The organism is Rossellomorea vietnamensis NBRC 101237 (genome assembly GCF_001591825.1).
GTDB classification, from domain to species: domain Bacteria; phylum Bacillota; class Bacilli; order Bacillales; family Bacillaceae_B; genus Rossellomorea; species Rossellomorea vietnamensis.
This window is the reverse complement of the sequence record NZ_BCVQ01000036.1, coordinates 1-41,466: the sequence shown is the minus strand read 5'-3', so window position 1 is coordinate 41,466 and position 41,466 is coordinate 1. Positions and strand designations below refer to the sequence as shown.

At 45.2% G+C, this 41,466-nt stretch carries 41 protein-coding genes and 2 other annotated features; of the genes, 4 read left to right on the top strand and 37 right to left on the bottom strand.

Annotation, left to right across the window (positions count from 1 at the left end; genetic code table 11):
- Positions 1 to 62: 62 nt before the first annotated feature.
- The 20 genes from uvrC to zapA all read right to left on the bottom strand — a co-directional run bounded on the left by uvrC (position 63) and on the right by zapA (position 22,388).
- Entirely contained in the window at positions 63 to 1,832 is a 1,770-nt protein-coding gene (uvrC, locus tag BVI01S_RS16250; protein WP_034757094.1) for an excinuclease ABC subunit UvrC, read from the bottom strand.
- Complete coding sequence (locus BVI01S_RS16245) at positions 1,829 to 3,307, bottom strand: hypothetical protein (protein WP_061810927.1); 1,479 nt, start codon at positions 3,305 to 3,307, stop codon at positions 1,829 to 1,831. Before BVI01S_RS16245 ends, uvrC begins: the two co-directional genes overlap by 4 nt.
- A gap of 133 nt (positions 3,308 to 3,440) precedes the next feature.
- Positions 3,441 to 4,361 (bottom strand): FTR1 family iron permease, encoded by a 921-nt coding sequence (locus tag BVI01S_RS16240; protein WP_061810926.1) that lies wholly within the window; start codon positions 4,359 to 4,361, stop codon positions 3,441 to 3,443.
- 44 nt (positions 4,362 to 4,405) lie between these two features.
- Positions 4,406 to 5,155 carry a hypothetical protein gene (locus tag BVI01S_RS16235; RefSeq protein WP_061810925.1) on the bottom strand — a complete coding sequence of 250 codons (750 nt, stop codon included), beginning with the start codon at positions 5,153 to 5,155 and terminating at the stop codon, positions 4,406 to 4,408.
- A gap of 119 nt (positions 5,156 to 5,274) precedes the next feature.
- Positions 5,275 to 6,042, bottom strand: a complete 768-nt coding sequence (locus tag BVI01S_RS16230; protein WP_061810924.1) for a glycosyltransferase family 2 protein — start codon at positions 6,040 to 6,042, stop codon at positions 5,275 to 5,277.
- On the bottom strand, positions 6,035 to 7,495 hold the full coding sequence (locus BVI01S_RS16225) for an alkaline phosphatase family protein (RefSeq protein WP_061810929.1): 1,461 nt from the start codon (positions 7,493 to 7,495) through the stop codon (positions 6,035 to 6,037). Before BVI01S_RS16225 ends, BVI01S_RS16230 begins: the two co-directional genes overlap by 8 nt.
- A 6-nt stretch (positions 7,496 to 7,501) precedes the next feature.
- On the bottom strand, positions 7,502 to 8,434 hold the full coding sequence (locus BVI01S_RS16220; protein ID WP_061810923.1) for a lysylphosphatidylglycerol synthase transmembrane domain-containing protein: 933 nt from the start codon (positions 8,432 to 8,434) through the stop codon (positions 7,502 to 7,504).
- On the bottom strand, positions 8,415 to 9,368 hold the full coding sequence (locus BVI01S_RS16215; protein ID WP_061810922.1) for an NAD-dependent epimerase/dehydratase family protein: 954 nt from the start codon (positions 9,366 to 9,368) through the stop codon (positions 8,415 to 8,417). Before BVI01S_RS16215 ends, BVI01S_RS16220 begins: the two co-directional genes overlap by 20 nt.
- A 160-nt stretch (positions 9,369 to 9,528) precedes the next feature.
- Positions 9,529 to 10,716 (bottom strand): hypothetical protein, encoded by a 1,188-nt coding sequence (locus BVI01S_RS16210; protein ID WP_061810921.1) that lies wholly within the window; start codon positions 10,714 to 10,716, stop codon positions 9,529 to 9,531.
- Between the two features lie 167 nt (positions 10,717 to 10,883).
- Complete coding sequence (gene trxA, locus BVI01S_RS16205) at positions 10,884 to 11,198, bottom strand: thioredoxin (RefSeq protein WP_034757073.1); 315 nt, start codon at positions 11,196 to 11,198, stop codon at positions 10,884 to 10,886.
- Positions 11,199 to 11,411: 213 nt separating this feature from the next.
- Positions 11,412 to 12,392: an electron transfer flavoprotein subunit alpha/FixB family protein gene (locus BVI01S_RS16200; protein ID WP_061810920.1), complete on the bottom strand. Its 981-nt coding sequence runs from the start codon at positions 12,390 to 12,392 to the stop codon at positions 11,412 to 11,414.
- 43 nt (positions 12,393 to 12,435) lie between these two features.
- Positions 12,436 to 13,209: an electron transfer flavoprotein subunit beta/FixA family protein gene (locus tag BVI01S_RS16195; RefSeq protein WP_034757067.1), complete on the bottom strand. Its 774-nt coding sequence runs from the start codon at positions 13,207 to 13,209 to the stop codon at positions 12,436 to 12,438.
- Between the two features lie 133 nt (positions 13,210 to 13,342).
- Positions 13,343 to 14,113 carry an enoyl-CoA hydratase gene (locus BVI01S_RS16190; RefSeq protein ID WP_034757064.1) on the bottom strand — a complete coding sequence of 257 codons (771 nt, stop codon included), beginning with the start codon at positions 14,111 to 14,113 and terminating at the stop codon, positions 13,343 to 13,345.
- Between the two features lie 21 nt (positions 14,114 to 14,134).
- Entirely contained in the window at positions 14,135 to 14,722 is a 588-nt protein-coding gene (gene fadR, locus BVI01S_RS16185; RefSeq protein WP_034757061.1) for a fatty acid metabolism transcriptional regulator FadR, read from the bottom strand.
- Positions 14,723 to 14,858: 136 nt separating this feature from the next.
- A complete protein-coding gene (locus BVI01S_RS16180; protein WP_061810919.1) occupies positions 14,859 to 16,556 on the bottom strand; it encodes an AMP-binding protein in 1,698 nt (565 codons plus the stop codon).
- A gap of 330 nt (positions 16,557 to 16,886) precedes the next feature.
- Positions 16,887 to 17,294, bottom strand: a complete 408-nt coding sequence (locus BVI01S_RS16175; protein WP_061810918.1) for a DUF350 domain-containing protein — start codon at positions 17,292 to 17,294, stop codon at positions 16,887 to 16,889.
- Between the two features lie 21 nt (positions 17,295 to 17,315).
- A complete protein-coding gene (locus BVI01S_RS16170) occupies positions 17,316 to 19,670 on the bottom strand; it encodes an endonuclease MutS2 (RefSeq protein WP_061810917.1) in 2,355 nt (784 codons plus the stop codon).
- Positions 19,671 to 19,690: 20 nt separating this feature from the next.
- The gene (gene polX / locus BVI01S_RS16165) at positions 19,691 to 21,400 is read right to left on the bottom strand and encodes a DNA polymerase/3'-5' exonuclease PolX (RefSeq protein ID WP_061810916.1); all 1,710 of its coding nucleotides are present in this window, start codon (positions 21,398 to 21,400) and stop codon (positions 19,691 to 19,693) included.
- A gap of 181 nt (positions 21,401 to 21,581) precedes the next feature.
- Positions 21,582 to 22,121, bottom strand: coding sequence for a CvpA family protein (locus BVI01S_RS16160; protein WP_034757049.1), 540 nt, complete (start codon positions 22,119 to 22,121; stop codon positions 21,582 to 21,584).
- Between the two features lie 6 nt (positions 22,122 to 22,127).
- Entirely contained in the window at positions 22,128 to 22,388 is a 261-nt protein-coding gene (gene zapA, locus BVI01S_RS16155; RefSeq protein ID WP_034757046.1) for a cell division protein ZapA, read from the bottom strand.
- 132 nt (positions 22,389 to 22,520) lie between these two features.
- Between zapA and rnhC the strand changes: the two genes are divergently transcribed.
- Positions 22,521 to 23,444, top strand: coding sequence for a ribonuclease HIII (gene rnhC, locus BVI01S_RS16150; RefSeq protein ID WP_061810915.1), 924 nt, complete (start codon positions 22,521 to 22,523; stop codon positions 23,442 to 23,444).
- 106 nt (positions 23,445 to 23,550) lie between these two features.
- On the opposite strand, the gene pheT is transcribed toward rnhC, so the two are convergent.
- The 3 genes from pheT to BVI01S_RS16135 form a co-directional block, all read right to left on the bottom strand.
- Positions 23,551 to 25,965 carry a phenylalanine--tRNA ligase subunit beta gene (gene pheT / locus BVI01S_RS16145; RefSeq protein ID WP_061810914.1) on the bottom strand — a complete coding sequence of 805 codons (2,415 nt, stop codon included), beginning with the start codon at positions 25,963 to 25,965 and terminating at the stop codon, positions 23,551 to 23,553.
- Between the two features lie 26 nt (positions 25,966 to 25,991).
- Positions 25,992 to 27,029, bottom strand: a complete 1,038-nt coding sequence (gene pheS, locus BVI01S_RS16140; protein WP_034757039.1) for a phenylalanine--tRNA ligase subunit alpha — start codon at positions 27,027 to 27,029, stop codon at positions 25,992 to 25,994.
- Between the two features lie 78 nt (positions 27,030 to 27,107).
- Positions 27,108 to 27,346, bottom strand: a binding site (T-box leader).
- Positions 27,347 to 27,405: 59 nt separating this feature from the next.
- On the bottom strand, positions 27,406 to 28,167 hold the full coding sequence (locus BVI01S_RS16135; RefSeq protein ID WP_061810913.1) for a TrmH family RNA methyltransferase: 762 nt from the start codon (positions 28,165 to 28,167) through the stop codon (positions 27,406 to 27,408).
- 124 nt (positions 28,168 to 28,291) lie between these two features.
- On the opposite strand from BVI01S_RS16135, the gene sspI reads away from it, so the two are divergent.
- Both sspI and BVI01S_RS16125 read left to right on the top strand, forming a co-directional pair.
- Entirely contained in the window at positions 28,292 to 28,513 is a 222-nt protein-coding gene (gene sspI, locus BVI01S_RS16130; protein WP_034757033.1) for a small acid-soluble spore protein SspI, read from the top strand.
- A 115-nt stretch (positions 28,514 to 28,628) separates the two neighbouring features.
- Positions 28,629 to 29,174 (top strand): cysteine hydrolase family protein, encoded by a 546-nt coding sequence (locus BVI01S_RS16125; protein ID WP_061810912.1) that lies wholly within the window; start codon positions 28,629 to 28,631, stop codon positions 29,172 to 29,174.
- A 47-nt stretch (positions 29,175 to 29,221) separates the two neighbouring features.
- On the opposite strand, the gene BVI01S_RS16120 is transcribed toward BVI01S_RS16125, so the two are convergent.
- The gene (locus BVI01S_RS16120) at positions 29,222 to 30,307 is read right to left on the bottom strand and encodes a M42 family metallopeptidase (protein ID WP_061810911.1); all 1,086 of its coding nucleotides are present in this window, start codon (positions 30,305 to 30,307) and stop codon (positions 29,222 to 29,224) included.
- A 93-nt stretch (positions 30,308 to 30,400) separates the two neighbouring features.
- Positions 30,401 to 30,889, bottom strand: coding sequence for a dUTP diphosphatase (locus BVI01S_RS16115; RefSeq protein ID WP_061810910.1), 489 nt, complete (start codon positions 30,887 to 30,889; stop codon positions 30,401 to 30,403).
- A 145-nt stretch (positions 30,890 to 31,034) separates the two neighbouring features.
- On the opposite strand from BVI01S_RS16115, the gene BVI01S_RS16110 reads away from it, so the two are divergent.
- Positions 31,035 to 31,433, top strand: coding sequence for a hypothetical protein (locus tag BVI01S_RS16110; RefSeq protein ID WP_061810909.1), 399 nt, complete (start codon positions 31,035 to 31,037; stop codon positions 31,431 to 31,433).
- Positions 31,434 to 31,455: 22 nt separating this feature from the next.
- On the opposite strand, the gene BVI01S_RS16105 is transcribed toward BVI01S_RS16110, so the two are convergent.
- The 12 genes from BVI01S_RS16105 to speD all read right to left on the bottom strand — a co-directional run bounded on the left by BVI01S_RS16105 (position 31,456) and on the right by speD (position 41,172).
- Positions 31,456 to 32,025, bottom strand: a complete 570-nt coding sequence (locus tag BVI01S_RS16105) for a TVP38/TMEM64 family protein (protein ID WP_034757020.1) — start codon at positions 32,023 to 32,025, stop codon at positions 31,456 to 31,458.
- A gap of 97 nt (positions 32,026 to 32,122) precedes the next feature.
- The gene (locus BVI01S_RS16100) at positions 32,123 to 32,401 is read right to left on the bottom strand and encodes a DUF1294 domain-containing protein (RefSeq protein ID WP_061810908.1); all 279 of its coding nucleotides are present in this window, start codon (positions 32,399 to 32,401) and stop codon (positions 32,123 to 32,125) included.
- An 89-nt stretch (positions 32,402 to 32,490) separates the two neighbouring features.
- On the bottom strand, positions 32,491 to 32,850 hold the full coding sequence (gene rplT, locus BVI01S_RS16095) for a 50S ribosomal protein L20 (protein ID WP_034757014.1): 360 nt from the start codon (positions 32,848 to 32,850) through the stop codon (positions 32,491 to 32,493).
- A 28-nt stretch (positions 32,851 to 32,878) separates the two neighbouring features.
- Positions 32,879 to 33,079 carry a 50S ribosomal protein L35 gene (gene rpmI, locus BVI01S_RS16090; protein ID WP_032087387.1) on the bottom strand — a complete coding sequence of 67 codons (201 nt, stop codon included), beginning with the start codon at positions 33,077 to 33,079 and terminating at the stop codon, positions 32,879 to 32,881.
- Between the two features lie 23 nt (positions 33,080 to 33,102).
- On the bottom strand, positions 33,103 to 33,606 hold the full coding sequence (infC, locus tag BVI01S_RS16085) for a translation initiation factor IF-3 (RefSeq protein ID WP_034757009.1): 504 nt from the start codon (positions 33,604 to 33,606) through the stop codon (positions 33,103 to 33,105).
- Positions 33,607 to 33,695: 89 nt separating this feature from the next.
- Positions 33,696 to 33,835, bottom strand: a sequence feature (ribosomal protein L20 leader region).
- Positions 33,836 to 34,040: 205 nt separating this feature from the next.
- A complete protein-coding gene (thrS, locus tag BVI01S_RS16080) occupies positions 34,041 to 35,972 on the bottom strand; it encodes a threonine--tRNA ligase (protein ID WP_061810907.1) in 1,932 nt (643 codons plus the stop codon).
- A gap of 364 nt (positions 35,973 to 36,336) precedes the next feature.
- On the bottom strand, positions 36,337 to 37,203 hold the full coding sequence (locus BVI01S_RS16075; RefSeq protein WP_061810906.1) for a putative sporulation protein YtxC: 867 nt from the start codon (positions 37,201 to 37,203) through the stop codon (positions 36,337 to 36,339).
- Between the two features lie 136 nt (positions 37,204 to 37,339).
- A complete protein-coding gene (gene dnaI / locus BVI01S_RS16070; protein ID WP_034757004.1) occupies positions 37,340 to 38,272 on the bottom strand; it encodes a primosomal protein DnaI in 933 nt (310 codons plus the stop codon).
- Between the two features lie 12 nt (positions 38,273 to 38,284).
- Positions 38,285 to 39,673, bottom strand: coding sequence for a replication initiation and membrane attachment family protein (locus tag BVI01S_RS16065; protein ID WP_369690893.1), 1,389 nt, complete (start codon positions 39,671 to 39,673; stop codon positions 38,285 to 38,287).
- Between the two features lie 67 nt (positions 39,674 to 39,740).
- Entirely contained in the window at positions 39,741 to 40,196 is a 456-nt protein-coding gene (nrdR, locus tag BVI01S_RS16060) for a transcriptional regulator NrdR (protein WP_034757001.1), read from the bottom strand.
- An 82-nt stretch (positions 40,197 to 40,278) separates the two neighbouring features.
- Entirely contained in the window at positions 40,279 to 40,659 is a 381-nt protein-coding gene (locus tag BVI01S_RS16055; RefSeq protein WP_061810905.1) for a hypothetical protein, read from the bottom strand.
- Positions 40,660 to 40,791: 132 nt separating this feature from the next.
- Entirely contained in the window at positions 40,792 to 41,172 is a 381-nt protein-coding gene (speD, locus tag BVI01S_RS16050; RefSeq protein WP_034756998.1) for an adenosylmethionine decarboxylase, read from the bottom strand.
- Positions 41,173 to 41,466: the final 294 nt, after the last annotated feature.

The window sequence follows — 41,466 nt, the reverse complement described above, 5'->3', positions numbered from 1 at the left end:
TCTGCTTATTCACTAGTTACTTCTAAAATAACTGATAAACCTAACACTCTATCTATTATTATCTACTTCAATTTCTCCACCAATACTTTCGCAACGGCTTCAGGTATTCCTATCTCTATAAATTCCTCGACTGTCGCTTCTTTCATCTTTTTCATGGAGCCAAAGTGTTTAAGAAGTTGTTTCTTCCGTTTTGGACCGATGCCGTCGATGTCGTCGAGGGTGGATTGGAAGGCGCTTTTGCCTCTCAGCTGACGGTGGAAGGTGATGGCGAACCGGTGGACTTCATCCTGGATGCGCTGGAGGAGATAGAATTCCTGGCTGCGCTTTTCAAGGGGGACGATTTGCAGCGGGTTTCCGTACAGCAGTTCCGATGTCTGATGCTTATCGTCTTTTGCAAGACCCCCGATCGGGATGTCGAGACCCAATTCATTCTCGATCACGTCCCTTGCCGCTTCGATCTGACCTTTTCCTCCGTCGATGATGATAAGGTCCGGTAAAGGAAGTCCATCTTTCAGCACTCTCGTATACCTTCTCCGGACCACCTCCCTCATGGAATCATAATCATCGGGGCCCTTGACGGTTTTGATCTTATATTTACGGTATTCTTTCTTTGCCGGTTTCCCGTCTAAAAAGACGATCATGGCCGATACGGGATCACTACCTTGAATATTGGAGTTATCAAAGGCTTCAATCCGGAAAGGCGTATAAATCCCCATATGATCCCCGAGCCTTTCAATGGCTTTGATCGTCCGCTCTTCATCTCTTTCAATCAGGGCGAACTTCTCCCCAAGTGCCTGTTGGGCATTTTTTTCGGCAAGCTTTACAAGCTCTTTCTTTTTCCCCCGTTTTGGCTGGGTCATTTTCACCTCAAGAAGTTTCTCCGCCAGCTCGATATCGATCTCTTCAGGCAAAAAAATCTCCTTCGGCTTAAAGTGGTTGGATTTGGAGTAGAACTGACCCAGGAACGTCAGGAACTCATCCTCTGGTTCATTATAGAGAGGGAATAAAGACACATCGCGCTCAATGAGCTTCCCTTGCCGGACGAAGAATACCTGCACACACATCCAGCCTTTATCAACGGAATATCCGAATACATCACGGTCGGTGAAATCGGTCATCGTCATCTTCTGTTTTTCCATGGTCGCTTCGATATGGAGAATCTGATCCCGGAATTCCTTCGCTCTTTCAAACTCCAGATTTTCCGAGGCTTCATTCATTTTCAAAGTCAGCTGTTTCTTGATTTCCTTGTATCCCCCATTGAGGAATCTGGCTATTTCATCTGTCATGTCACGGTACGTGTCTTTGCTCACTTCTTTAATGCAGGGAGCGAGACATTGCCCCATATGATAGTAAAGGCAGGCTCGGTCAGGAAGCGTCGAGCACTTCCTTAGGGGATACAAGCGGTCGAGAAGTTTTTTCGTTTCATTTGCCGCTCCGACATTCGGATAAGGACCGAAATACTTTCCTTTTCCCCGCTGGACCTTTCGTGTGGTAATGAGTCTCGGGTGCCGCTCATTCGTTAACTTGATGAACGGATAGCTTTTATCATCCTTAAGCATGACATTGTATTTAGGGTCGTACTTCTTGATCAAATTCATTTCGAGGACAAGGGCTTCCAGGTCAGATGAGGTCATGATGTATTCGAAGTCCTCGATCTCCCCTACCAGCCGCTGGGTTTTTGCATCATGAGAGCCTGTGAAATAGGAACGCACCCGGTTCTTCAATACTTTGGCCTTTCCCACATAGATGATCGTACCCTGCCTGTCCTTCATTAAATAACAGCCCGGTTGGTCGGGAAGCAGCGCTAATTTATTCGTGATATTCTGATTCATCCTTTTTCCTCCCCCCTCTGTTTCTTCCATTTATATAATGTCAGGTCATGATAGATCGGGTCGATGAGCTCACTGGAATGGAAATGCTTCTCGACTTTAATGAACTCATCCATCTGAATCCCCTGCTTCTTAAAGCCTTCGACCACTTTATCCGTCAGAAAAATATCCCGTTCAGGGTAATATCGTGCGTCAGTGGTAAACACTTCATACGTTTGTACTTTCTTATGAATAAAAGGGACGTTTAGATACTCGAGTACCCTGGACTCTTCCCAGGTATATACGACGAGAGGCTGTCCTTCCTCTTCGCTCTCTAGATAATCGGCCATTTGATAAACGGCCGGAATGTCCGATGCATGTTTATATAATAACGCACTTGTATGGTAAACCTGAAGCAGAAGGAACGAAAGGACAAGAATGGAACCTGTCCGTGACAGTCGTTGTGAAAGCAGTCTTCCCGCTCCAAGGAACAAGGCGATGCCGATCAAAGGCAAAGCGTGACGGGGCTTCATTACATTCTGGGCAAAAAGGGCCCAAAGGAAATAACTGCCCAATAGCACCAGCATCAAGCTTGTCATGGAACGATTCCCGTGTGAATCCTTCCTTGCTGCAGCCAAACCGACAACCAATAGAATGAGGAGGGGGAGGAACTCAGCGACACCCCCCACCCATATCGCGTTCACAAAAATCAGCTTCACGACTCTGTCCCAGAGACTGAGATCTGAGGCACCGATCGTTCCCCCCCATTCTTGAAAATGTCCGTTCGTGAAGGAAAGGGCCAGTCGGAGAAAGCTTTCAAATCCCCCTTCCGACATGCTGATCCCCGATACCCAGAGGAGCTGGAACAGGAGAGCAATGAGCAGGTAAACGAACGTATCCAGAAGCGTTACCACGCCACTCTTCCATTTTCTGTACAGTAGCATCAGGATCCCAATCCCAAGGACCAGATAAGATAACCTGATTCCAAGAAGCAGACTGAATAGGAGCAGTGGGAGAATGAGGAATCCTTTATGATGTCTCTCATTGGCCAAAACCAAGCTCCATATATACCACCACATCATCCCGACTGCTGCTCCCTCGGACATCGGCTGATTCACCATCAGGATCGTAAAGCTGCTCGTATACACGATGGCTGTTGCTATCCCTGCATATGTCGGACGCACGATTCGGTTCATTAACAGAAAAAGAGGGATGATGGCACTTCCATACAGAAGTATATTAAAAAGAGTCAGGGCTTGGACGGGGTCCCCCACCATCAGATGAAGGACTTTCCCTCCCAGGATGAAATAAGGATAACCGGGAAAGTGGGGCTGCATCTGATACATATCAAAATGCAGGACACCCAGTGCAAAATCAACCATATCCCAAGTAGCCGCATAGCTAGGGATCCAGATCAGCTGAAGAACCAAAACAGCCGCCACAGCAAATGCACCCGCCACGTTCAGCCGACTCATATACTTCCCACTCTTCATTCTCAACGACGTCACCCTCATACTTTGTTAGACTCTCAATCATTAAAAAAGTACCAAACATACATTCCTTTAAAGAGTGTACACCTTTCGAAAAGGGTGTTCAATCTTTAAGGGCAATGAGGTTTGGTACTGATACAATTTATTTAGCTTGTGGGCTCAAATCCTTCACTCCGCCTTTGACCTCTTCCTTTGCTTTCACCGACTCCCGCTTCGGTGCAGTCAGGAAGTAAATCGCTACGAAATAACCGATATACGAAATCACTTCTTCGATGGACGGCATGGAGGAATAACCGAACAACGCTTTAAGGAAGATGCCTACATCACCGGATAACAACGGGGCAGTTCCCGTATCACGGAGGAAATGGGCGTAATCGATCGGATGCTCAGGCAGTAGCCAGGTCAGGTCGTAAAGGTGTGGAATCACACTGCCGATCAATCCTATATCCTGCATCATGGAAATTGCCTGTACAAGAAGTCCTGCAGAGATGAGGATAATGAATGCGCCGGTCACTTTAAAGAAGCTTTTCAATGAAATTCTCATTGTGCCTTTAAAGAAGAAGTAAGCTACGACACAACCGATGACGACTCCCGTAATCGCTCCCCAGCCCTGCATGGCCGCTCCGATATCCCCGCCCGTAATGGCGGCGAAGAAAAATACGGTCTCCACACCTTCGCGAAGAACAACGAGGAACGAGTGGATCACCATTCCGACAATATTACCTGTGGAAATAAAATGCTTCATTTTCCCTTCCATGTTTCCTTTAAGGTCACGGCTGTGTTTCGCCATCCAGAAGACCATCTGGGTAAGAAGGACGGAGGAGACCAGCATGATGCCGATCTTCAGATACATCTCGCTTCCCATGGCGGCAAATCCTGTAAAGACGACCTGAAAGAGCATCGCTACGCCGACACTGGCGATTACCGCTAATCCGGCACCCAGCCAGACAAACTTTGTAAACTTGCCGTGATTCGTTTTCTTCAGATAGGTAGTGATGATCCCGATGATCAGTAACGCTTCCAGGACTTCACGAAAGGTGATCAGTAAAGCTTGTAATTCCACAATAGTTCCCCCTTACTTGCTTAAAGACTATTTCTATGGTGACCTTATTTACGTTTTCTGACGGCATAGACAATCGCTGCAGCCAGAACCCCTACGATAATGATGATGGGTATCCAGTTCTTCAGGTTGGAAACATCCGTCCACTCCTGTTTCCCGCTTGATTCCTCAGTGGCACTTTCAGAAAAGTGTCCGACTTCAAGGCTCTTAATGTCGAATTCTTTTTGCAGCGAATCCACTATGAACGTTTTACTTTCTTTAAACGTGTCCTGATCGGATTCCTTTGTTCCGACTCCGAACAGTCCCGGGTTCCCGAGGGATTCCAGCGCTTGATCGAATTCAGTCCTGATCTCTTGATCCAATTCAGGGTTTTCCCCTTCTACTTTCGGGGATAACGTTTTATATGTAGCAAATCCTTTTGCGAGTAATCGCTTACTCGTATCATATTCCGAGAAGTTTTTATCAATGCTTTCAAGTCTTCTGGCAATATTGAGGACAAGAAGTTCATCCAGATTTTGAATTGCCTCTTGCTTTTCTTTTTTATCAAGGTTCTGAAGGATGATCTTGGAAGGTTCTTCACCCATATGCTGATCGACTTCTTCTTGAACCGTTTCATAAATCTTTTTGGACTCTGAATAATTCGGAGGGTCTTGATCAAGCTTGATCATGATTTCTTTATACGCTTCTGCTATTTTCTCCTCACTCGGATCGCCGTATGAATAGGCGGATGCCTGTGAAGACAGCAGGATATTACCTAATAAAAACAATAGTACAGTGGTTATGAACGATTTTTTCATGTATGATTCCCTCCTGTTTTCAATGATAATGATTATCATTCGTATTGTCAATATAAAATAAGTACTCAAGCATAGAAGCCGGAGTACTTATTTTTTGTTAAAGATATGGTTTTATGTTGTCATTTTGCAAAATGATTCGTTCCTTCATCTGAAGGGATGTAATGGGCCTGCTCTTCCACATATACTTTCTCCACCGGTTTTTTCATCTCCTGGATAATGGCGGGAAGAACAGATGACATATAGGACTTGAACTTGATGAAGGACCGGCCCGTCGTCCTCACATAATACAAAATCGGGATTTCCTTCACACGAAATCCTTTACGGACAAGGTTCAAGGTCAGCACTTGAGCGTAGTTGTAGTCATGGATGATTTCGGCATGTTCCATTGCCTGCCTCGAGAACGCCCTCATACCGGACTGTCCGTCGTAGATCCACTTTCTTAGGAGGACGCATTGAAGAAGGGTGAAACAATAGTTCCCCAATCGGCGGTGAAGCTTCATGCCATTGATGGTTCCCAAGAATCTCGACCCCATGGTATAATCCGCTTCCCCTTTGAAAATCGGCTCCAATAGCTCCGGTATTTGTTCTGGCGGGTACTCTCCATCCGCATCAATCATGACCCCGATATGAGCATGGAGGTCAAAGGATGCCCGCAGTCCTTCTCGTACCGCAGCACCCAGTCCACGATTTTTCTCAAATGTAATGATATGATCGGCACCTGCCCTTTCAGCCACTTCAACCGTTCGATCTGTTGAACCATCATTGGTGACCAATACTTCCACATCCACGAAAGGGTGGAAGGAGCGGGGCACCCGCTTAATGACATCCCCGATCGACTCTTCTTCATTATGGGCCGGCATAAATACGATGACTTTCTGCTTATTCATGTTGCTTCCAACGCTCCTTTAACGCCTCGTTGAGGACAGGTCCCCTGCTGTGACTTGGAAATGGCGCCCCTAATAAATGGGCGATGGTCGGGGCCATGGAAACGAGACTGTGTTTCTCCTGGACTTTCTCTCCCTGTTTGACCCCAGGGCCCACCATAAAGAATGGAACGTATCTTTCCCCTTCATCGAGATGACCATGACCGCCGATTCCATCTGCCTGTCCATGATCCGCACATATCATAAGGGTCGTGTTCTCCATCTTTCCTTCCGTTTCCAGCCACTCGACGTATTCTTGTATCAGATGATCTGCCTCTTCAATCTTTTCAATGTATTCATCATATAAGACTCCCCTGCTGTGCCCGATTTGATCAGTACCGATCAATTGGACAATGAATAAATCAGGGTCCTGTTCTTCCATGATGACTTTCGCTTTATTAATAATATTTCGATCTGCTTTGTCTTTATGCATCACGGCCGTCACGGTTTCGACATCTTTACCGAAGGAATCCACCAGGTGGGCAATCCCCAGCATCTTCCCTTTTTTCCCTACTTTCCGCAGGGAATCAAAGATGCTTTCCACCTTGATCCCGAGCTTCCAGACCATATTGGATTTCATGCCGTGTTCCTTCGGATACGTGCCTGTGAACATGGACGAAAAGCAGACAACCGTTCTTGCAGGATAGACGGTTTCCATATTCAAATACTCGGTCCCCTGTTCCATCAATCTATCAAGATACGGCGTATTCGCTTCATAGAAACGTTCTTTTCTCATCCCGTCGATCACGATGACCACCACTTTATCATTCGTCATCTCCTCATCCATCGCTTCACCCGTTGTAAAGGAGTCATACTGCTTCGGCTTCCAGTCAAAAAGGAAATGGTGCAGAATGAACGCTAAAGCAAATACAGCACCGCAAAATACGAAATAATGAGTGGCTGGAAGCAGCTCTCCGGTGGCAAGATTCGTCATCATTCCATCCCATACCGCTAACAGCAGCAGGAATTTCGGCAGCTGCTCCTGGGCATTACCGCTCGTTGAGTCACTGTTCTTCAACACCAGTTTCCAAAACCGGGTGAAATTCAGCCAATCCGTCCCGATTCGGAGATGGTAATAAAATGTTCCCCAGAAAAAGACGGTGAAAAAGAAATAAAGACCAATCCCGAAGCCCCAGAGAGCTAAATTGGGTGATTCAAAGAATAACAGATAACCGATGACCGGGATCCACAAATAGTTTCTCAGGAACAACGGAAAATTATAATAGAAATACAAAATAAATAAGGGTAGGGTAAACAGCAAGCTTATGAGGAACGGAAACCATTCCCCTTGTATCAACCCCTGTAAATGAAAGAGTGTCATGGTCCCTATGACGAAAATAGGGGTGAATGGTTTCCCTTCATTCAGCAGGTTCCAGCATCTGGCCGCCGTTTTTTCAAATTTTGATGCGCTCTTCAATTTCATTCATCCTTTCATCCTGCTCCACCGTTTCACATTTTTAATGGAAACGGGGCACACAGCGATTACGATTCCTCCTGCTATAAAGGAGAATATAAACTTCAACCCATGACTCACGATCGCCATGGAAAGACCAATGCCAAGTGGGATACCGGCAAAAAACAATGTATAGCTCATGACCGATTCATACGTACCAATTCCTCCAGGGGCAAATTGAAATAACTGGCCGATGATCGTCACACTGTTGACCCAAACCGCTTCCCCCATGGATAGGGGCTCGAGCATGATCATCGAAACACCGTAAAGAATGGCCCCTTCCAATATCCAGCTTAAGAATACGAGGGCGATGACGATGAGCCCCCTGCCGCCTGATAAGGCAGTTCTCAGCAGTCTGAGCTGCCCTGAGAGAAAGTCGTAAGCGACGTACCTGAGTAGGAGTAACCCTATCAATACGGCACATCCGACCAATCCAATCGAGTATAAACCCGGCAGCTTTAGTGGCAGCGGAATAAATAGCAGGCCGATTCCTGTCAGGATCATGAGAAATAAAATGTCCATCACTCTTAAGACGAATACAGAATGAAACGAGCGTGCAACACTTATTTGCTTTTCACACTGATTCATCACCATGACCCGCAGCCCGTCTCCTGCCTTCAATGGAAACAGATGATTAAACAACAAACTGTAAAACAAACCGATTAAACAGCTTGATAATCTCACATGTTCATTCAGATAGATTTTCCACGCCATCCCTTTTAGTAAAAAGGATAAAAAATAGATTCCTAACACACTGAATAAGATAAAAGGATGCTTTAGCATCTGCCCGATGGCTTCCTTCATAATCTCTTTGTCAAAATAGAAGCTCACCAAGATGAAGAACAGACCTAATAATCCGAATCTAACAGCATTCTTTGCGAACTTATAGACCGTTTTGTTCATGTTTCTTCATCCATTGAACCGTTCTTTTTATTCCTTCTTCAAAGGAGACGGAAGGAGAATAGCCGAAAGTCTCTTTTGCCTTCCTACTATCTGCATAGGTTGATGTCACATCCCCTGCTCTTCTATCCGTGACGTGGAGCTTGAGGGAAGGGAAATGTGTTCTCAGTTCACTTATCAGTCCCACCATTGAAATCGGCGAACCATTCCCGAGATTAAACGTTCCCGACTCTTCACTTCTGATCGCCTTATATGTACCATCCACGATATCATCTATGTACGTATAATCCCTCTTATTCTCAAGTCCATAAATCGGGATTTCCCCACCATTCATAAGCTTTTTGATGAATGAATAGATCGCCATGTCGGGTCTGCCCCATGGCCCATAGACTGTAAAGAAACGAAGGATCGTCAAGTCCATTCCATAAATGGACGCATAGGCTTTACAAAACGATTCGGCACTGTACTTGGCAGCGGCATATGGAGACACTACCTCACCCGTCGCGTCATCTTCTTTCGATGGCTTGTGATCGGTATTTCCATAAACGGATGACGAAGAAGCAAAGACAAATTTCTTTATTCCGCTTTCCCCCGCCATCCGGAGCGTGTTGATCGTCGCTTTGATGTCATAATCAACATATTCATTCGGCACACGCAAGGAATGGGAAACGCCTGGAATCGCCGCCAAGTGGACGACGCAATCGGCTTTAAAATCATGGAATACTTCTTGTAATTCCTGTTCATCCAGTAGTAAATCCTTTTGGACGAAGCGGAATGAACCCATTTCTCTTACAAAGGACAACTGCCTCTTTTTTCTTTCAGGTGAATAATAGGGGTGAAAGCTGTCAACGATCAACAGCTCGTGTTTCTCTTCAATGAGCTTCCTGGATAGATGGGATCCAATGAACCCGGCCCCTCCTGTAACAATAATCTTCAATTCCTTACACCTCGTACATTACGATTTAATCATTTCTATATTGTACCTCACCTGAGTGAGAAAGTGAAAAAGGGTTGACCCCCATGTGCTTAAAAGCACCATCCCCCAAGCAGCACTTGAAGGATGGACTTTACGCACTATTCAGGGTCAACCCAATAAACTATTTATTCGCTTTCGCCACCACATCATTCAATACGTTCTGAATATTCGTTCTGAGCGTTTCTGCTTTCTCTTTATCCTGTGACTTAACAGCTTCTAAGTAGCTTTGAGCATCGCTTGATAGAGATTGATATTCTTCTTCACCCATAAGACTCTTTAGATCTGATGAGATAAGATCAATGAACAGTGCACCTTCCAAGGCTGTGATTGCCGCCTTATCTTCGCCCCAGTTCTCTCCACTTTCCTCATATTCGTGTATGGCGATTTTAGAGAAACCGCGGACAAATGCATGATTCACTGCTTCAGGGTCAATGGATGTCACATCCGTTTGCAGATCGAATTGTTTGTTGATCATCTCTGCTTCTTCCGGGGCGTTCCCTGATAGATAACTATCAAGAGATTGATAGAATGCCCAACCTTCTGCCTGCTCGGCTTTTGCAGCTTCGGCATTTTCCTTTGCTTCTTCAGACGCCTTCATGGCATACCCGTTCGGAAGGGCACCTGCAGCAAGATAAAATGTCTTCATGAGCGTCTTATCCACGACTTGTTTCCCTAATTGGAAGCCGAGCTCATTATCCTCTTCAACCGCCTTCTCCATTTCACTGAATCCACCATTTATCGCATCAACCATTTTCGTGTCATAAGCCTGGTCACGCTTTTGAACAGTCGGCTCTAGGATGGCATAGAACTCTTTCGCTTCTTCTATTTCTTCATTGACTTCTTCTGTATTACCCCAGTTTTCCGCTATTTCCGTAAATTCATGCTTCATCGATGTATAGAATACTTTTTGCATTAATTTATCAAAAATCTGTGCTACCACCACTTGATCGAGGGAACCATCCTTACCTGCTTCAAGGGCTGTGGAAATATGTTCATCCACTTTACCTTCTGTTTCCTGGTCACGTTTTTGCACAAGCTCCTGTAAGTCATCCTTATAAATGGACGTCACTTTATCATAATCGACTTCTTTGTCTTCTTTCGCTTTTGAAAGTTCAGCCTTTGCTTCTTCGAATGAGGCAGAGAAATCAATGTCCGCTTGTTCAGCTTCATCTTCTTTTTCAACCTGTTTTGAATCATTTGAAGCAGACGTTTTGTCTTCACTGCTCTTCTCATCTGTTCCACAACCCGCCAAAACAGAACCTGTTAATAAGAATGCTGCAAAAATCTTCGTTAAATCTCTCTTTCTCATATGTATAGACCTCCGACTGTTTAAATGATAATGATTTTCAATTCCATTTAAATTATATCGAGAACGATTCTCATAGTCAACGAGTTTTTTAAAATTTGTGGCGGAGAACTCTGGACACAACAAAAAACCGGAGCTGAAGTTCAGCCCCGGTTTCCCATCAATATTTCTTATACGTGTTTGTTTAATAATTCAGCAAGTGCTTCCTTAGGTTGGAAACCGATTACTTTGTCTACTACTTCTCCGTCTTTAAGGACAACCAAAGTAGGGATACTCATTACTCCGTATTTACCTGCTGTTTCCTGGTTTTCATCAACGTCGACTTTGACGATTTTCACTTTGTCGCCCATTTCGCTATCAAGCTCTTCCAGTACAGGAGCGATCATTTTACAAGGTCCACACCAAGGAGCCCAGAAATCCGCAAGTACCAGTCCAGAGTTTGTATCAGTTGTGAATGATTGATCAGTAGCATGTGTAATAGCCATATATATGCGCCTCCTAAAATCTTTTAATGTAACGTAAGTATATCACCGTTTTTTTTTGGATGCTATCTTTCTGCTCGTAGGTAATATTCCCGTTTGAATATGGAATATACCCCGGTAGAAAAAATAAGGCGCAGCCCGTGATTCAGCTACGTCCTTATTTGTATTCATATTATTCTCATACCCCTTATTCGTTCCTGTAAACGTATGAACGGATTAAGAAGAAGATACTTTTAATTTCTTGAATTCTTCCGTTAACATCGGTACCACTTCGAACAGGTCTCCAACAATTCCGTAATCCGCTACGTTAAAGATATTCGCTTCAGGATCTTTATTGATCGCAACGATGACCTTGGAGTTGGACATACCTGCTAAATGCTGGATAGCTCCTGAAATACCACATGCAATATACAGATCAGGCGTTACGACTTTACCTGTTTGACCAATTTGAAGTGAGTAATCGCAGTAGTCAGCGTCACACGCTCCACGGGAAGCTCCCACAGCTCCACCAAGCACGTCGGCAAGTTCCTTAAGAGGATTGAATCCATCTTCACTCTTCACTCCGCGTCCGCCGGCGATGATGACTTTCGCTTCAGAAAGATCCACCCCTTCGCTCGCTTTGCGAACGACTTCTTTAATGATGGTACGCAGGTCTTTAATATCGACAGAAAGGGATGTAACCTCTCCACTACGTGACTCATCCTTCGTCAACGGCTCGATGTTGTTTGGACGGATCGTCGCAAAGATCACACCGTCAGTCACGATTTTCTTTTCAAATGCTTTCCCTGAATAGATCGGTCTTGTGAAGACAAGGTTACCGCCTGCTTCCTCAAGATCTGTTGCATCGGAAATCAATCCTGTGCTGAGCTTGCTTGCCACTTTAGGGGACAGGTCTTTCCCAAGTGCCGTATGACCGAAAATGATGCCTTCAGGCTTTTCTTCCTCAATGACTGAAAGGATGGCTTGTGAATACCCGTCTGACGTATACTGTTCCAGTTTATCGTTTTCAACGACTACCACTTTGTCCGCACCATATTGAATCATTTCTTCTCCTAAAGCGCTTACACTCTTGCCAATAAGAACTCCGACGACTTCTCCGCCTTCAGATACTGTTTTCCCTGCCGCAATCGCTTCAAAGGAAACATTACGTAATGATCCGTCCCGAACTTCTCCAAGTACTAATACTTTTCTCGCCATGTTAAAATACCCCCTGAATGTTAGTTATTCCTGTGCCTCTCGCTTATATAACTTTCGCTTCATTGCGAAGAAGGGAAACAAGCTCTGATACTTGAGCGTCTAATTCGCCTTCTAATACTTTACCGGCTTCCTTCTTCGGTGGAAGGTAGATTTCAATTGTCTTGGTTTTCGCTTCTACATCATCTTCGTCTAAATCGATATCGTCCAATTCCACTTCATCCAAAGGCTTCTTCTTTGCCTTCATGATTCCTGGAAGGGATGGATAACGAGGTTCGTTCAATCCTTGTTGAGCAGTCACTAATAATGGAAGAGACGTTTCGATGACTTCTGAATCCCCTTCTACGTCACGCGTGACCGTTACGGTTTCACCATCGATTTCCAGTTTCGTGATCGTCGTTACGTAAGGAATATCCAGCTGTTCTGCCACACGCGGACCGACTTGTCCAGATCCACCGTCAATGGCTACGTTACCTGCAAGGATCAAATCTACTTCCTGCTCTTTTAAATAGTGAGCAAGGATCTTGGCTGTTGTGAATTGATCTCCATGATCAAGATCATCCTCTGTATTGATCAGGACTGCTTTATCAGCACCCATTGCCAGAGCCGTTCTCAATTGCTTTTCACTTTCTTCCCCGCCGACCGTTACGACTGTCACTTCGCCGCCATGTGCATCACGGACTTGAATGGCTTCTTCGACTGCATATTCATCGTAAGGATTTATGATAAATTCAGCTCCGTCTTCGGCAATTTGACCGTTTTGGATCGAAATTTTCTCCTCAGTATCAAACGTTCTTTTCAAAAGTACATAGATGTTCATTCGTAAGTCCCTCCTAATAATGTAAACATTCTTTCCCTTAAAAAGATTTCGACAATTTAACCCCTTTGAATGGGCAGCATTGACATGCAACACTGCCCCTCAATAAGAGTTTACTATATTACTAGAATGTATTCTAGCCTTTAAAGTGTGGTTCTCTCTTTTCAACGAATGCCGAAATACCCTCTTTGGCATCCGCGGACACAAATACTTCACCAAACAGATCCGATTCTCTCATCACACCTTCATAGAACCGGTCATCTTTCGTATAACTAAGTAGTTCGATGGCAGCCTTCATGGCTCCCGGGCTCTTCTTCGCAATCTTATCGGCCATTTCCTTCGCCTTATCGAAAAGCTCGTCCTCCGGATATGCCTTATTGGCAAGCCCCCACTGAACCGCTTCTGTTCCACTGATCGGGTCACTCGTCAACAGCATTTCTGCCGCTTTCGCCCTTCCAACCAGTTTTGGAAGGCGCTGGGATCCTGCAAATCCTGGAACCAGCCCGAGTTGAAGCTCCGGTAAGCCGAGTTTGGCATTTTCACTCACCAATCGGATATGACAGCCCATGGCGAGTTCCAGTCCGCCACCTAAAGCGGCACCATGAATGGCTGCAATGATCGGTTTCGGGAAGTTCTCCATCCGTTCAAAGACGTCCTGCCCTTTTTTCGCGAGCTTGGAGAATTCTTCACCACTTTCGATCGTCGTGAATTCCTTGATATCGGCACCAGCCGAGAAGAAGCGTCCCTCACCTTTCAGTAAGATCACCCGGACATCCGAATTGGTTTCAAGTTCATCAAGAACCGCGTCGATTTCCTTGATGAGTCCACTTGCGAGTGCATTTGCGGGAGGTCTTTGAATCAGGACGGTTGCGACCTGTCCCTCTAAGACCCATGATAAACTTTCCATCTCTAATCCCCCTAAACTAGTTTAGTTCCTGCCTCTGCATCCATGAAGCAATAGCTTATGAATAGCAGGGACTTGTTCGACTAAGTCGTATTTCTGATCGTTCATCACCCATGTTGTCGCCATTTCATCCAGAGTGCCAAAGATCATTTGGCGGGCGAGACGAACATTCAGATCACTTGAGAACTCGCCGGATTCGATCCCGCTGATCAGGATCTTATCGACTAATTCCAGATAGCCCTTTAACACATCATTGATTTTCAATCGGATATCTTTATTCGATTGTCTGAGCTCCAATTGTGTGACGATGGCGAGATGATGATCATCCGACAGTATCCTACAATGATTTTCAATCATCACTAATAATTTCTCTGAAACTGTCTGTTTTCCTGCAATAACTTCTTCAATTTTTTCGACAAAGAGAACCATTTTTTCTTTAAACAACGAAATCAGGATATCTTCTTTGTTTTTAAAATAAAGATAGATGGTTCCATCAGCCACCCCTGCCTGCTTTGCAATCTTTGACACCTGTGCCTGATGGTACCCATTTTCTGCTATTACAATAACAGCAGCATCGATAATTTGCATGTATTTTGGTTTATTTCGTTTCATAAGTTTTGACCTGCCTTAACAAAATATGAATGACCATTCATTCATATTTCAATAATAAAAGGTTTCTCATTGATTGTCAAGAAGGGATCCTTGTCCTACTTCCAATCAAAAAGAAAAAGCTCAAGTGGGTGACAGCCTAACTTGTTTTCTGCTCATCCTCTATCTTTTGTCGTTCCTCGTCCACCAGGGCCCTCCTCAGGATTTTCCCGACAGCTGTTTTAGGCAGTTCCTTCCTGAATTCATAAATCCTCGGCACTTTATAGGCAGCCAGGTATTTACGGGAATATTCATTCAATTCCTCCTCGGTCAGGGACTCTCCTTCCTTCAGGACAACGTATGCCTTGACGGTTTCCCCTCTATACGGATCGGGAACACCTGCTGCGACAACTTCCTGAATCGCTGGATGTTCGTAGAGGACTTCTTCGATTTCCCGGGGATAGATATTAAAGCCGCCGGCAATGATCATATCCTTCTTACGATCCACTACGTAAAAATAGCCCTTTTCATCCATATAGCCTATATCTCCCGTCAACAGCCATCCGTCCTTTAACGTTTGTTCCGTTTCCTCAGGCCGGTTCCAGTATCCTTTCATCACCTGCGGACCCTTGACGACGATTTCACCCATCTCATTCGGCGGCAGGGGTTCTCCCGTTTCCATTGAGAACACGGCACTGTCCGTACCCGGCCATGGGACACCGATGCTTCCCTTTATCCTCGCTTTATCCCAAAGGAAATTGGAATGGGTGACTGGGGATGATTCGGTCAATCCGTATCCTTCGACGAGCTTCCCACCCGTGACTTCCTCGAATTGCTGCTGTACCTCAACCGGTAATGGCGCACTTCCACTGAGACATGAATCGATGGATGATAAGTCATATTTCTTTAAATCCGGGTGATTCAAGAGTCCGATGTAGATTGTCGGAGCTCCTGGAAACAGGGTAGGCTTCAGTTTCTGAATCGTCTTCAATGTTGTTTCTGCATCAAACTTAGGAAGCAGGATCATCTTATATCCCTGCATGACGGAAAGAATTAGCACGGCAGTCATGCCATACACATGAAAGAATGGAAGGATCCCAAGCATCTTTTCTTCCCCTTTTCTACACTTATACAGCCAGGCATCGCACATGGAGGCATTGGCCACCAGATTCTTGTGGGTCAGCATGACACCTTTAGGGAAACCTGTCGTACCGCCTGTGTATTGAAGCAGGGCAAGATCATTTTCAAAATCGAATTCTTCCTGGGATATCGCTTCAGCCACCGCCGTTTTCATGATTTCCGTGAATAAATGATTCTGACCTCTATGGTCCACCTTCACGACGATACCATATTGTTTCTTCTGGATGAATGGGTAAATGAGATTCTTAGGGAAAGGAAGATAGTCTTTGATAGCGGTTACAATGATGTGCTCAAGGTCGGTGTTATTCATCACTTTCGATACTCTTGGATACAGAATGTCCAATGTCAGGATCACCTTGGCTCCGGAGTCTTTCATTTGATATTCGATTTCCCTTTCCATATATAATGGATTGGTTTGTACCACCACTCCGCCTGCATAAAGGATGCCGTAATAGGCGATGACGGATTGGGGAGTATTGGGAAGCATGATCGCTACCCGATCGCCTTTGTTGATCCCCAGTGTTTTAAGGTAGCCGGCGAATTTGAGAGCAGATTCGTACAGTTCCTTGTATCCTATCTCTTTGCCCATGAAATGAATCGCTGCTTTATCTCCGTACAGAGAAGCGGCTTCGGTCAAATAGGACTGCAAAGGTTTTTCAACTAGGTTGAGCTCCTTTGGTATTTCCGCCGGGTATTCAGCAAGCCATGGTTGGTTCATTGTAATCCCTCCTTCTGAATAGTTAGAAAATTTATTCTATTCATTATTATAATATAAGGGGACTTCAGTTACAATTTGAAAAAATTGCTGACCATACTTTCTTCCTATCCATGAAGCTTGACCTTTCTTACAGAACTTTTTTCAAAAGAAAACAGACTGCCTATTCCACCATATGACAGTCTGTTTGTACAATATTATTATTTTGGGATTGTGTTTTCCCCCTGAGTGCCCTGAGTCAAGTAAAGAACAGCATATAGATGATGCCGACGACTATAAAGCCGCCGCACAGGGTGAGCAGAACTTTCGCCAATGTTTCCATATTCCCTCTCCTTACGATATACCGGCTCCTATGACATAGGATAATCCGACTGAAATGACCAGTGAAATGAAGCCTACCGCCCGGTTATCATTTTCAATTTCCTCATCGATCCTGAATTTCGGTGTCAGGAATTCATAAATGAAATACCCGATCAACAGCAGGAAAAAGCCAAACACACCCCACCCGATCGTGGTGAGGACGGTATCGTTATGACTGATGGAATGCCGGAAAATATTCGCTATCCCGAATATTTTCCCTCCCGTAGCCATGGCCACGGCCATATTCCCTTTTTTGATTTCTTCCCAGTTCCGATATTTCGTCACCAGTTCAAAGACCGCTAAGAACAACACGAGACAAAGGATGACCACACTGTAATTCCCCGCCGTCTGAACAAATTCGTTTTCCCAAAAGTTCTCCATCGTAAAGCTCCCTTTACCTTGTTATTTAAATTGAACGACCGTTACACCCGTTCCACCTTCACCTGCATCCCCGAAACGGATACTCTTGACCGACCGGTGATTCTTCAAGTACTCCTGCACTCCCTGTCTTAAAGCCCCCGTCCCTTTACCGTGGATGATGGAAACGCGTGGGTAGCCTGCAAGCAGAGCGTCATCAATGTACTTCTCCACCCTCGATAAGGCATTTTCAAAACGTTCTCCCCGCAAGTCAAGTTCGAGGCTGACATGAAAATCTTTCCCTTTCACCGTAGCAAGGGGTTTCGTTTCGACCTTTTGCTGGGATTGAATGAATTCAAGATCCGATTCCTTCACTTTCATCTTCATGATCCCCATCTGGACCTGCCATTCCTTCGCCGATACCCGCTCGACCAAATGACCCTTTTGATCGAAGCTCAGTACTTTGACTTCGTCTCCGGCCTTCAATTCATGCTGGGATCCAGTCGCTTTCTTCTTTTGACCCGTTTTCAGCTTAGGAGTCGCATCTTCAAGCTGCTTTTTCGCCTGGATCAATTCATGTTCTTTGATCTGTGCTGATTTCTCCTGCTGCATTTTCCGAAGATCCTTGATGACCTGCTCGGCTTCCGCCTTCGCTTTTTCAACGACCTCACTGGCTTTTTGCTGTGCTTTTTCGTAAAGGGTATCCTTCTTCTCGTAATACTCCATCATTTGCTTCTGCATGTCTTTATGCATCTTCTCAGCCTGTCTCAACAGCTCATGGGCTTCCTCTAGCTCCCGTTCACCCTGGCGCCTGCTGTCTTCAAGTGAAGCGATCATATTCTCGACTTCTTTGCTATCGGTACCGATATGGGACTTCGCCCGTTGAATGACACCATCTGACAATCCAAGACGTTTGGAAATGTCAAAGGCATTACTTCTTCCCGGGACCCCAAGCAATAGCTTATACGTGGGGCTTAATGTCTCTACATTAAATTCCACACTGGCATTCACGACTCCATCACGATTATACCCATACGCCTTCAACTCTGGATAGTGAGTGGTCGCCACAACCCTTGCCCCTGTTCCATGAACTTCATCAAGGATGGAAATCGCTAATGCCGCCCCTTCCTGAGGATCGGTACCGGCACCAAGCTCATCGAACAGCACCAGACTCTCATGATCGACCTTTTTCAGAATGTCGACGATGTTCACCATATGGGAGGAGAAGGTACTCAAACTTTGTTCAATCGATTGCTCATCCCCTATGTCAGCGTAAATCGTGCGGAATACACCGACCTCGGAACCATCAAGTGCCGGGATTGGAAGACCGGCCTGTGCCATCAAGCTTGTTAAGCCCAGGGTTTTCAACGTGACGGTTTTACCCCCGGTATTCGGTCCGGTGATGACGATGGAAGAAAATTCATTTCCGAGTTCAATATCATTCGCCACTGCCTCATCGATGGGCAAGAGTGGATGACGAGCTTTATTCAGCTTCACACGGCGTTCATTATTGATCGTCGGCTTTGACCCTTTGATCGAACGTCCGAACTTCGCCTTGGTAAACATGAAATCCACGTCTGACAGGACGTTGACGATCAGAAGCAGTTCTTCTCCCGATTCTTGTACACTTTCAGACAGTTCTTGCAGAATCTTCTCGATTTCCGTCTGCTCTTTCAAACGAAGCTCACGGAGCTGGTTATTCAGCTGAACAATCGCTTCAGGCTCGATGAATAACGTCTGCCCGGAAGAAGATTGATCATGGATGATCCCGCCATATTGCCCCCTGTACTCCTGTTTGACCGGGATGACGTACCTGTCATTTCGGATGGTGATGATCGCATCGGATAGCATCTTCTGTGCGTTGGATGAACGGATCATCCGCTCCAGCTTCTCCCGTATCCGCCCTTCGTTGGCACGCAGCTGGGTCCGGATCGTGCGGAGGGTTTCACTCGCTGTATCCAATATTTCTCCGTTGTCATCCACCACTTTACGTATATCCTGCTCTAAATGAGGAAGCGGGATGACCGTCCCCATCTTGCCTTGTAAGAGGGGAATATCCACCTCTTCCTCCAGTAGCTCTTCTACAAAAAGGGTCAGCTTCCGGCTTGCCCGGATCGTACTTGCCACCTGGACGAATTCAGACGGCGAAAGCATACCGCCGATTTGGGCACGCTTCACATGAGGGCGTATATCAAAAATCCCGCCAAGCGGGGCATGACCTTTCAATCTGAGAATCGTCATGGCTTCATCCGTCTCTTCATGAAGAGCGGTGATCTCTTCATAATCGACCGACGGCATGAGGGAAGAAACCCTTGCATGACCAAGGGCAGATGCTGCAAATTGCTTTAATAATTCTTTGATTTTATCAAACTCTAACGTTTTCAATACTTTAGAATTCACGGAATGTATTCCACCTTTTATCAGTTTCGCTTAATGTATTGTATGAACTCATTTTTATCCCATGTATTGATGACCGTGTCTTTCTTGATCCATCCTTTACGTGCCGTACCGACACCCACTTCCATAAATTCCAGATGATCGATACTGTGGGCGTCCGTGTTGATGACAAGCTTCACACCCTGCTCCTGTGCTTTCCGGATGTTTTCAGCAGACAGATCCAGACGATGCGGATTGGCATTCAGTTCAAGAGCCGTACCGGTTTCTTTCGCCAATTGGATAAGAAGATCCATATCGACGTCATATCCTTCCCGCCTGCCGATGATCCTGCCAGTAGGATGGGCGATGATATCCACATGGGCACTTTCCAATGCGGTCTTCAATCTCTCCATGATTTTTTCACGGGGCTGCGAAAAGCTTGAATGAATGGAAGCAATGACGAGATCCACTCTCTTCAAAAGGTCATCATCATAGTCAAGGGTACCGTCAGGAAGGATATCCATCTCGATCCCTGAAAGGATTTCTATATCATCATACTTTTTATTCAGTTCCTTTATTTCATCGATCTGCTTCACCAACCGCTCGGGAGTGAGGCCGTTAGCCACCCGTAAATACTGGGAATGGTCTGTGATCGCCATATAGTGATACCCCTTGGCACGGCATGCCTCCACCATCTCTTCAATGGAATAGGCACCGTCGGACCATGTGGAGTGCATGTGAAGATCGCCCTTTATATCATTCAGGGTAAGGAGCGGGTAATCTCCCTTGAACGCCTCCACTTCTTTTCCATCTTCCCGGAGTTCAGGCGGGATCCAGGGAAGGTCGAAGTGATGATAAAATGCTTCTTCGGAATCGAATGTTTTCACTTCACCTGTTTCACTATCCTCAACGCCATATTCACTGATCTTCTCTCCGCGTTCTTTGGCAAGCTGGCGCATACGGACGTTATGATCCTTCGATCCCGTGAAATGATGCAGGGTCGTGGCAAATTCTTCAGGCTTCACGATACGGAAATCGATGCTCACATCCCAATGGTACTGGAGGGTCAATGACACCTTCGTGTCCCCGGCTGCAATCGTCTCAACGATATTCGGCAACTTCAGAAGCCCTTCCTTCACTTTTTCCGGGTGCTCGGTCGAGATGATGAAATCAAGGTCTTTAATGGTTTCTCTCATCCTTCTTAAGCTGCCGGCTCTCGAATACGTTCCGATGCTGTCAATTTCAGAAAGATAGCCTTCTATTTCTTCCGCGATACCCATCATAAAGCCGATTGGAAGTCGGTCCGGTCTTTTCCCAACCTGTTCAATGGAAGCAAGGATTTTTTCTTCGGTCTTTTTTCCGAATCCTGCAAGTGCCTGTACTCTGTTCTCTTTACACGCTTCTTCCAGGTCCTCTATGCTTTCGACCCCCAGTTCACTGTATAGCTTCGCGATTTTCTTCCCTCCAAGACCCGGCAATTGTAAAAGAGGGATCAACCCCTTCGGCACTTCTTCCTTCAGCCCTTCAAGAACAGAAGAGGTTCCTTCGTTTATGTACTCTTCAATAACGGAGGCCGTGCCTTTGCCGATCCCTGAGAGCTTCGTGAAGTCGCTGATCTCCTGAAGGCTCCGGTCATCATTTTCAAGGGCCGCTGCCGCTTTTCGGTAGGCGGATGTTTTAAACGAGTTCTCGCCTTTCAATTCCATATATATCGCAATGTTTTCTAATAATTTTATAATATCTTTTTTATTCAAGGGATTCACCTACAATCATAGAATTAACGATCAGGAACCACGTTCATTTGGAAATTCGAACGTCTCCAATTATATAGTAGCAAAACTGGTAGAAAAAGAAAAAAGACTGACTTATAAGATGAACAAATCGTTAATGGCTTTCCTAACGAATGTAAGTTGCATACTTATAGTCAGCCCTTTTTCAGGCTACATATTCAATCCACCAGGATTTCACCATATCGGAGAAAACAGGAGTATGTTTCACCATCGCTTGTGCAATGAATGAGTTATTGATGAATGTTTGAACCGACTCGATCGGCAATAATACCGCAATATACAAGAGTATGAATATCATTAAATAGGATTCAACAAAACCGAGTATCCCACCGCCAAGAACATTCAGCTGCTTCAATAGTGGAAGATGGGCGACAAAGTCAAGCATCGATCCGATGATTTGAAGAATGATGCGCACTGCGAAGAAAATCATCGCAAACGCGATTACACGGTAATATGCCTGATCCAGATGGGTCGATTCAAAGATCATATTTAACGTGGATTGCTCGTCCAATACAGGATAAGGAATCCATAAAGTCAGCTTCGGTGCAAGCTGATCATAGTATATGTATGCTACAATGAAAGAAACGATAAATCCGAAAATGTGGATGACCTGCAGGATGAATCCACGTTTTAAACCTATTAAAAACCCTATCACCAGGATGACCAACAAAGCTAAGTCCAACATCTTTATTCAATCCTTTAATCGTTTAATTTCCCGTTCAAGCTCTTCAAACTTTTCCTGAAGTTTGAGATAATCATTTACAGCATTGACAGCCGTCAAGACCGCAAGCCTGCTTGTGTCGAGAGATGGATTCATGGAGTTGATTTCTCTCATTTTGTCATCCACTTTAGAACAAACGTATCGGATTTGACTTGTTGATTCAGTCCCAACAATCGTATACTGTTGACCATATATGTCCACCGTGGTGCGATTTTTTTGTTCTTCAGACAACCTGAAAGCCCCCCATTCATAAGAATCCTACACATAATCATACCATGAAATCTTTTGATTATGGAAGGAATTTGTCATATACACTCACATTTTTTATTAAATTCAAGATATTTGTCATAAGGAGAGAGAAACTTGGCCAATACCGTCATACAAACAACGAAAGATACAATCGAGAAAATGAAAAGTCATTACAAACATGCATTAATCGAAAAACTGCCGCCGGGGGCAGTCTTTGTCGCAAAGCCATCAGGCTGTACGATCACCGCCTATAAATCGGGTAAAGTAATGTTTCAAGGGGCAAACGGAGAAGGAGAGGCAAGCCGGTGGGGAAGCAGCGCACCAACAAAGGTGAAATCCCCTTCCAAAGGGACTGCCAGCCTCCCCGAAAATTTCGCAAATTGGTCCGTCATCGGTTCTGATGAAGTGGGGACAGGAGACTTCTTCGGCCCGATCACCGTGGTGAGCGCTTACGTAAAGAAAGAGCAGATCCCACTCATGAAAGAGCTCGGGGTCAAGGATTCCAAAAACTTATCCGACCCTCAGATCATCAGTATTGCAAGGGATCTGATTTCCACCATTCCCTATTCACTGCTCATTCTTCACAACCCGAAATACAATGAGATGCAGGCAAAAGGAATGACCCAGGGGAAGATGAAGGCCTTCCTTCATAACAAAGCCATACTGAACCTGCTGGAAAAGATGGCACCGGAACAACCCGAAGGCATCTTGATCGATCAGTTCGTCGAAAAGAATACATATTTCAAACACATCGCTGCCCAAACGAAAATCCAGCGGGAACGCGTATACTTCAGCACAAAAGGCGAAAGCATCCACCTGGCCGTCGCAGCCGCATCGATCATCGCCCGCTACGCTTTCTTAAAAGAAATGGACAAGCTGAGTGCCAAAGCAGGTGTGGAAATACCGAAAGGCGCCGGTAAACACGTCGATGTGGCGGCGGCGAAAATCATCAAACGGAAAGGCATTGAGGACTTGAAATCGATGACGAAATGGCATTTTGCGAATAGTGAAAAGGCGATGAGGTTGGCGAGGAAATGAGGAGGATGGCCCCACTGGTTTTGCTGGTGGGGTTTTTTTGTTTACGAGCCACCACACAAAAAAAAGATGCCAGACCAATGTCTGACACCTCTCTCCAAAAGTCGAATTATCCTCTCAATTCAGCTCCTGCTTTTTCTTTTACGGCTGCAAGTACTCCATCATGCACCTTCACCACTTCTTCATCGGTCAATGTTTTTGCCGGATCGAAGTATTTCAAGGAGAATGCAAGTGATTTCTTGCCTGCTTCCATATGCTCGCCTTCATACAGATCGAAGACGGACACTTCTTTCAGAAGTTTTCCTCCTGCTTCTTTGATGATGGATGCCAGGTCCCCGGCTTTCACATCCGTGTTCACTACAAGGGCGATATCCCTTGTAATCGATGGATGGCGTGGGATCGGCGTGTAGCTCAGGCCTGGCTTTTCATAATGGAAGACAGGTGATGCCTTCAGTTCGAACACATACGTTTCGTTTAGATCCAGTTCTTTTTCCGCTTCCGGATGGATCGCTCCGACGAAACCGATCACTTCGTTGTCAAGTAAGATCTCGGCCGTACGTCCAGGGTGCATGCCGTCTACGGTTGCCTGACGGAATGAGATGGCTTCTGATACACCGATTTCTTCGAACATGCCCTCCAGGATCCCTTTGGCCACATAGAAGTCGACTGGCTTTTTCTCGCCTTGCCAAAGGTGCTGGTGCCACAGGCCGGTCAGCGCTCCTGCTATATGCTCTTCTTCCCGTGGAAGCTCTTCGCCTGTTTCCGTTAAGAATACGGATCCTACTTCATAAAAGGCTAGAGAATCATTTTGACGGGCTTTGTTATATGAAACCACTTCAAGAAGCTGCGGAACGATGCTTAAACGAAGGTTGCTTCGTTCTTCACTCATCGGCATCAATAAGCGGACAGGCTCCCTTACGTCCAACGCATATTGGCTTGCTTTCTTGTCGTTTGTCAATGAATACGTGATCGCTTGCAGGAGTCCCGCTCCTTCCAGGTATCGGCGGACCGTACGGCGCTTCAGCTGGTGATTCGAAAGGCCACCAGGTGTTGCCTCTCCTTCTGGAAGTGTCATCGGAAGATTGTCATAGCCGTAAAGGCGGGCCACTTCTTCCAGTAAATCTTCAGGGATGGTGATATCCCCTCTTCTTGTAGGAGCCGTTACGACGAATATTTCGCCGTTTACTTCTGCATCAAATTGAAGTCGGCGGAAAATATCTTCCACTGTATCAACGGAAATGGCTGTTCCAAGTGAAGAATTGATTTTCTCCAGGGAGATTTCAACCTTGACCGGTTCAACATCCAATTCGTTAAATAAAACAGTTCCTTCCAGAACTTCCCCTCCGGCATATTCAGCCATCAGTTCAGCCGCTCTTTCCCCGGCTTTCAGGACACGATTCGGATCCACACCCTTTTCATAACGGGTGCTGGCTTCGCTTCTGAGTCCGTGGTCTTTCGATGCACCTCTGACAATGGCACCGGTGAAGTAAGCTGCTTCAAGAAGGACCGTCGTCGTATCGTTCTGGACTTCTGAATTGGCTCCACCCATCACTCCGGCAAGGGCAACGGGTTCAGTCCCGTTCGTAATCACAAGCTGGCTGCTTGATAGCGTTCTTTCCGCATCATCCAGGGTCACGAATGTTTCGCCGTCGTTTGCACGGCGAACAAGGATTTCCTTCGAACCGAGACGGTCATAGTCAAAAGCGTGAAGGGGCTGACCATATTCCAATAACACGTAGTTCGTAATGTCGACTACGTTATTATGTGGACGGATCCCTGCAGAAATCAGTGCATTTTGCATCCAAAGTGGAGATGGACCGATTTTGACATTTTTGATGATTTTAGCCCCGTAAAGAGGATTATCTTCTTTTGCTTCTACTTTTACCGATACATAATCCGAAGCTTTTTCGTTGCCTTCTGATACCTCGGCTGTCGGAAGCTTTACGTCACGGTCCAGGATGGCTGCGACTTCATACGCCACTCCAAGCATGCTTAAGCAATCAGAACGATTGGGTGTCAATCCTAATTCGAGGATTGCATCATCCAGGTTCAATAATTCAACGGCATTGCGACCGACTTCGGCCTCATCACTGAATACGTAGATCCCTTCTGCATGCTCTTTCGGGACGAGCTTTCCTTCGACTCCAAGCTCTTGCAGGGAGCAGATCATCCCGTGGGATGCTTCGCCGCGAAGTTTGGCTTTTTTGATTTTGAAGTTACCAGGAAGGACCGCCCCTACTTTCGCGACAGCCACTTTTTGACCCTTTGCCACGTTCGGTGCCCCGCAAATGATTTGGACAGGCTCTTCTTCCCCTACGTCCACAAGGCATTTATTTAACTTATCCGCATCGGGGTGCGGCTCACATTGCAGGACATGCCCGACGACCACATTTTTGATCTCTTCGCCGATCCGTTCGACACCTTCGACTTCAATCCCGCTTCTTGTAATCTTCTCTGCCAACTCTTCAGGTGTTGTGCCTGATAAGTCTACATAATTTTCTAACCATTTATATGAAACAAACATGTGTTAGTACCTCCCTATCGTTTTCTTTACTCTTGTGTTCCGAACTGTGTCACAAAGCGAGTATCGTTTGTGTAGAAATGACGGATGTCATCGATGCCGTATTTCAGCATGGCAATACGCTCCGGTCCCATACCGAAGGCGAAACCTGTATATTTCTTCGAATCGAATCCAGCCATTTCAAGGACATTCGGATGAACCATCCCTGCTCCAAGGATTTCAATCCAGCCCGTTCCTTTACATACGCGGCAGCCTTTTCCTCCACAGATCTTACATGAAATATCCATCTCGACGGATGGCTCTGTGAATGGGAAGAAGCTCGGGCGCAAGCGGATTTCACGGTCTTCACCGAACATTTTCTTAGCAAATACATTCAGCGTTCCTTTCAGGTCACTCATGCGGATGTTTTCGTCGATGACAAGGCCCTCGATCTGGGTAAACTGATGGGAATGTGTCGCGTCATCTGTATCACGTCGGTACACTTTCCCGGGACAGATGATCTTGATGGGTCCCTTTCCTTTGGCCAGTTCCATCGTCCTTGCCTGAACCGGTGACGTGTGGGTACGCAGAAGGGTTTCTTCCGTAATATAGAAAGAATCCTGCATATCACGTGCCGGATGTCCTTTAGGGAGGTTCAGGGCTTCGAAGTTATAATAGTCCTTCTCGACTTCCGGTCCTTCAGCAACCGTATAGCCCATGCCGATGAAGAGGTCTTCGATTTCTTCCACGATCATCGTCAGGGGATGGTGATTCCCTTTTTTCACAGGGCGACCGGGTAACGTGACATCGATCGTTTCAGATTGAAGCTTCTTTTCGACCGCTTCTTTTTCAAGAACAGCCTGCTTTGCTTCGATGGTTTCGGTGATCGCTCCACGGACTTCATTGGCAAGTGCCCCCATTTTAGGACGCTCTTCTGCTGAGAGTTTCCCCATTCCTTTTAAGGCTTCGGTGACAGGTCCTTTTTTGCCTAAATAAGCAACACGGATGTTGTTCAGTTCTTTCAGGTCTTGTGCTTCGTTCACTTTTTCGATGGCTTCTTGTTGAAGGGATCGTAATTTGTCCTCCATTGTTCTTCCTCCTTTAATGTATATCGTCCGAATGTTTCGTTGGATTGGTTTTTAAACAAATAAAAAAACCCCATCCCAAAAAGGGACGAGGTTTATATCGCGGTACCACCCTTATAAGCATATCCACAGGGGGATCTACTCACTTCATTCGGATAACGGCTTATGCCGGAGCATCTTTACATTCACATTGGAATGGTCCCGATGCCAACTCGAGAGGTGAAATGTTCACATCATGTTTTCTTAAGAATGCTTACAGTCCAGGGCATTCTCTCCCTTGAAGAAGGTCATGTGTTACTTTCCTCTTTCAACGTTTTTTAAGTTATATGTGCATTATTATAGTGAATTTCACGGCATAATTCAAACCTTTTCACGAAATTCACTGCCCATTTTTAAAATGATACAATAAAATGCCTGCCGCAATGGCCACATTCAAGGATTCACTCTTACCGTAAATAGGGATGTAGAGGTTCCGGTCCGTTTCCTTTAACAGGTCCTTCGACATGCCGTTCCCCTCATTCCCTACAATGAGGGCATAGGAAGATTGCGGGCTGATCGACGTGTACTCCTCTCCGTTTTCAAGAGCCGTCCCGTACACGGGGATGCTGCGCTCTTTCAGGGCTGAAATGGTTTCAGACAGTTCTTTTCTGACGATGGGAATATGAAAATGACTTCCTTGTGCCGAACGCAACACTTTGGGATTATAAGGGTCCACCGTCCCTTTTCCCAACACAACCATATCGATTCCCGCCGCATCGGCTGTACGGATGATGGTGCCAATATTGCCAGGGTCCTGAAGACCGTCGAGAATCATGAATGTGGCTGCCTGATCAGGGTCATGCTCATCTTCTCTTTGCCTGCAAATCGCAAAGATCCCCTGAGAGGTCTCGGTATCTGCGAGGATTTTCCCGACTTCATCCGATACCATGGTGACAGAAACCGAGTCCACCGTCCATTTTGGGGGGAGATCGATTCCTTCCACAAGGATCAGCTCAAGGACCGTATCCTCCTGCTTTAATGCTTCTTCCACAAGGTGAAATCCTTCAATGATATATGTGCGGGTGAGATCCCGTTCTTTTTTCGTCAATAATTTCTTCCACTGCTTCACAACAGGATTTTTCGAGGATTGAATATACTTCAATCGTATCCGCTCCTTTTGATTACTATTCAAGGTCTCATTATACCTTAACTTCCATACATAATAAATTCAATTTGAGACAAGATAACAATGAATTCCTCATCCTAGCAAAAAGGAGAAATGCGTGATGAATCTTAACTTACGAAAAGCGATCATACACAATGTATCTGGAAACAACCAGGACGAATTGAGAGACACCATCGTGGATGCCATCCAGGGGGGAGAAGAAAAAACCCTTCCAGGTCTCGGTGTACTCCTTGAAGTCTTCTGGCAAAACGCCGATCCAGAGGAACAGAAAATGGTCCTTGAAACATTAGAGGAATCATTGCAGCAGCAGCAAATGCAATAAAAGCATGGGCAATCCTGAATCGGGGTTGCCCATGTTTTTTCCTTTGAATGGTTTTAGCCTCACTCCTTCAGTGGTAATACAACATACATAAGAAAACGAAGGGGGAGAAAAAGGGATGAGTCAGGAGAAAAGCGCCTTATTGATCATCGACATGATTAATACGTTTGATTTCCAAGGTGGAGAAAAATTACATGAAAACACAATGAACATCGTCGGAAACATCCGCGATTTGAAGAAAAAAGCGAAGGAAGCCGGGTTGCCCGTCATATATGTGAATGACAATTACGGCCTTTGGCAGGACAATATGAATGATATCATTGAAGAATGCAAAAAAGGGAAAGGCAAAGACGTGATCGAAAAACTCCATCCCGATACAGACGATTATTTTATCATCAAACCGAAACATTCCTGTTTTTTCGGAACACAGCTTGATATCCTGCTTCATCAGCTGGATGTGAAGCGTCTGATTCTAACGGGGATCGCAGGTGACATCTGTGTGCTGTATACCGCCAATGACGCCTATATGAGGGAATATGACATGTCGATACCAAAGGACTGCATGGCATCCGAAACCGAGGAGGACAATGAAAGCGCGATCCGCATCATCAAGAAGACGATTGACGCCGATATGACCTCTTCGAAAGAAATGACGTTTAACTAAAGACAAAATAAAGAGACCCTGATTCAGCAGGGTCTCTTTCATTGCAATCAATCAAACGTAATCTTCGCCACGGTGTCGCTGTCTAGCTTCTTGATCACTTCTGTAATCAATTTAACGGCGTTCTCGTAATCATCACGATGCAACATCGCTGCATGTGAGTGGATATAACGTGTCGCAATGGTGATCGATAAGGCAGGAACTCCATTGGCAGTCAAATGGATCGCACCTGAATCCGTTCCACCTCCTGCGATGGCATCGAATTGATACGGAATGTTATGCTCATCCGCAGTATCCGTCACGAAGTCGCGAAGTCCCTTGTGGGAAACCATGGACGCATCATATAAAATGATCTGTGGACCTTCACCCATCTTACTTGACGCTTCTTTATCAGAAACCCCAGGTGTGTCCCCGGTGATTCCAACATCCACACCGAAGCCGATATCAGGCTGAATCTTGGCAGCAGCCGTTCTCGCGCCACGCAGGCCGACCTCTTCCTGTACGGTACCGACTCCATATACGACGTTCGGGTGACTCGCATCCTTCAGGTTTCTTAGTACATCGATGGCAATCGCACAACCAATGCGGTTATCCCATGCTTTCGCCAGTAGCATCTTCTCGTTGTTCATCACCGTGAATTCGAAATGTGGGACCACCATATCTCCCGGTTTCACTCCCCATTCCAGAACTTCTTCACGGCTTGAGGCACCGATATCAATGAACATATCTTTGATGTCCACCGGTTTTTTGCGTGCTTCCGGAGGCAGGATATGCGGCGGCTTGGAACCGATCACACCCGTCACTTCCCCTTGGCTCGTCACGATCGTCACACGCTGGGCAAGCATGACCTGTGACCACCAGCCTCCTACGGTTTGAAAGCGCAGGAACCCTTTGCTGTCGATCTGGGTGATCATGAATCCGACTTCATCAAGATGTCCCGCCACCATGATCTTAGGACCGTTTTCATCGCCCACTTTTTTCGCGATCAGGCTCCCGAGGTTATCTGTCGTCACTTCATCTGCAAATGGCTCTATGTATTTTTTCATGACTTCCCGTACTTCTCTCTCATTACCCGGTACACCCTTGGCATCGGTTAAATCTTTGAGCATTGTCAATGTTTCATCTAATTTTGCCATTGTTTCGACCCCCTAAATATTGTTTTACCTTTTCATTATACTAAAACCTGTGTGATTCATCAAAATTTCCTGAATCTTCTTTACGATTATGGATTAATATCCTTCTTTTTGACGATTATAATTCACTTCATTTTTCTTCACATACGCATCGAACACTTCTTCATGGGTGAATCCAAGCAGTTCGCCAAGGTACACGTAGTGCCTGAATAACTCCTGGAAATGTTCAACGGAACGCTCTTCAGCAAAGTGGTTGGCATATTTGAATACCTCCATGAATTGCTTTGTCACATCTTCATTCACATAATTCGTCTCCACTATATCGAATTGTTGAATGCCAATTTCGATTCCCAGTGACAGGATGAAATGGACCCCGTCCACAAATTCTTCAAGGATCACATCCTTTGCTGACGAAGGTTTCGTACTCCAGAACTTGAAGCTTCTCGTTTCATTGGCCAGTTCCCCTACCTCAACCAGGAGGGCCAGGATTTTTTTGTCGATCAGGTCTTCTTGTTCCAGGCCGTGTTCCTCTTCGATATGCTGATCAAGTTTCTTCTGCATGTCCAACAATGTTTCAATATTCATTGTGATATCTCCCCTTCGATGCCTTTATTTCTTACACACCCTCTTAGTATGACAAATTTTTAAACAAATTTATAATAATATGAAACCTTTTTCTGATTTAACCGTAAATAGTAGTGGAAGAAATATGCCTATGGAGGTAATGGTTATGCTTTGGCTTATTCGGTTAGTGCTTTTAATCCTTATTCTTTATCTTCTATACAGCAGCGTGAAATACATTATCAACCCAAAGCGAAAACTGGAGCTTGCCCAGGAGCAGAAACGTTTCTATTTTCTCGATGATCAGGAAAATGTCCGGAAGAATTTTCACATAACGTACAAGGGTGTACGATTTGAAGGGGAAAAATATCTTGGTGCAACCGAGAAGGCATTCGATGTGGTTTCCATATTCGTATGGACCAAAAATGTTTCCTCATTAAAGGGGCTTACCCGGGAGGATTTCGAATACCTCCAGAACGAAATCAAAGAAAGATACCCGAATGCCAAACTCGACTGGAAAAGTCCGATCCACGAATTCCTTCAAAAATCACAACAAAAAAACGACTAGCAGAGCTGGTCGTTTTTCATTTTTATTTACCCGGGAAAAACTCTCTCCATTGAATGACTCTGACTTTTTCTCTCAGGAGGTAAAATAGGACGATGAGTGCGATGAAGATCATGACGAGAATGGGTGGGGAAAATTGTTTGATGTATTGGCCGAACACCGTATAGAAAAACGCCAGGGGAATATTGGAAAGGACGGAGGCGCGTACGAAGGGCTTGAGCTCCTTCTTACGCTCGAGCAGGCAAAGATTCAAGAGCTGGTAATGGACAAAGGGAATCAACCTGAGAACCGCAATCTGACCCGTGGTGAGGGTGGCATTCCGGCCAAACCACTTTTCTTTCAGCCTCAGGAGTTTTTCATAAAACGATTTGAAACTTTTAATGACAAAATAAAAAGTGACAGATAAGAGCGTTAATCCGATCAACGAGTACAGTGTGCCGAAGAGACTCCCGAACAGAACCCCTCCCGCCATACAGACAAGGGCGACGGGGATGAACAGAAACTGCCTCAGGATATGAAATAAGATAAACAGAACAGGAGCCATATACCCGCTTGCCTCCATCAGGGCGAATGCAGCAACCAACCGTTCGTCCATGGCTTATGCGACCTCCTTCTGCTATTCTAAGCTGTTTCTACAAACCCTCTTTATATCGTATGTATGAGAGACGGGTTAAAGAATGAAAACTTTGACGTCACAGATTCGCGTTCAGCCAGATGAACAGCACACAGTGGGCGATAACAAGCAATGGGAAGCCGACGGCGAACGCTTTGTGCTTCGTTTTATGCCTGAACACCTTCATCCCCATATACGCTCCAACACTGCCTCCCACAATGGCGACCTGCCACAACACCCGCTCGCTGATGCGGTATTCATGCCGCTCTGCTTTCCGTTTATCTCTCCCCATGACCGTAAAGCCGATGATGTTGATGATGACGGCATATAGATATAGAATCCCTGTTAATGCATCCATGATTTCTACCTGCTTTCTATAGTGATTGATATAAGAAAGGACCGGCCAGGGGCCAGTCCTTTTTGTCTGCTGATTTCGTCAGCAGTTACTTATTTGTTTAGTTGAGCTTTAGCAGCGTCAGCTAATTGGTTGAATGCTTTTTCGTCAGAAATCGCAAGCTCAGCAAGCATTTTGCGGTTTACTTCGATACCAGCAAGCTTTAATCCGTGCATTAAACGGCTGTAAGAAAGACCGTTCATACGTGCAGCCGCATTGATACGTGTGATCCATAGTTTACGGAAGTCACGTTTCTTTTGGCGACGGTCACGATAAGCATACATGTATGATTTCATGACTTGTTGATTTGCTACTTTATATAAAGTATGTTTTGAACCGAAATAACCTTTGGCTAATTTAAGAACTTTTTTACGACGTCTGCGTGTTACTGTTCCGCCTTTTACGCGTGGCATAATAATTCCCTCCTGTTTCTAATACTTCTTATTTTAGGTTGTCAAGCATATGACGAATGCGTTTGAAATCTCCTTTAGAGACAACAGCCGCTTTACGTAGCTTACGCTTTGCTTTAGTAGATTTGTTTGCGAATAAGTGGCTTGTGTAAGCGTGTGAACGTTTAAGTTTACCAGAACCTGTTTTCTTGAAACGCTTAGCTGAGCCGCGGTGAGTTTTCATTTTTGGCATGATGCTTTTCCTCCTCGGGTCCTTTATTTTTCGTTGACTGGTGCAAGCACCAAGAACATACTGCGACCATCCATTTTCGGTTTTGATTCAACGGTTGCTACATCTTTACACTCATCACTGAAGCGATCCAGAACACGTTGACCAATTTCTTTGTGCGTAATCGCACGACCTTTAAATCGGATTGACGCTTTAACTTTGTCTCCTTTTTCAAGGAACTTACGAGCGTTACGAAGCTTGGTGTTGAAATCATGCTCATCAATCGTCGGGCTTAGACGCACCTCTTTAAGATTGATGATCTTCTGATTCTTACGTGCTTCTTTTTCTTTCTTCTGTTGTTCAAATTTAAACTTACCGTAGTCCATGATACGAGCAACGGGTGGTTTTGCATTTGGAGCAACAAGAACAAGATCAAGGTTTACACGTTCAGCAATTTCAAGAGCTTCATTCTTGGATTTGATTCCAAGTTGCTCACCGTTTTGATCGATAAGACGTACTTCACGGGCACGAATCGTTTCGTTTAAGATCATGTCTTTGCTAATAATTAGCCACCTCCAAGGTTTATTAAAAGAATACACGGCTTTGGCCGACGCACCCGCTTCCTTTTTCCATGTCCAGGACACAAAAAAAGATGCGAGTGTCGAAACACCCGCACCTGATTATTAAGCATATATAAATGGCTTTAATAGTCAATCACATACCTGGTAACAGCTTTAACGCGTTATTCAGGTGAGAAGCGGGTAGCTCCTACTTGTACCAAACTGTATTCAATTCACCTTAGATACTATATCACATGACAATACCGCTGTCAAATAATCATTTAATATCACAACGTATTTCATAATATCAGACATCTAAGGAGAGTGCAACAGTTTTTTGAAATTAATTGGGGAGGGACGGACCTCCAACAGAAACATTATGGTAAACCACAATGACCATTTGGAGGTCCGTCCCTCTTCCAATTTTAGCGATTCGCTTCTTTTGTGATGTGAGCGATGAATTCGTCAAGGGAAATCGTTTCGGATTTCTGCTCTCCGTATTTACGGACGTTGACGGACGTTTCCTTGATTTCATTGTCTCCCACGACGAGCATGTATGGTACTTTGCTCATCTGTGATTCACGGATCTTGTAGCCGATTTTTTCATTACGGTCATCGATCTCTACACGAAGTCCTTCAGCCTGAAGCTTTTCTTTCACTTCTTTCGCATAGTCGAAGTGGACATCCGGAGAAACCGGGATCACCTGAACCTGTGTTGGAGCTAGCCATGTCGGGAATGCTCCTTTGTATTCCTCGATCAGGAAGGCAACAAAGCGTTCCATAGTGGATACGACTCCACGGTGGATAACGACAGGACGATGCTGCTTCCCGTCTTCCCCTACGTATGTTAAGTCAAAGCGCTCAGGCAATAAGAAGTCCAGTTGAACAGTGGATAACGTTTCTTCTTTACCCAGTGCCGTCTTCACCTGTACATCCAGTTTAGGGCCGTAGAATGCCGCTTCCCCTTCTGCTTCGAAGTACTCGACATCCAGTTCATCCATCGCTTCCTTGATCATCCCTTGTGCGCGGTTCCACATTTCATCGTCATCGAAATACTTTTCTGTATCTTCAGGATCACGATATGAAAGACGGAACGAATAATCATTCAGATCAAAGTCTTTGTATACTTCCTGAACAAGGCGTACGACGCGCTTGAATTCCTCTTTGATTTGATCCGGACGTACGAAGATATGGGCATCATTCAGAGTCATCCCCCGTACACGCTGAAGTCCTGACAGGGCACCGGATAATTCGTAACGGTGCATCGTACCAAGCTCGGCGATACGGATTGGAAGCTCACGGTAGCTGTGGATGCCGTTTTTATAAATCATCATATGATGCGGACAGTTCATCGGGCGAAGGACAAGATCTTCATTGTCCATTTCCATGACCGGGAACATGTTTTCCTGATAGTGATCCCAGTGACCGCTTGTTTTGTACAATTCTACGCTTCCCATGATAGGAGTGTAAACGTGGTCGTAACCCAGACGCTCTTCTTTATCGACGATATAACGCTCGATGATTCGGCGGATCGTCGCACCTTTAGGCAGCCACATTGGCAAGCCCTGTCCCACTTTTTGTGAGTTCATGAACAAGTTCAATTCTTTTCCGATTTTACGGTGATCACGCTCTTTCGCTTCTTCTAAAAGACGAAGATGCTCATCTAAGTCTTCCTTCTTGAAGAAAGCCGTACCGTAAATCCGTTGAAGCATTTGATTATCACTGTTTCCACGCCAGTAGGCACCGGCAATGCTTAACAGCTTGAATTCTTTGATTTTATTTGTTGATGGGACGTGGACCCCACGGCAAAGGTCGAAGAATTCACCTTGCTCGTAAATGGAAACCTGCTCCCCTTCAGGAATGGCTTCGAGCAGTTCAAGCTTGTACTCGTCTCCGATTTCCTCATACATTTTCTGCGCTTCGTCGCGGCTGACTTCTTTACGGATCACTTCCAGGTTTTCGCCTGTGATCTTCTTCATTTCCTTCTCGATCACCGGAAGATCTTCCGGCGTGAACGTATGCTCTGAATCGATATCGTAATAAAATCCGCCTTCAATGACCGGACCGATCCCCAGCTTCGTTTCAGGATATAAACGTTTGATGGCCTGTGCCATTAAATGGGCCGTACTGTGACGGAGGACTTCGAGGGCATCCGCTGAAGGAGCCGTCACGATTTCAATCGCTCCATCTGCCTGAATTCCTGTACGCAGGTCGATCATTTCACCATTTATTTTTCCAGCGAGCGCCTTCTTCTTCAGTCCCGGACTGATGGACGCAGCAATCTCTTCTGTTGTCGTACCCTTGGGAAACTCCTTAACATTTCCATCAGGGAACTGCATTTTCACTACTTCTGACATGTGATTTCACTCCTTGAAATATCTTTATAAAACATAAAAAACCCCGCCCCTTCACATTTGAAGGGACGAGGTTAATAAATAAACTCGTGGTTCCACCCAACTTCTCACTGTCCTGGTTTAAAGACAATGACTTCATTGAAAAACGAATAACGACATTTAGCCGTCAATCATTACTGTGAACCGGATAAGGTTCCGTTCATGATCGAAGTTCCGAGGTGGTAAATATCACTACCGAATTAGGAAGCTTGCAGCCTTGTGACTTCCCTCTCTGTGAATGAATAGGAATATTGTTGTCCTCATCATAACCTTTATTTATTGACTTATTATGTAGGTATTATAATCGGTTATGTTTTGAAAAGCAAGCCTATTCATTCGCAATATCCCACGAAGGATAAAGAAGTGTATCGGGAAAATAACTCAACGGCAGAAGATCGATTCGTTCTTCAAAAATATTCTGCAGCGTCCTGATCAATTGATGATCCCCATTTCCATAGACGTGTATCTTCTCAGGGGCAAGGGACAATAAAGGGGCAATGGTGAATGAATCTACATATAAGGGATGATTGGTAAGCAGCCGTTTATCGATCGCCTTCGTCAGCTCCTGCCGTGTCATTTCTTTCATGTCCTCATCAAAGAAACGAAATCCATACCCCGTTGAGTAAAGATGGACCGTGCGCATTTTCTGATCCCTTGACGAGAGATACTCCCGCAGCATATGAACGAACATCTGATATTCCTGCTCCATCTTATATTCGTCTATGGCGAGATCCAGCATCAGCAGGAGCCTCTCCTGAAGCTTTTTCAACCTGAACTTGCTGAACGAGTCGAATGAGATGGGTGCCTTCCCTTCCACCAGAAGCTCCAGGCTCTCATGGACGTATTCAGCCTCGTCCCATTCGCCGATCAGCTCCATCAATTCCGGACGTTCCCCCATCCTCATCTCTGACACGATTTCTAATATTTGATTGATTTCATCACTATCTTCATACAAATAATTTTCTCTCAAGGCTGATTCGGACCAGTCCATGCATTTATCATTCATGACGAATTTGGAAACCCCGTTGAAAAGCTTTTCCCGCTCCTTGAAGAAGGGCGAAACCTCTATCGTCAGATTATAGTGAGTTGTATGTTGAAAGAGCGTTTCATGAAACCATGATTGGATGAACTCTTTATTGAGGTATTCTTGAAGCTTTACCGCATCACTTTTTTGCTTGAAAATAAATTCAATCAAACTTTCTCGCCTCCTTAAACCCAATTCCCTGATTTATATATATGGGAGGCTTGTATAAATTAGAAGTTGATGAGGGAAATTCTTTTGGGTGAACAAAAAAGGAAAGGGAACCGCATGCGATTCCCTCTCCTTCAAACTATTCTCTTCGATTCCGCCCGTCGATCAACACAGGCTTAGATAAATATTTGATCCGCTCCATGATCCGCGCAGCCTTCAATTTCTCTTCTTCCCCGCGCTGACTGTACGTCAAATGGTGGGTCAGCTCGTTGAAGTTGAAGTTGGAGGTGAAGAATGTCGGCAGATTCTCAAGCATTCTGTACTGGAGAATCGTACCGAGGATTTCATCCCTTCCCCAGCTGGACATGGTTTCCGCTCCGATGTCGTCAAGCATGAGGATCGGTGCCGATTTTACCATCTCAAGCTTTTCATTCACCGTATTATCACCGAGTGATTGTTTGATTTCCCTGAAGAACTCGGGAACGTATACGATAAGGGATCCGATTTTTTTCTCTGCGAGTTCATTGGCCATGGCGCCTAACAGATAGGATTTACCCACACCGAACTTCCCGTAAAAATAGAGACCCTTCATTTTCGTCCCTTCTGTATACGTCTCTACGAAATTCTTCGCAAGGCGCACCGCTTCGAGACGGCTTTTCGAATCAAGATCGAGGGTCTGGAAGGATGCCTGCAAGATATCCTTAGGTACGTAAAGACTTTTAATCAGACGCTGGGCACTCGTCCTTTCATCATGGATGACTTTCCGCGGGCAGCGATGATAATCGATGTCGATGGTGTTCCCCCTGATCACCAGGTGAGGGTCATACCCTTCCATCATATTCTTGCATTCCTGCAAAGAAGGACAGTACCGGCATTCCTTGCTTTGAGAGATGTATTCATATAGTTTCATCAGGCTTTCATTGACCATTTCAGCCGTTACCCGGCCTTCATTCCTGCGGATAAAATCTTTTACATCATTATTTTCTAAAATCTCTTTTTTCATTTGTTCATATCGCTGTTGAAATGACCCGGAAGTCGCCAGCCTTTTTAAGGTGTTATTGATTTTCTCCATCGTTTTGTTCACCTACTTCCGAAAATTTTTAAGCTCTTCTTCGAGTTTTTTCTTTTCTGCTTCGAAGTCGTATCCTTCTGCAGTGGACTCGGATTCATCCGCCGTTTCATCTTCCTTGAACCATTCCGGAAGCTTCTCGGTGCGGATCGGCTTTCTCCGCCTGCTCGACTTCGTTTCCTTTTTACCTTCTGCCCATTCGAGATACTGCTTATGTTCACTTTTCGCAAGTATCATCGCTTCACTTGCCGACGTCACCTTTTTCCTGGACCAATGGGAAGCGATCTTCTCCATATATCCTTTCGTCAGCTTCATGTCTGTTTTTAACAGCACATATTGAATCAGTACATTCATCACGCCAATCGGCAGCTTCTGGGACATGAGCACTTCCTCAACGGCTTGAAGATCAGCCTTGGAAGGAGACCCGCCGTTCGAGATGTCCGATAATACGTCCTTCGGGGAGGTGGTTTCCAGGTAGTCGATGAGCTCTTCCTCCTGGGAAAGGGGTTGATCCCGCTCTACAGCTTTCTTCGTTTCCACTCTCGTCGTCAAATCAGGCAGTTGATCACCCGTCTGCATACCATACCAGTCCCGGGCCGTTTTACGCAGCGATTCGATATCAATCGTATCATCCGCATCCAGGGAGCTTAGGACGATATTCTTCATCTGAAGAGGATCGATCCCGTACAGATAGCTCAGCTTCAATACCGTTTCCTTTACTTTCGGTGTAAAGGCTTTACGAGGGACCATGGATTCCGATAATCCGGCCAGCAGCAGCTGAAAATCAAAATCGATTTCATCCAGGGCAAGTCCATCATTCTTGCCGTATTTCATATATTGTTCACCTGACCTGGTTTCGGAATCCACATTCGCATCATGGTGAAGGAAATTAATCGGTTCAGACGTGAAGACATCCTGAAATGAACGGGTGATTTCGGTGTACTGATTTTTATCAGCAGACGCATCCGTGAAAAATTTCTTCAGACGCAAATAGTGGGTCCGGCCGATCTTACGGTACAAATACACATTCAGCATGCCATCATGAAAGAATTCCTGAGGAGAGAGGGGCGGCTGCAGTTCATATAGAAAACGGCGATCTTCATCATCCCTTTTTTCATACACTTTCAGCAATCCGATTCCCTCTAGTTTCATCCTTGCTTCGTAGACGTCCTGAAGATTGACGGACAGGACGTTCATCAAGTGATAATGGGTGGAATCCGTCGACCAGAGCCGATTCTCTTCCACTTCCCCCCACAGGCTCATGTAGAGGCTGTAGCAAACGGTACCGATTAAAGGCTGGTACAGAAACGTAATGATTTTCCGGTCATATTCCTGAAGCATCCCATGTGTCCCTACGGTGTAGTGATCGATTGGCTGTATTTCATTCCAATGCTTCTTCATCATAGTTGGATTCTACCTTTCAATAAATAAAGAGAAAAGAGCCAAAGAATCCCATCTTCAGCTCATTCTTCTACTCTTTTTTTATTAATTCTTTTAACTCGTCTATAAATACATTAATATCCTTAAATTGTCGATATACGGATGCAAAACGGACATATGCCACTTCATCAACTTTCGCAAGGTGATCCATGACCATCTCACCGATCTTCACAGATTCTACTTCGGAAGCACCTTGATTCCGAAGGTCCTTCTCGATATCTGTTGAGATCTTCTCTAATCTTTCAAGAGGTACCGGGCGCTTCTCACAGGCCTTGATCAGTCCCCTCAAAATCTTTTCTCGACTAAACTCTTCTCTTACCCCTTCTTTTTTCACCACAATTAAAGGAAGCTCTTCAACCTTCTCAAAGGTCGTGAAGCGAAATGTACATTCTTCACATTCTCTTCTTCTCCTGATGGAGCGTCCTTCATCAGCAGGTCGTGAGTCCACCACTCGGGTACCATTATGCTGGCAAGACGGGCATTTCATAATATCAGCTCCGTTATTACATACTATTACCTTCATCATATAAAAAAGCTGCAACTTACACAAGCTTCTATAGGATTTACCGTTATTTCACTTTTTTCAATTCGCCATCAAGCTGGTGATAATAATGACTTATTTGCGCTTTTAAAACGGTATATGTACCAAAGATCTTCCCTTTATCCGCACTGACCTTAAAATCGACTGCCGTTTCAAGCGGCCGCACGGTAATGACCGTGGCAACGATAAACAATTGAGGCGTTCCGTTTTTCCGGACGGTGATTTCCCCTCTGTCCTTGGACTGGGAGATCACCTCGTATTCTGACGATGAGAATAATCCCAGCACGGCATTAAATGCACCTTGATGCATGGATTTATAATAGCGTGATTGCAGTTCCTTATCTTCATGCTGATCGGACGTTTCACACTCCGATTGAAATCGCTTTAACAGGGTACGTATTCCACTCATATCAAGTTCCTCCCTTTAGTTACCCTTATTTTACACGAAAAGGCAGGATTGAAAAACCCATAAGTGCACGTACGAACGGGCGCATAAAAAAAGAGATGCATGAATCACGCATCTCTTCTGAGTTATTATCGATTAAAGGGCTTGAGCCTGGGACTTCTTCACTTGCACAGGACCCATTCCACGCGGCAATTCAATCGTTTCGCGTGTGTCAGCACCAAGAGCATCTGCAATATATTCAGCTGCGATATTAGGATCTAAATCGCCGCACGTATATACATCAATACTGGCATAACCATGTTCAGGAAAACTGTGGATAGTTAAGTGTGATTCAGAAATGATCACGACTCCACTCACACCTTGAGGAGCAAATTTATGAAAAGCCACCTCACGCACTTCTGCACCTGACTTAAGCGCAGCATCTACGAATGTTTTCTCAATTCCTACTACATCGTTTAATTTTTCAAAATCGCAACCCCATAATTCAGAGATTACATGACGTCCCATTGTTTCCATTTTGTATTTCCCCCTTTGACATGATTTTTTTCGTCAAAATGAACGAATCCTTTGGCAAAATCTTAACTACCACGGGGGAAAGTTAGTCCGAAGAGGTCCTAACCCTTTAAGTAGTTAAATCAGTATTCATTTGCTAATAAGAAGTTCACGAAAAATAGTATACTTTGTTTAAAACTCTTTTGCAATAAATTTTTATAAAGTTTTTTAGATGGGTAGGTTATCTGATTTGGCTATGGTGTAAAAACAATGACCGTTCCTTTTCGCTGCAGGCACTTGCTTTCCGGCGGGGCGTGA

What these genes read in the sequence shown, in the direction of transcription:
- BVI01S_RS16105 (WP_034757020.1), bottom strand. Translation starts at nt 32,025, where the DNA reads ATGGACGAACGGTTGGTTGCTGCATTCGCCCTGATGGAGGCAAGCGGG.
- BVI01S_RS16190 (WP_034757064.1), bottom strand. Translation starts at nt 14,113, where the DNA reads ATGGAAAGTTTATCATGGGTCTTAGAGGGACAGGTCGCAACCGTCCTG.
- BVI01S_RS16100 (WP_061810908.1), bottom strand. Translation starts at nt 32,401, where the DNA reads ATGGATGCATTAACAGGGATTCTATATCTATATGCCGTCATCATCAAC.
- BVI01S_RS16125 (WP_061810912.1), top strand. Translation starts at nt 28,629, where the DNA reads ATGAGTCAGGAGAAAAGCGCCTTATTGATCATCGACATGATTAATACG.
- thrS (WP_061810907.1), bottom strand. Translation starts at nt 35,972, where the DNA reads ATGTCAGAAGTAGTGAAAATGCAGTTCCCTGATGGAAATGTTAAGGAG.
- BVI01S_RS16160 (WP_034757049.1), bottom strand. Translation starts at nt 22,121, where the DNA reads ATGTTGGACTTAGCTTTGTTGGTCATCCTGGTGATAGGGTTTTTAATA.
- BVI01S_RS16200 (WP_061810920.1), bottom strand. Translation starts at nt 12,392, where the DNA reads ATGGCGAGAAAAGTATTAGTACTTGGAGAAGTTCGGGACGGATCATTA.
- pheT (WP_061810914.1), bottom strand. Translation starts at nt 25,965, where the DNA reads ATGTTTGTTTCATATAAATGGTTAGAAAATTATGTAGACTTATCAGGC.
- BVI01S_RS16115 (WP_061810910.1), bottom strand. Translation starts at nt 30,889, where the DNA reads ATGAATATTGAAACATTGTTGGACATGCAGAAGAAACTTGATCAGCAT.
- BVI01S_RS16055 (WP_061810905.1), bottom strand. Translation starts at nt 40,659, where the DNA reads ATGAGTGGAATACGTACCCTGTTAAAGCGATTTCAATCGGAGTGTGAA.
- speD (WP_034756998.1), bottom strand. Translation starts at nt 41,172, where the DNA reads ATGGAAACAATGGGACGTCATGTAATCTCTGAATTATGGGGTTGCGAT.
- BVI01S_RS16195 (WP_034757067.1), bottom strand. Translation starts at nt 13,209, where the DNA reads ATGAACATCTATGTACTTTTGAAAAGAACGTTTGATACTGAGGAGAAA.
- BVI01S_RS16175 (WP_061810918.1), bottom strand. Translation starts at nt 17,294, where the DNA reads ATGGAGAACTTTTGGGAAAACGAATTTGTTCAGACGGCGGGGAATTAC.
- BVI01S_RS16220 (WP_061810923.1), bottom strand. Translation starts at nt 8,434, where the DNA reads ATGAACAAAACGGTCTATAAGTTCGCAAAGAATGCTGTTAGATTCGGA.
- BVI01S_RS16180 (WP_061810919.1), bottom strand. Translation starts at nt 16,556, where the DNA reads ATGAACCAACCATGGCTTGCTGAATACCCGGCGGAAATACCAAAGGAG.
- rpmI (WP_032087387.1), bottom strand. Translation starts at nt 33,079, where the DNA reads ATGCCAAAAATGAAAACTCACCGCGGCTCAGCTAAGCGTTTCAAGAAA.
- BVI01S_RS16210 (WP_061810921.1), bottom strand. Translation starts at nt 10,716, where the DNA reads ATGAGAAAGAGAGATTTAACGAAGATTTTTGCAGCATTCTTATTAACA.
- pheS (WP_034757039.1), bottom strand. Translation starts at nt 27,029, where the DNA reads ATGGAGGACAAATTACGATCCCTTCAACAAGAAGCCATCGAAAAAGTG.
- BVI01S_RS16065 (WP_369690893.1), bottom strand. Translation starts at nt 39,673, where the DNA reads ATGATGAAGAAGCATTGGAATGAAATACAGCCAATCGATCACTACACC.
- rplT (WP_034757014.1), bottom strand. Translation starts at nt 32,850, where the DNA reads ATGCCACGCGTAAAAGGCGGAACAGTAACACGCAGACGTCGTAAAAAA.
- infC (WP_034757009.1), bottom strand. Translation starts at nt 33,606, where the DNA reads ATGATCTTAAACGAAACGATTCGTGCCCGTGAAGTACGTCTTATCGAT.
- uvrC (WP_034757094.1), bottom strand. Translation starts at nt 1,832, where the DNA reads ATGAATCAGAATATCACGAATAAATTAGCGCTGCTTCCCGACCAACCG.
- dnaI (WP_034757004.1), bottom strand. Translation starts at nt 38,272, where the DNA reads ATGGAGAAAATCAATAACACCTTAAAAAGGCTGGCGACTTCCGGGTCA.
- sspI (WP_034757033.1), top strand. Translation starts at nt 28,292, where the DNA reads ATGAATCTTAACTTACGAAAAGCGATCATACACAATGTATCTGGAAAC.
- BVI01S_RS16230 (WP_061810924.1), bottom strand. Translation starts at nt 6,042, where the DNA reads ATGAATAAGCAGAAAGTCATCGTATTTATGCCGGCCCATAATGAAGAA.
- fadR (WP_034757061.1), bottom strand. Translation starts at nt 14,722, where the DNA reads ATGAAACGAAATAAACCAAAATACATGCAAATTATCGATGCTGCTGTT.
- BVI01S_RS16110 (WP_061810909.1), top strand. Translation starts at nt 31,035, where the DNA reads ATGCTTTGGCTTATTCGGTTAGTGCTTTTAATCCTTATTCTTTATCTT.
- trxA (WP_034757073.1), bottom strand. Translation starts at nt 11,198, where the DNA reads ATGGCTATTACACATGCTACTGATCAATCATTCACAACTGATACAAAC.
- nrdR (WP_034757001.1), bottom strand. Translation starts at nt 40,196, where the DNA reads ATGAAATGCCCGTCTTGCCAGCATAATGGTACCCGAGTGGTGGACTCA.
- BVI01S_RS16120 (WP_061810911.1), bottom strand. Translation starts at nt 30,307, where the DNA reads ATGGCAAAATTAGATGAAACATTGACAATGCTCAAAGATTTAACCGAT.
- BVI01S_RS16235 (WP_061810925.1), bottom strand. Translation starts at nt 5,155, where the DNA reads ATGAAAAAATCGTTCATAACCACTGTACTATTGTTTTTATTAGGTAAT.